The 46187-nt window shown below is 41.8% G+C and carries 47 protein-coding genes and 2 tRNA genes (1 of these 49 only partly in view); 38 read left to right on the top strand and 11 right to left on the bottom strand.

Translation table 11 applies throughout. The features are described from left to right. Nucleotides 1-155: 155 nt before the first annotated feature. From P5Y91_RS05290 to rsmA, 10 genes are all read left to right on the top strand, one after another. Nucleotides 156-1049, top strand: coding sequence for a TDT family transporter (locus P5Y91_RS05290; RefSeq protein WP_003015956.1), 894 nt, complete (start codon nt 156-158; stop codon nt 1047-1049). Between the two features lie 85 nt (nt 1050-1134). After that, nucleotides 1135-1812, top strand: a complete 678-nt coding sequence (locus P5Y91_RS05285) for a CPBP family intramembrane glutamic endopeptidase (RefSeq protein WP_031573875.1) — start codon at nt 1135-1137, stop codon at nt 1810-1812. A gap of 78 nt (nt 1813-1890) precedes the next feature. Next, on the top strand, nt 1891-2232 hold the full coding sequence (rnpA, locus tag P5Y91_RS05280) for a ribonuclease P protein component (RefSeq protein ID WP_277839126.1): 342 nt from the start codon (nt 1891-1893) through the stop codon (nt 2230-2232). A gap of 1 nt (nt 2233) precedes the next feature. Next, entirely contained in the window at nt 2234-3049 is an 816-nt protein-coding gene (locus P5Y91_RS05275) for a YidC/Oxa1 family membrane protein insertase (protein ID WP_277839125.1), read from the top strand. 15 nt (nt 3050-3064) lie between these two features. Then, nucleotides 3065-4012, top strand: a complete 948-nt coding sequence (gene jag / locus P5Y91_RS05270; protein ID WP_049483648.1) for an RNA-binding cell elongation regulator Jag/EloR — start codon at nt 3065-3067, stop codon at nt 4010-4012. Nucleotides 4013-4087: 75 nt separating this feature from the next. Further along, nucleotides 4088-4717, top strand: coding sequence for an HI_0552 family protein (locus tag P5Y91_RS05265; protein WP_277839124.1), 630 nt, complete (start codon nt 4088-4090; stop codon nt 4715-4717). 147 nt (nt 4718-4864) lie between these two features. After that, nucleotides 4865-4999, top strand: a complete 135-nt coding sequence (gene rpmH / locus P5Y91_RS05260) for a 50S ribosomal protein L34 (RefSeq protein ID WP_003003086.1) — start codon at nt 4865-4867, stop codon at nt 4997-4999. A 125-nt stretch (nt 5000-5124) separates the two neighbouring features. Next, nucleotides 5125-5895, top strand: coding sequence for a TatD family hydrolase (locus P5Y91_RS05255; RefSeq protein ID WP_277839123.1), 771 nt, complete (start codon nt 5125-5127; stop codon nt 5893-5895). Beyond that, nucleotides 5867-6451 (top strand): ribonuclease M5, encoded by a 585-nt coding sequence (gene rnmV, locus P5Y91_RS05250; protein ID WP_277839122.1) that lies wholly within the window; start codon nt 5867-5869, stop codon nt 6449-6451. Before P5Y91_RS05255 ends, rnmV begins: the two co-directional genes overlap by 29 nt. Nucleotides 6452-6503: 52 nt before the next feature. Continuing rightward, nucleotides 6504-7379, top strand: coding sequence for a 16S rRNA (adenine(1518)-N(6)/adenine(1519)-N(6))-dimethyltransferase RsmA (gene rsmA, locus P5Y91_RS05245; protein WP_195189328.1), 876 nt, complete (start codon nt 6504-6506; stop codon nt 7377-7379). A 43-nt stretch (nt 7380-7422) separates the two neighbouring features. Here rsmA and P5Y91_RS05240 read toward each other — a convergent pair. Both P5Y91_RS05240 and P5Y91_RS05235 read right to left on the bottom strand, forming a co-directional pair. After that, a tRNA-Ser gene (locus P5Y91_RS05240) sits at nt 7423-7511 on the bottom strand. A gap of 4 nt (nt 7512-7515) precedes the next feature. Next, a tRNA-Leu gene (locus P5Y91_RS05235) sits at nt 7516-7598 on the bottom strand. 248 nt (nt 7599-7846) lie between these two features. Between P5Y91_RS05235 and rsgA the strand changes: the two genes are divergently transcribed. From rsgA to glnA, 16 genes are all read left to right on the top strand, one after another. Further along, nucleotides 7847-8725: a ribosome small subunit-dependent GTPase A gene (gene rsgA / locus P5Y91_RS05230; RefSeq protein WP_031573894.1), complete on the top strand. Its 879-nt coding sequence runs from the start codon at nt 7847-7849 to the stop codon at nt 8723-8725. Between the two features lie 14 nt (nt 8726-8739). After that, the gene (gene rpe / locus P5Y91_RS05225) at nt 8740-9399 is read left to right on the top strand and encodes a ribulose-phosphate 3-epimerase (protein ID WP_021153977.1); all 660 of its coding nucleotides are present in this window, start codon (nt 8740-8742) and stop codon (nt 9397-9399) included. Continuing rightward, entirely contained in the window at nt 9392-10024 is a 633-nt protein-coding gene (locus tag P5Y91_RS05220; RefSeq protein WP_277839121.1) for a thiamine diphosphokinase, read from the top strand. Before rpe ends, P5Y91_RS05220 begins: the two co-directional genes overlap by 8 nt. 1 nt (nt 10025) lies before the next feature. Further along, a complete protein-coding gene (locus P5Y91_RS05215) occupies nt 10026-11276 on the top strand; it encodes a DNA recombination protein RmuC (RefSeq protein WP_049497101.1) in 1251 nt (416 codons plus the stop codon). Next, the gene (locus tag P5Y91_RS05210) at nt 11263-12207 is read left to right on the top strand and encodes a 3'-5' exoribonuclease YhaM family protein (protein WP_049483640.1); all 945 of its coding nucleotides are present in this window, start codon (nt 11263-11265) and stop codon (nt 12205-12207) included. The genes P5Y91_RS05215 and P5Y91_RS05210 overlap by 14 nt, the downstream gene beginning before the upstream one ends. Before the next feature lie 135 nt (nt 12208-12342). Then, nucleotides 12343-13158 (top strand): pur operon repressor, encoded by an 816-nt coding sequence (purR, locus tag P5Y91_RS05205; RefSeq protein WP_003012466.1) that lies wholly within the window; start codon nt 12343-12345, stop codon nt 13156-13158. Between the two features lie 23 nt (nt 13159-13181). Continuing rightward, nucleotides 13182-13754 (top strand): hypothetical protein, encoded by a 573-nt coding sequence (locus P5Y91_RS05200; protein WP_024054651.1) that lies wholly within the window; start codon nt 13182-13184, stop codon nt 13752-13754. A 205-nt stretch (nt 13755-13959) separates the two neighbouring features. Further along, nucleotides 13960-14373, top strand: coding sequence for a 30S ribosomal protein S12 (rpsL, locus tag P5Y91_RS05195; RefSeq protein WP_001142332.1), 414 nt, complete (start codon nt 13960-13962; stop codon nt 14371-14373). Between the two features lie 19 nt (nt 14374-14392). Next, on the top strand, nt 14393-14863 hold the full coding sequence (gene rpsG / locus P5Y91_RS05190; protein WP_003003105.1) for a 30S ribosomal protein S7: 471 nt from the start codon (nt 14393-14395) through the stop codon (nt 14861-14863). A 306-nt stretch (nt 14864-15169) separates the two neighbouring features. After that, complete coding sequence (gene fusA / locus P5Y91_RS05185; RefSeq protein WP_195189331.1) at nt 15170-17251, top strand: elongation factor G; 2082 nt, start codon at nt 15170-15172, stop codon at nt 17249-17251. A 278-nt stretch (nt 17252-17529) separates the two neighbouring features. Next, a complete protein-coding gene (gap, locus tag P5Y91_RS05180) occupies nt 17530-18540 on the top strand; it encodes a type I glyceraldehyde-3-phosphate dehydrogenase (protein ID WP_006154814.1) in 1011 nt (336 codons plus the stop codon). Between the two features lie 234 nt (nt 18541-18774). Beyond that, the gene (locus P5Y91_RS05175) at nt 18775-23565 is read left to right on the top strand and encodes an endo-beta-N-acetylglucosaminidase (RefSeq protein ID WP_277839120.1); all 4791 of its coding nucleotides are present in this window, start codon (nt 18775-18777) and stop codon (nt 23563-23565) included. Nucleotides 23566-23768: 203 nt separating this feature from the next. Further along, on the top strand, nt 23769-24968 hold the full coding sequence (locus tag P5Y91_RS05170; protein ID WP_118396409.1) for a phosphoglycerate kinase: 1200 nt from the start codon (nt 23769-23771) through the stop codon (nt 24966-24968). Nucleotides 24969-25236: 268 nt separating this feature from the next. Further along, nucleotides 25237-25770, top strand: a complete 534-nt coding sequence (locus P5Y91_RS05165) for an FUSC family protein (RefSeq protein WP_195327003.1) — start codon at nt 25237-25239, stop codon at nt 25768-25770. A 67-nt stretch (nt 25771-25837) separates the two neighbouring features. Then, nucleotides 25838-26197, top strand: a complete 360-nt coding sequence (locus P5Y91_RS05160; protein WP_003008872.1) for a MerR family transcriptional regulator — start codon at nt 25838-25840, stop codon at nt 26195-26197. 39 nt (nt 26198-26236) lie between these two features. Further along, on the top strand, nt 26237-27583 hold the full coding sequence (gene glnA / locus P5Y91_RS05155) for a type I glutamate--ammonia ligase (RefSeq protein WP_003016943.1): 1347 nt from the start codon (nt 26237-26239) through the stop codon (nt 27581-27583). Between the two features lie 252 nt (nt 27584-27835). Here the strand turns inward: glnA and rnjA are convergent, their stop codons facing one another. Together rnjA and P5Y91_RS05145 are read right to left on the bottom strand one after the other, a co-directional pair. Continuing rightward, nucleotides 27836-29518, bottom strand: coding sequence for a ribonuclease J1 (gene rnjA, locus P5Y91_RS05150; protein ID WP_277839119.1), 1683 nt, complete (start codon nt 29516-29518; stop codon nt 27836-27838). A 3-nt stretch (nt 29519-29521) separates the two neighbouring features. Next, nucleotides 29522-29752: a DNA-directed RNA polymerase subunit epsilon gene (locus P5Y91_RS05145; RefSeq protein WP_003008866.1), complete on the bottom strand. Its 231-nt coding sequence runs from the start codon at nt 29750-29752 to the stop codon at nt 29522-29524. 292 nt (nt 29753-30044) lie between these two features. Between P5Y91_RS05145 and tsaB the strand changes: the two genes are divergently transcribed. The 10 genes from tsaB to P5Y91_RS05095 all read left to right on the top strand — a co-directional run bounded on the left by tsaB (nt 30045) and on the right by P5Y91_RS05095 (nt 37143). Continuing rightward, nucleotides 30045-30728 carry a tRNA (adenosine(37)-N6)-threonylcarbamoyltransferase complex dimerization subunit type 1 TsaB gene (gene tsaB / locus P5Y91_RS05140; protein ID WP_277839118.1) on the top strand — a complete coding sequence of 228 codons (684 nt, stop codon included), beginning with the start codon at nt 30045-30047 and terminating at the stop codon, nt 30726-30728. After that, nucleotides 30725-31162: a ribosomal protein S18-alanine N-acetyltransferase gene (gene rimI, locus P5Y91_RS05135; protein WP_277839130.1), complete on the top strand. Its 438-nt coding sequence runs from the start codon at nt 30725-30727 to the stop codon at nt 31160-31162. Before tsaB ends, rimI begins: the two co-directional genes overlap by 4 nt. Beyond that, a complete protein-coding gene (tsaD, locus tag P5Y91_RS05130; protein ID WP_277839117.1) occupies nt 31152-32162 on the top strand; it encodes a tRNA (adenosine(37)-N6)-threonylcarbamoyltransferase complex transferase subunit TsaD in 1011 nt (336 codons plus the stop codon). The genes rimI and tsaD overlap by 11 nt, the downstream gene beginning before the upstream one ends. Before the next feature lie 135 nt (nt 32163-32297). Then, nucleotides 32298-33278 (top strand): hypothetical protein, encoded by a 981-nt coding sequence (locus P5Y91_RS05125; RefSeq protein ID WP_277839116.1) that lies wholly within the window; start codon nt 32298-32300, stop codon nt 33276-33278. 45 nt (nt 33279-33323) lie between these two features. Further along, nucleotides 33324-33881: a hypothetical protein gene (locus P5Y91_RS05120; protein ID WP_277839115.1), complete on the top strand. Its 558-nt coding sequence runs from the start codon at nt 33324-33326 to the stop codon at nt 33879-33881. Nucleotides 33882-33999: 118 nt separating this feature from the next. Next, a complete protein-coding gene (locus P5Y91_RS05115) occupies nt 34000-34665 on the top strand; it encodes a DUF443 domain-containing protein (RefSeq protein ID WP_277839114.1) in 666 nt (221 codons plus the stop codon). A 178-nt stretch (nt 34666-34843) separates the two neighbouring features. Further along, nucleotides 34844-35260, top strand: a complete 417-nt coding sequence (locus tag P5Y91_RS05110) for a hypothetical protein (protein ID WP_277839113.1) — start codon at nt 34844-34846, stop codon at nt 35258-35260. Between the two features lie 110 nt (nt 35261-35370). Further along, nucleotides 35371-36066, top strand: a complete 696-nt coding sequence (locus P5Y91_RS05105) for an AzlC family ABC transporter permease (protein WP_277839112.1) — start codon at nt 35371-35373, stop codon at nt 36064-36066. Continuing rightward, entirely contained in the window at nt 36053-36379 is a 327-nt protein-coding gene (locus P5Y91_RS05100) for an AzlD domain-containing protein (protein ID WP_277839111.1), read from the top strand. The genes P5Y91_RS05105 and P5Y91_RS05100 overlap by 14 nt, the downstream gene beginning before the upstream one ends. A 101-nt stretch (nt 36380-36480) precedes the next feature. Beyond that, on the top strand, nt 36481-37143 hold the full coding sequence (locus P5Y91_RS05095) for a hypothetical protein (protein WP_277839110.1): 663 nt from the start codon (nt 36481-36483) through the stop codon (nt 37141-37143). A 44-nt stretch (nt 37144-37187) separates the two neighbouring features. On the opposite strand, the gene gla is transcribed toward P5Y91_RS05095, so the two are convergent. Both gla and aao read right to left on the bottom strand, forming a co-directional pair. After that, the gene (gene gla / locus P5Y91_RS05090; protein WP_272157482.1) at nt 37188-38060 is read right to left on the bottom strand and encodes an aquaglyceroporin Gla; all 873 of its coding nucleotides are present in this window, start codon (nt 38058-38060) and stop codon (nt 37188-37190) included. Nucleotides 38061-38181: 121 nt separating this feature from the next. After that, nucleotides 38182-39354: an aminoacetone oxidase gene (aao, locus tag P5Y91_RS05085; RefSeq protein ID WP_155124595.1), complete on the bottom strand. Its 1173-nt coding sequence runs from the start codon at nt 39352-39354 to the stop codon at nt 38182-38184. 236 nt (nt 39355-39590) lie between these two features. Here aao and P5Y91_RS05080 point away from each other — a divergent pair, with 236 nt between their 5' ends. Both P5Y91_RS05080 and P5Y91_RS05075 read left to right on the top strand, forming a co-directional pair. Further along, entirely contained in the window at nt 39591-39971 is a 381-nt protein-coding gene (locus P5Y91_RS05080; RefSeq protein ID WP_037606919.1) for a CidA/LrgA family protein, read from the top strand. Beyond that, complete coding sequence (locus P5Y91_RS05075) at nt 39964-40659, top strand: LrgB family protein (protein ID WP_003008843.1); 696 nt, start codon at nt 39964-39966, stop codon at nt 40657-40659. The genes P5Y91_RS05080 and P5Y91_RS05075 overlap by 8 nt, the downstream gene beginning before the upstream one ends. Nucleotides 40660-41752: 1093 nt before the next feature. On the opposite strand, the gene P5Y91_RS05070 is transcribed toward P5Y91_RS05075, so the two are convergent. From P5Y91_RS05070 to pezT, 5 genes are all read right to left on the bottom strand, one after another. Further along, on the bottom strand, nt 41753-42607 hold the full coding sequence (locus P5Y91_RS05070; protein WP_277839107.1) for an acyltransferase: 855 nt from the start codon (nt 42605-42607) through the stop codon (nt 41753-41755). After that, nucleotides 42591-43079: a Mov34/MPN/PAD-1 family protein gene (locus P5Y91_RS05065; RefSeq protein WP_277839106.1), complete on the bottom strand. Its 489-nt coding sequence runs from the start codon at nt 43077-43079 to the stop codon at nt 42591-42593. Before P5Y91_RS05065 ends, P5Y91_RS05070 begins: the two co-directional genes overlap by 17 nt. Then, nucleotides 43057-44823 carry a ThiF family adenylyltransferase gene (locus P5Y91_RS05060; RefSeq protein WP_277839105.1) on the bottom strand — a complete coding sequence of 589 codons (1767 nt, stop codon included), beginning with the start codon at nt 44821-44823 and terminating at the stop codon, nt 43057-43059. Before P5Y91_RS05060 ends, P5Y91_RS05065 begins: the two co-directional genes overlap by 23 nt. A gap of 8 nt (nt 44824-44831) precedes the next feature. Next, entirely contained in the window at nt 44832-45854 is a 1023-nt protein-coding gene (locus P5Y91_RS05055; RefSeq protein ID WP_277839104.1) for a nucleotidyltransferase domain-containing protein, read from the bottom strand. 132 nt (nt 45855-45986) lie between these two features. Continuing rightward, nucleotides 45987-46187: the 3' portion of a type II toxin-antitoxin system toxin PezT gene (pezT, locus tag P5Y91_RS05050; RefSeq protein WP_277839103.1), read on the bottom strand. The gene runs 561 nt beyond the window's last position; only the last 201 of its 762 coding nucleotides appear in the window; its start codon lies off the right edge, out of view; it ends in the stop codon at nt 45987-45989.

Here is a 46187-nt window from a genome sequence, read left to right as displayed (position 1 = left end):
TTTCATCAGCTTTTACAGCCCTACTCAACTGTGCGGAGGTGGGACGACGAAATCGAATTCTAACGAATTACCGATTTCTGTCCCACTCTCTTTTTTTATCCTGCTTCCTTCTCTTTTATGGTATACTGAAAGCGACAACATGATTGGAGCTCCCGATGAAAAAGATCCCCTTAGTATTTTCAGGCTGTCTGTTAGGACTGGTTGGCGCTGGCAACCTTCTTGCAGACTCGCTACCCTTCCTTGCCCACGCCTTTAGTCTGACAGGTTTGTTCTTCTGGTTTTTCTTTGTCGTTTATCATGCGATTCGCTGGCAAGAAACCAAGATAGAACTCCAACAACCAGCCCTTTTATCTGGGATGGCGACTTTTCCCATGGCAGGGATGATTCTATCCACCTATCTTTTGCGCCTCTTTCCCGCCTTTGGAGGTCTATCACAGTTGGTCTGGTGGTCTGCCTTTCTCTTGGATCTGGGCTTAATTCTCTATTTTACCAAGACCCATGTCCTAGCGCGACCAAGAGCCAATGCCACTCCCAGTTGGACCGTTCTCTATGTGGGCATTGCAGTAGCAGCTTTGACTTATCCAGTTGTAGGAATCAGAGAGATTGCTTATCTCGCTTTAGTGATTGGTTTTGGTTTGACCTTTCTTCTTTATCCCCTTATCTATCATGATTTGAAGCAGTCCCCTTTACCCAGTCATCTATTGGGCCAAGAAGGCATCTATTGTGCTCCCTTTTCTCTTCTTTTAGCAGCCCTGGTTCGTGTGGGTGGAGCAAGCCTGCCCACCTGGTTCTTACTGATCATGGTGGTGGCCTCGCAAGGTTTTTATTTCTTTGTTTTGACGCGCCTACCGAAAATGATAAAAGAAGGTTTTCAACCTGCTTTTTCAGCCCTGACCTTTCCAACAGTCATCACAGCGACCTCTTTGAAAATGGCCCAAGGCTTGTTGCAACTACCTTTCTTGACAGCTCTCGTATGGCTGGAAACTCTTCTTTGTCTCTTGATTTTAGTCGCTGTCTTAGGTGGTTATGTGGCCTATCTCAGAGAGTAGGAAGGCATCCTTTTTCATTGAAACCTTGTCACGATTATGGTAAGATGCACTATACGATTTGTCATACTTTATAGGAAAGGTATCTATGAAATTCATCAAAGGAAAGCTCTCACTGCTTTATCCCCTCTTTCTGCTCTTGTTTTATTTTTATGTTCGGCCTCAATTTCGCCCCTTGGCCCAGTATGTCTCCAATAGCGTAGCAAGCGCCAATAGCTATTATTGGACCTTATTTGGCCTAGAAGGCCTCTATGCAGTCTTTACAGGATTTTTGGTCTATCGTTTTTCTAAAAAAGCGCAGTTTAAGCTGGGGAAGAACCCTCTTCAAGCTCTGATAGAAGCCGTTTTTGCGGCCTGTTTGGTCTACTGGTTGGACTACTTCATCAGTGGTTTTGTTCAAGGACGGGCAGCTGTTTTGAGTCTCTTTCCACGGGAAATTAGTCCCACAGGGGTGCTTATCTTAGTGATCGCAATGGTCGTCATCCGGCCGGTGACAGAAGAGCTGATCTTTCGTGGAGCCTTGGTGAATGCCTACTTCAAAGGCTGGAAACTCTATGCAGAGATTTGGCTTCCAGCCCTCATCTACAGTGGCCTGCATTTTCTCCACAATCCTTTTTCGCTGGGAGCTTCTATCATCTATCTCCTGCCGAGTGTGATTTTTGGGATCCTGTATTATCGGAGCAAGACGCTCCTTTCTCCTATTTTGGCTCATATCTTGCTCAATCTCTACTACACCTTGCCTTTACTTTTATCTGTATTTAAGTAACAACCGATTTCCTGAGTGAGATTGGTTTTTTTTGAAAATATGGTATAATAGAATAAATTTAATAGAGGGAGTGGAGGTTTGAAAAAAAGCTACCGCGTCAAACGTGACAAAGATTTTAATGCTATTTTTAAAAGTGGTCAAAATGTTGCCAATCGGAAATTCGTTATTTACCGTCTGAGCAAAGACCAACCGCATTTTCGAGTCGGCCTGTCTGTTAGTAAGAAACTAGGAAATGCTGTGACTAGAAATCGTATCAAACGTTTGATTCGCCATGTTTTAATCAAACAGCAAGCCTGCCTTACGACCGATGATTTTGTCGTCATTGCTCGTAAAGGAGTGGAGGAGCTCGACTTCCATCAAGTAGAGAAAAATCTTGTACATGTCTTAAAATTAGCGCATGTCTACCAAGAAAGGGAATAATGTGAAAAAGAAACTGAAGTTAACTGGATTATTAGGAGTGGCCTTAATGGTCTTGACAGCTTGTGGGACCTCTCAAGTGACAGCCGAATCGACAGGTGGTTGGGAACGTTTCGTCTACTTCTTTGCAGAAGCCATCCGCTTCTTGTCCTTTGGCGGAAGTATCGGTGTAGGGATTATCGTCTTTACCATTGTCATCCGGACGGTCCTCTTGCCTCTCTTCCAGTATCAAATGAATTCAACCCGCAAAATGCAGGAAATTCAACCCCTCCTCAAGAAATTGCAAGCTAAGTATCCTGGGAAGGATCTTGATAGCCGGACCAAGCTTTCCGAAGAGATGCGGGCCCTATACAAGGAAAAAGGTGTCAAAACGTCTTCAGCCTTCCTTCCTCTCTTAATCCAGATGCCGGTCTTGATGGCCTTGTTCCAAGCGCTGAGCCGTGTCGAATTCCTTAAAGTCGGTCACTTCCTCTGGTTGGACCTTGGCGCGATCGACCCGACTTATATCTTGCCGGTTCTTGCCGCACTCTTCACATTTTTCAGCAGTTGGTTGACCAATAAAGCCATGCCAGAGCGCAATGGTAGTGCAACAACCATGATGTATGTGATGCCTGTGATGATCTTCTTCTTTGCCTTGTTCTCAGCCAGCGGGGTCGCACTATACTGGGTGACTTCCAATGCTTACCAAGTCGGGCAAACCTATCTCTTGAACAACCCCTTCAAGATTATTGCAGAGCGTGAAGCAAAAGAGCAAGCTTCGCGCGACATGGAAAAACAAAAACGCCGTGCCCTAAACAAAGCACAGAAAAAGAAAAAATAAGAAAGAGGTGGACATATGGTCCTATATACTGGAGCAACTGTTGAAGAAGCGATTCAAAAAGGTCTGAACGATTTAGATATTCCTCGTATGAAGGCACATATTACGGTTGTAGCGCGTGAAAAGAAAGGTTTTCTTGGCTTGTTTGGGAAAAAACCAGCCCAAGTAGAGATTGAGCCCATTGCAGAAACAACGGTTGTGAAAGCCAATCAAAAAGCTGTCAAAGGTGTCCCAGATGAGATCAATGCACAAAACGAACCGGTTAAGACGGTGAGCGAAGCAACGGTCGATCTCGGACGCGTCGTAGCGGCGATCAAAAAGGTCGAAGAAGAAGGAGAAGTTGTCTCTGAAGAAATCAAGACAGAAATCCTGAAACATGACAAAGAAGCAGATACCGTTCTTGAAGAAAAAGGGCATGAACATATCCTTGAAAAAGTCAAAGAACCAGCGGCAAAAGAATCAAGCGAGTCTGATTTCTCAAACCTTGGTATCGAGGTAGAGGAAAACTACAACATCGAGGAAGTCGTAGATGATGTGACAGCCTACGTTCAAACCGTGGTCGATGAAATGGATGTGGATGCGACCATCTCAAGTAGTCACAACCGCCGTACGGTCAATATGCAAATTGATACCAATGAGCCAGGACGTGTCATTGGTTACCACGGAAAAGTCTTGAAGGCTCTTCAACTTTTGGCGCAAAATTACCTCTATAACCGCTACTCAAAGAATTTTTACATTACGATTAATGTGAATGACTATGTAGAACACCGGGCGGAAGTTCTTCAAAGCTATGCTCAGAAGTTAGCAACGCGTGCCCTCGAAGATGGGCAAGCCCAACAGACAGATCCGATGTCAAACAGTGAACGCAAAATCATTCACCGGATCGTCTCTAAGATGGAAGGAGTCACTAGCTACTCTGAAGGGGAAGAACCAAACCGTTACGTGGTGGTAGACATCGAAGGATAATCTAGCTATTATTTCCCATAAGGGAGAGACGGGATTGAGCCGATCTCTCCTTTTTTAGGTTTAGAAAGGAAGCAGATGGCATTTGCAGCGATTCGAGAGTTTTTAAAGCTTCAAGGAATGAAATACCAGGCTCCAGCAAAGGCAGGGGGGCTAGCCTCAGAGATGGAGCAGTATCGTGCTCTAGCTCAAGCGGCTCGTAAGGAATTCACCGATTTAGTCTCGGCCTTTCAGCAGCGTCACCCTTACTTGGAGCAGGATCGGACCAGCCAATGGATGAACCAGGCCCAGGTCTTGCGGCCTCATTTTTGGGCCTATCTAAAAGGAGAAGGGACGATGGCAGAGCCCATGTTTGCCTTGAGGCTCTATGGAGATGCAGTTGATTTTGGAGTTTCCTTAGAGGTGAGTTTTATCGAGCGAAAAAAAGATGAGGAGAGTCTTCAAAAACAACACATGGTTCTCACCCTTCCCATCACTCAGCCAGTTTATTATTTCGCCCAGAAAAATGGAGAGAGTCAAAGGGTAGAAGGAACAGAAAAGAATCGCCATGATCTGTTACAAGCAGTAGCAGAAGGGGCGGTTCGCAAGGTCCTCGTCAAATACGATGTTTCTCTAGTCGAGGATGGTTCTCTTGAGGATATCCTAGATCAGTTGCAAGAGGCGCTGGTTGCTCTGGAACCCTATTACTTGGCAACCCGTCAGGTGTAGAAAGGTGTTCTCCGACCTGTATTTGCAACAATTTTGCCATAGCTATTGACAAATAGAGTCGAATCCGATAGAATAGTAAAGTATGTTTAGTAACTGATCACAACTAGCCGGCTAAACGAATACAAAATCTATGAGGAGGTATTCATCGTGAAACGTACTTATCAACCAAGTAAACTTCGTCGTGCGCGCAAACATGGTTTCCGTCACCGTATGGCAACTAAAAATGGTCGTCGCGTATTGGCAGCTCGTCGTCGTAAAGGACGCAAAGTTTTGGCTGCGTAATTCAGATAAAAACCTAAAAACCAGTAGAAACTCGAGACTACTGGTTTTTGTTTTGTCCGAAAGTGAATTTAGAGGCGCTTTCTGCTATAATAGAAAGAAGAAAAACTCGGAAGAAAAGGAAGATCATGCAGATTTTTGATACCCACACCCATCTCAATGTGGAAGAATTCGCAGGAAAAGAACAAGAAGAGCTCGACTTGGCCAAGGAAATGGGTGTTGTAGCCCACAATATTGTTGGTTTTGACAAACCGACGATTGAGCGTGCCATGGAGTTGGCAGATCAATATCCAGAACTCTATCTCACGCTTGGCTGGCACCCCACTGAGGCGGGAGATTATACTCCTGAAGTGGAGGCCTATTTACTTGAACAGCTAAAACATCCCAAAGTCGTCGCACTCGGAGAAATCGGTCTCGATTACCACTGGATGACAGCGCCAAAAGACGTCCAAGAAAAGGTTTTTCGTCGTCAGATTCAATTGTCTAAAGACTTGGACTTGCCTTTTGTGGTGCATACACGCGATGCTTTAGAAGATACTTATGCCATCATCAAGAGTGAAGGAGTCGGTCCTCGCGGTGGGATCATGCATTCTTTCTCAGGAAGTTTAGAAGAAGCTAAACGCTTCATGGATCTGGGGATGATGATTTCCTTTTCTGGAGTGGTGACCTTTAAGAAGGCAACAGATGTCCAAGAAGCGGCAGCTGGCCTTCCGTTAGACAAGATCTTGGTTGAAACAGATGCTCCTTACCTGGCACCAGTTCCCAAACGTGGTCGGGAAAATAAAACAGCCTACACTCGTTATGTGGTAGATTTTATTGCAACACTACGTGGCTTAACAACAGAAGAAGTGGCTCAGGCAACCTATGACAATGCAAGAAAGGTATTTGGCCTTGATTGAGAAAAGAAAAATACCAGAAGTAATTGTTGTGGAGGGCAAGGACGATACGGCCAATCTCCGTCGTTTTTATGAGGTGGATACCTATGAAACGCGAGGCTCTGCGATCGATCAAGATGACTTGGAACGAATTGCTACCTTGCAAGAGTTGCGTGGGGTCATTGTCTTTACCGATCCAGACTATAATGGCGAGCGGATTCGCAAGATCATTATGCAAGAGGTGCCCCAGGCCAAGCATGCCTTTTTAAATCGTGGCGAAGCAGTACCCAAATCCAAGACCAAGGGGCGTTCTCTTGGAGTGGAGCATGCCAGTTTTGAAGACTTAGAAAAAGCCCTAGCTGGACTGGTCGGGTCTTACGAAGATGAAAATTTCTTTGATATCACAAAGACTGACTTGATGCGGCTTGGACTCTTGATGGGAAGCGATAGTCGCAAACGGCGGGAATATCTAGGAGAAGCCTTGCGCATCGGCTACTGCAATGGCAAGCAATTGATCAAACGCTTGGAATTGTTTGGAATTTGTTTAGCACAAGTCGAAGAGGCGATGGCCAGTTATTAAGACGGAAGTAGAGGGGATCCTTTACCCCTAAACTGATTAGAAAAGAGAAAAAATGAGAATTGCAGATTATAGCGTGACCAAGGCAGTGCTGGAGCGTCACGGCTTTACCTTTAAAAAATCCTTCGGTCAGAACTTCTTGACCGATACCAACATCCTTCAAAAAATTGTGGATACGGCAGAGATTGATAAGCAGGTCAATGTCATCGAAATCGGTCCTGGAATTGGAGCCCTCACTGAGTTCTTGGCGGAAAATGCGGCAGAAGTCATGGCTTTTGAGATCGATGACCGCTTGGTTCCCATTTTGGCGGATACCTTGCGTGATTTTGACAATGTCACGGTTGTCAACCAAGACATCCTCAAGGTAGACCTCAACCAGTACATCGCAGAGTTTAAAAATCCGGACCTTCCGATCAAGGTAGTGGCTAACCTTCCGTATTACATCACAACTCCAATCCTCATGCATTTGATCGAATCCAAGATTCCTTTCCAAGAATTTGTGGTCATGATGCAAAAAGAGGTGGCAGACCGCATCTCGGCTGAGCCCAACACCAAGGCTTATGGTTCTTTATCCATTGCAGTCCAATACTATATGACTGCTAAGGTAGCCTTTATCGTGCCCCGCACCGTCTTTGTGCCAGCACCAAACGTCGACTCTGCCATCCTCAAGATGGTCCGTCGCGAAGAACCAGCAGTACCCGTCAAGGACGAAGATTTCTTCTTCTCTGTCAGCAAGGCTAGCTTTGTCCACCGCCGCAAAACACTTTGGAACAACTTGACCAGTCGCTTTGGCAAGACCGAAGAAATCAAAGCCAAGCTGGAAGCAGGAATCCAAGCTGCAGGCCTGCAACCTTCTGTACGAGGAGAAGCTCTTAGCTTAGAAGACTTCGCTCGCCTAGCAGATGGCCTTCTAGAAGCAGGAATAAAATAACAGAAAAGCCATAGGTTATAACCTATGGCTTATTTGTATCGTAAGGAAAGGACGGGATTTGAACCCGCGCGTGAATAAAATCCACTTGCCGGATTTCGAGTCCGGTGCCGTACCGAGCTGGGCCACCTTTCCAAGATGCGGAGAAAGGGATTTGAACCCTCACGCCCGAAGGGGCACATGCGCCTGAAGCATGCGTGTCTGCCGTTCCACCACCTCCGCATAGTTCTATTATACACTTTTTAGGAAAAATGCCAAGGAAAAAAAGGAAGGTGCCCTTTCCCGAATTCTGCTAAAAGACAAGTCATAACAGATACTCCGTCTTCTGTTTCTATCCATTTAAAAAACGAACCTATTCGTTTCTAAAAGCGTCCGGAGAGGTTCACTTTTCGTTTTTTCTTATTGAGCAATCCAGCCTTATTTCTCATTTTTTGGTATAATAGATAGTATTAATCTCAAAGGAGTGCGATTTGCAAGGAACAATCGTCAAGGCCTTGGCTGGCTTTTACTACGTGGAGTCAGATGGTCACATTTATCAGACACGGGCTCGTGGAAATTTTAGAAAAAAAGGACAGACTCCTTATGTGGGGGATCAGGTGGAGTTTTCTGCTGAAGAGAATTCAGAAGGCTACATTTTGAGCATTGCGCCTCGAAAAAATAGCCTCGTGCGCCCTCCTATTGTCAATATTGATCAGGCAGTAGTGATTATGTCAGCTAAGGAGCCGGATTTCAATGCCAATCTTTTAGACCGTTTTCTGGTTCTTTTGGAGCATAAGGGGATTCATCCCATTGTCTATATTTCAAAACTGGACTTGTTAGAAGATATGGAAGACATCCACTACTACCAAGGAATCTATCAGGCTATTGGCTATGATTTTGTCTTGTCGATTGAGGAACTCTTGCCCCTTTTGACCAATCAAACCACGGTCTTTATGGGACAGACCGGTGTAGGAAAATCGACCTTGCTCAATAAGATTGCTCCGGATCTGGAGCTTGAAACGGGTGAGATTTCAGATAGTCTGGGGCGCGGTCGACACACGACCCGAGCTGTCAGCTTTTACCATTTAAATGGAGGAAAGATCGCAGATACGCCTGGCTTTTCATCCCTTGATTATGAAGTGACAACCAGTGAAGATTTAAATCAAGCCTTCCCAGAGATCGCCGATGTGAGCCACTCTTGTAAATTTCGTACCTGTACCCACACGCATGAGCCAGCTTGTGCGGTGAAACCAGCCGTTGAAAGAGAGGAAATTGCACCTTTCCGTTATGAGGATTACTTGCAATTTCTAAGTGAGATTGAAAACCGTCGCGAAACCTATAAAAAAGTTTCGAAAAAAATGCCAAAATAGGAGACACTACAACGATGAAAACAATGAAATTAGCCCCCTCAATTTTGAGTGCCGATTATGCCAATTTTGAAAGTGAATTGAAACGCTTAGAAGCAGCAGGAGCTGACTATGCCCATATCGATGTCATGGATGGCCATTTTGTACCCAATATCAGCTTTGGAGCTGGTGTCGTAGAGAGCATGCGTCCACATAGCAAGTTGGTCTTTGATTGCCACTTGATGGTCACCAATCCCGAACACCATATCGAAGAATTTGCCCGTGCAGGTGCTGATATCATCAGCATCCACGTAGAAGCGACTCCCCATATTCACGGAGCTCTTCAAAAAATTCGTCAAGCAGGTGTGAAGGCGAGTGTTGTGATCAATCCAGGAACTCCTGTAGACAGTATCAAACATGTCTTGAACTTGGTGGATCAAGTCTTGGTCATGACCGTTAATCCAGGATTTGGTGGCCAAGCCTTCTTGCCTGAAACCATGGACAAGGTGCGCGAATTAGCCACTCTTCGTGAAGAAAAAGGATTCGACTTTGATATCGAAGTGGATGGTGGAATTGATGACCAAACTATTTCGCAAGCAAAAGAAGCTGGGGCCAATGTCTTTGTAGCAGGTTCTTATGTCTTTAATGGAGATGTTAATGAGCGCGTTCAAACGCTCCGAGATGCAGTAAATGGGTAACATCGCAATACTGGCGGGAGGTGACAGCACGCTCTTGCCAAAAGATCATGACGCTTATGTAGGCGTTGATGGTGGCTGTTTGAAGCTACTGGAACAAGGTCTGCCTTTAGATATAGCTGTGGGGGATTTCGATTCCGTCTCTGAGACCGATTTGCGCAAGATCCAAACCCAAGCCAAGCAAGTTGTTCAATCCGTCCCTGAAAAGAACGATACGGATTTGGAATTGGCCTTGAAAGCAGTCTTTGAAGCCTATCCAGAGGCTGCGGTCACTGTTTACGGTGCCTTTGGTGGTCGCTTGGATCACTTTTTGTCCAATATCTTTTTGCCGACCGATCCAGACCTAGCTCCCTACATGGAGCAGATCCAATTAGTCGATGGTCAAAATCGCTTGATCTACAGACCAGCAGGTTGCCATGAGATTCAGCCAGATCCAGCCATGTCTTATGTTGGTTTTATGCCTGTCGGACAAGGCCACCTTGAGATCACAGGAGCCAAGTATCCGCTCCATCAGGAGAATTATTTTTTGAAGGCCATGTATGGCTCCAATGAATTTTTGGATCAACCGATTCAAGTGAGTCTTGACCGTGGCTATCTTGTCATTGTTTATAGTAAAGACAGAGGTTAATATGAATATCATTCTGCTTCTGATTGGCCTGCTCAATCTGGGCCTCCTCATCTATTTCTTGCAACGGTCAGATGATACAAGACCGGCTTTACGAGAGATGCTGGAAGACCATGAGGATCATTTGACAGACCAGTTGGACTATCGTTTTGAAAAAGAAAGACAAGCAAGCCAGATTGCCAATCAGCAGTTAGAGATCGCCCTGACAGATCGCTTAACCGAGATGCGAGTGGAGATCCACCAGCAGACGACGGCTCTGCGCGCTGAGATGAATGAGCACTTTACTAAAAATCGGGACAAAACAGATGAGCGCATGCGCCAGATCCAAGAGTCCAATGAAGTGCGGCTAGAACAGATGCGCCAAACGGTAGAAGAAAAATTGGAGAAAACCTTGCAGCACCGCTTACAGACCTCCTTTGAGACGGTTTCAAAACAATTGGAGTCGGTCAACAAAGGGCTGGGAGAAATGCAGACGGTGGCGCGGGATGTCGGAACTCTTAATAAAGTTCTTTCCAATACCAAGACGCGTGGGATTATGGGCGAATTGCAGCTGGGTCAAATCATTGAAGATATCTTGACCCCAGCCCAGTATGAGCGGGAGTTTGTCACCGTTCCCCAATCCAGTGAGCGCGTGGAATATGCCATTAAGCTTCCGGGGCAAGGAGAGGAACCAGTCTATTTGCCGATTGACTCTAAATTCCCACTGGAAGACTATTATCGTCTGGAAGAAGCTTATGAATCAGGAGAGAAAGAGGAGATCGAGCGTTACCGCAAGGCCCTTCTTGCTAGTATCAAGCGTTTTGCTAAGGATATCCAACAAAAATACCTCTTTCCACCAGCGACAACGAATTTCGGAATTCTCTTTTTGCCAACTGAAGGCCTCTATTCCGAAGTGGTTCGCAATCCAGAATTCTTCGATCGCTTGCGTCGGGACGAACAAATTTTAGTGGCTGGTCCAAGTACGCTATCAGCCCTCTTGAACTCCTTGTCTGTTGGCTTTAAAACGCTCAACATCCAAAAGAGTGCAGATGACATTAGCAAGGTGTTGGGATCGGTCAAATCAGAATTCCATAAGTTTGGAGGGATTCTGGCCAAAACTCAGCGCCATTTAAAGAATGCTTCCAATAATATTGATGATTTGCTAACCAGACGGACCAGTGCCATCGAGCGGACACTCCGCCAAATCGAAAGCGATGAGGACCTGCTGGGACTAGATGTATATATAGAAGATGGAGAAGATGATGGTCAAAATTAACCAAATGAAAAAAGATGAATTGTTCGAAGGATTCTATTTGATCAAGTCAGCAGAAGTGCGTCAAACGCGGGCCGGGAAAAACTACCTCGCCTTTGTCTTCCAGGATGAGACCGGTACAATCGAAGGTAAACTATGGGATGCCCAACCTCACAATGTAGAGAGTTTTATGGCTGGGCGCGTGGTCCATATGTCTGGACGTCGAGAAGTTTACAATAATACTCCGCAAGTCAACCAATTAAACATGCGCTTGCCCCAAGCAGGAGAGCCCAACAATCCAGCAGACTTTAAGGAAAAACCACCAGTAGATCCCAAGGAATTGCATGAATACCTGTCAAACATGATTTTCAAAATTGAAAATCCAGTCTGGCAACGGATTGTCCGGGCCCTCTATGGGAAATATGAGAAAGAGTTTTATAGCTATCCAGCTGCTAAGACCAACCACCATGCCTTTGAAGCAGGTCTCGCTTATCATACGGCGACCATGGTCCGCTTGGCAGATAGTATCGGTGATATCTATCCTCAGTTGAATAAGAGCTTGCTCTTTGCGGGGATTATGTTACACGATTTGGCCAAAGTGATCGAGTTGACGGGACCTGAAAATACAGAATACACTGTTCGGGGCAACCTCATCGGCCACATTGCACTGATCGATGAAGAAATCACCAAGGTCTTGCAAGAGTTGAAGATTGATGACCAAAAAGAAGAAGTCATCGTCCTTCGCCATGTGATCTTGAGTCACCATGGCTTGCTCGAATACGGTAGTCCTGTTCGTCCAAAAATCATGGAAGCAGAGATTATTCATATGATCGATAATTTGGATGCAGAAATGATGATGATGACAACAGCACTTGGCTTAATTGGTCCTGGCGAAATGACTAATAAAATCTTTGCTATGGAAAACAGATCCTTCTATAAACCGAATCTCGACTAGTAAAAACAGGGATAAATACGGGAATGGTTCTGCCAAAAATAAAATAATCAGGAAAAAACGGCCTTCTGTAAATCAGAATGTTCGTTTTTTTCGCTTCTTATGGTATAATGATAGAAAAAACTACATGGTGAGAAAATGAAATTAAGAAGAAGTGAACGGATGGTCGTAATTTCTAATTACTTGATCAACCATCCCTATGAATTGACTAGCCTCAATACGTTTGCGGAAAAGTATGAGTCTGCCAAGTCTTCCATCTCAGAAGATATCGTGATCATTAAGCGTGCGTTTGAAGAGATGGAAATCGGAAATATTGAGACCATTACAGGAGCTGGTGGAGGCGTGATCTTTACACCGTCTATATCAGATCAAGAATCCAAAGAAATCGTCGAAGATCTTTGCAAGCAACTGTCTGAAAGTGATCGTATCCTTCCTGGTGGCTACATTTACCTGTCTGATCTTTTGAGCAATCCAAAGATTTTGAATCGGATCGGCCGCATCATTGCCAAAGCCTTTCGAGATAAGAAAATTGATGCTGTCATGACCGTAGCGACCAAGGGAGTTCCTTTAGCGAATGCAGTGGCCAATGTCTTGAATGTTCCATTTGTCATTGTCCGTCGTGATTTGAAAATCACAGAAGGGTCAACCGTTAGTGTCAACTATGTTTCAGGCTCAAGTGGGGATCGCATTGAGAAAATGTTCCTTTCAAAACGGAGCCTAAAAGCAGGAAGCAGGGTCTTGATTGTCGATGACTTCCTTAAAGGTGGCGGAACGATTAACGGGATGGTCAGTCTCTTGGCTGAATTCGATTCTGAATTAGCAGGGGTAGCTGTCTTTGCGGATAATGCTGCAACCGACCGTGAATTCTTTGAACACAAATCCTTATTGCGTGTGACCAACATCGATGTAAAAGAAAATAAATTGAGTGTCGAAGTTGGGAATATCTTTGATTAAGAGCAACAAAGGAGGATCAAAAAGTGAAAAGAATTTTAGATCGATTTGATAATAGTCCTTTGTGGATTCGCTTGGTGACAGTTCTGTCTCTATCCTTTATTTTAGTAGCTGGTTTGTATACCGTTAAAAAGAATACGGCTGCCCAGGTAACGACAGAAATTCAACCTGCTAAAAAAACAGGTTCCCTTCCAGTGAAAAAGGAAACAAAGGAAGAAAAAGAAAAAAAGGAAGAAAAGAAAAATACAGAAGCTGCTGAAAAAGCAGTCGTTCAAATGGAAACAACGCCAAGTCAAGATTCTGTGAACGCTGCCCAAGCTGCTGTGAAGAAAGTCAAAGATGCGACTCAAAAGCAATCGCTTGAGGCCCGTATCCAATACATCGCTAACTATTATGGACTGACCTATGAGAGCGACACAGCGGCAACACAGCAGACTCAAACAGACGCTAATGCCAACACGAACGCGAACGCAAATACTAATGCCAATGCCAATGCTGGAGTAGCTGGAGCCAATGCGACAGTTCAACCACAACAGCAACAACAGTATGCTCCGGCTGCAGATGCAGGGGCAGAAGAACCTGCTGAAGCTGGTCAATGATGAACTTTTTCGACTTCTTTAAAAAATAAAAAAACATCTTGCAATCAAAGTGCCGTCATGTTATAATAATAGACGGTACTTTTTACTTTTGGTCTCTCAAGAGTGTACAGGGACGTGCTGACAAATGTTGCAAAAGTACACACAGATGGTAGCTGTCACCAAGTGTACCATCACCAAAAATAAAAAATTTCACAGGAGAATGTAGATGCCTACAATTAACCAATTGGTTCGCAAACCGCGTAAATCAAAAGTAGAAAAATCTAAATCACCAGCTTTGAACGTTGGTTACAACAGTCATAAAAAAGTTCAAACAAACGTTTCTTCACCACAAAAACGTGGTGTTGCAACTCGTGTTGGAACAATGACACCTAAAAAACCTAACTCAGCCCTTCGTAAATTCGCTCGTGTACGTTTGAGCAACTTGATCGAAGTAACTGCTTATATCCCAGGTATCGGACACAACTTGCAAGAACACAGCGTGGTTCTTCTTCGTGGTGGACGTGTAAAAGACCTTCCAGGGGTACGTTACCATATCGTCCGTGGAGCACTTGATACTGCAGGTGTAAACGATCGTAAACAAGGCCGTTCTAAATACGGTACTAAACGTCCAAAAGCATAAGGAAAGGGGATAAAGAGAAATGAGTCGTAAAAACCGTGCGCCTAAACGCGATGTATTGCCAGATCCGCTTTACAATTCACAATTAGTTACTCGTCTTATCAACCGCGTTATGCTTGATGGTAAACGTGGTACAGCTGCTTCAATCGTTTACGGAGCTTTCGAACAAATTAAAGAAGCTACTGGAAACGATGCTCTTGAAGTATTCGAAACAGCTATGGAAAACATCATGCCTGTACTTGAAGTACGTGCTCGCCGTGTCGGTGGTTCTAACTACCAAGTCCCAGTTGAAGTTCGTCCAGAACGTCGTACAACACTTGGACTTCGTTGGTTGGTAACCATCGCTCGTCAACGTGGTGAACACACAATGGTTGATCGTCTTGCAAAAGAAATCTTGGATGCAGCGAACAACACTGGTGCAGCTGTTAAGAAACGTGAAGATACTCACCGTATGGCTGAAGCTAACCGTGCATTCGCACACTTCCGCTGGTAATAAAATGATACTAAGAGCGGCAAAGGCCCAAGGCAAAAATAGGAAACTGATGCAGTGTTCGATGAACACAAAGCAGTTTATCTTTTTTGCACCGGGCCTCGCTCGGGTTCAAATCAGTTAACTTGAGCTTTTAGCCCGGATTCAATTAAGCTTCGTCAGCTCTTGAACCCAATTCAACTCTTCTTACAAGTTGGAACCAAAACTTAGCATGAAAACACTGAAAACGGGTAGGTCCTGCCTATCCGTTTTTATTAAATCATGTTATAATAGAATATAGAAATAAAAAATATAGGAGAAACAAACCTCATGGCACGCGAATTTTCACTTGAAAAAACTCGTAATATCGGTATCATGGCTCACGTCGATGCTGGTAAAACAACTACAACTGAGCGTATCCTTTACTACACTGGTAAGATTCACAAAATCGGTGAAACTCACGAAGGTGCGTCACAAATGGACTGGATGGAGCAAGAACAAGAACGTGGTATCACTATCACATCTGCCGCTACAACAGCTCAATGGAAAGACACTCGTGTAAACATCATCGACACACCAGGACACGTGGACTTCACTATCGAAGTTCAACGTTCACTCCGCGTTTTGGACGGTGCTGTAACCGTTCTTGACTCACAATCAGGTGTTGAACCTCAAACTGAAACAGTTTGGCGTCAAGCAACTGAATACGGAGTTCCTCGTATCGTATTCGCTAACAAGATGGATAAGATCGGTGCTGACTTCCTTTACTCAGTAAGCACACTTCATGACCGTCTTCAAGCAAACGCTCATCCAATTCAATTGCCAATCGGTGCTGAAGATGACTTCCGCGGAATCATTGACTTGATCAAGATGAAAGCTGAAATCTATACTAACGACCTTGGTACAGATATCCTTGAAGAAGATATTCCAGCTGAATACCTTGAACAAGCTCAAGAATACCGTGAAAAATTGGTTGAAGCAGTTGCTGAAACTGATGAAGACTTGATGATGAAATACCTTGAAGGGGAAGAAATCACTAACGAAGAATTGAAAGCTGGTATCCGTAAAGCTACAATCAACGTTGAGTTCTACCCAGTACTTTGTGGTTCTGCCTTCAAGAACAAAGGGGTTCAATTGATGTTGGATGCAGTCCTTGACTACCTTCCAAGCCCACTTGATATCCCTGCAATCAAGGGTGTAAACCCAGATACAGACGAAGTAGAAGAACGTCCAGCATCTGATGAAGAGCCATTTGCAGCTCTTGCCTTCAAGATCATGACTGACCCATTCGTAGGTCGTTTGACATTCTTCCGTGTTTACTCAGGTGTCTTGAACTCAGGTTCATACGTCTTGAACACTTCTAAAGGTAAACGTGAACGTATCGGACGTATCCTTCAAATGCACGCCAACACTCGTAAAGAAATCGAAACAGTTTACTCTGGAGATATCGCTGCTGCCGTTGGTTTGAAAGATACTACAACTGGTGACTCATTGACAGATGAAAAAGCAAAAATCATCCTTGAATCAATCGAAGTTCCAGAACCAGTTATCCAATTGATGGTTGAGCCTAAATCTAAAGCAGACCAAGATAAGATGGGTATCGCCCTTCAAAAATTGGCTGAAGAAGATCCAACATTCCGCGTTGAAACAAACCCTGAAACTGGTGAAACAGTTATCTCTGGTATGGGTGAGTTGCACTTGGATGTCCTTGTTGACCGTATGAAACGTGAATTCAAGGTTGAAGCTAACGTTGGTGCCCCTCAAGTATCTTACCGTGAAACATTCCGCGCTTCTACACAAGCACGTGGATTCTTCAAACGTCAATCTGGTGGTAAAGGTCAGTTTGGTGATGTTTGGATCGAATTTACTCCAAACGAAGAAGGTAAAGGATTCGAGTTCGAAAATGCGATCGTCGGTGGTGTGGTTCCACGTGAATTCATCCCTGCAGTAGAAAAAGGACTTCAAGAATCTATGGCGAACGGTGTTCTTGCTGGTTACCCAATGGTTGACGTGAAAGCTAAGCTTTACGATGGTTCATACCACGATGTCGACTCATCTGAAACTGCCTTCAAGATCGCTGCATCTCTTGCACTTAAAGAAGCTGCTAAGACTGCACAACCAGCTATCCTTGAACCAATGATGCTTGTAACCATCACAGTTCCTGAAGAAAACCTTGGGGATGTTATGGGTCACGTAACTGCTCGTCGTGGACGTGTAGATGGTATGGAAGCACACGGTGCAAGCCAAATCGTTCGTGCTTATGTGCCACTTGCTGAAATGTTCGGTTACGCTACTGTCCTTCGTTCTGCAACTCAAGGACGTGGTACCTTCATGATGGTATTTGACCACTACGAAGATGTACCAAAATCAGTACAAGAAGAAATCATTAAAAAAGCTAAAGGTGAAGCTTAATTTACCAAAGCTAAAAAACTCTTCCCGCTTTGGGAAGAGTTTTTCTTTGTTCCATAAGTGAGGACAAGTAAAAAAGTGCTCTTCCTATCGAACAATACTTTGTGAAAAACTTTAATAAAAGAGGTGGTGATCTATGATAAATCTTGCTTTTCGTTGGGAAATAGTTGCTTTTTAATGCAATAAAGTATATAATAGAGACTGTTAAAAGATGTTTGGCGCTGTGTCAAGTTACTCTTTTCACAAAAAATTTTTTGATTTTCATAAGGAGGAAATCACGAATGGTAGTTAAAGTTGGTATTAACGGTTTCGGTCGTATCGGACGTCTTGCTTTCCGTCGTATCCAAAACGTAGAAGGTGTTGAAGTTACACGCATCAACGACCTTACAGATCCAGTTATGCTTGCACACTTGTTGAAATACGATACAACTCAAGGTCGTTTCGACGGTACTGTGGAAGTTAAAGAAGGTGGATTCGAAGTTAACGGTAAATTCGTTAAAGTTTCTGCTGAACGCGATCCAGAACAAATCGACTGGGCTAACGACGGTGTAGAAATCGTTCTTGAAGCAACTGGTTTCTTTGCTACTAAAGCAGCTGCTGAAAAACACTTGCATGCTGGTGGTGCTAAGAAAGTTGTTATCACTGCTCCTGGTGGATCAGATGTTAAAACAGTCGTATTTAACACTAACCACGATATTCTTGATGGTACTGAAACAGTTATCTCAGGTGCTTCATGTACTACAAACTGCTTGGCTCCAATGGCTAAAGCTCTTCAAGATAACTTCGGTGTTGTTGAAGGATTGATGACTACTATCCACGCTTACACTGGTGACCAAATGATCCTTGACGGTCCACACCGTAAAGGTGACCTTCGTCGTGCACGCGCTGGTGCTGCTAACATCGTTCCTAACTCAACTGGTGCTGCTAAAGCAATCGGTTTGGTTATCCCTGAATTGAACGGTAAATTGGACGGAGCTGCACAACGCGTTCCTACTCCAACTGGATCAGTTACTGAATTGGTAGTTGTTCTTGAAAAGAACGTTACTGTTGATGAAGTAAATGCAGCTATGAAAGCAGTAGCTAACGAATCATACGGTTACACTGAAGATCCAATCGTTTCTTCAGACGTTGTAGGTATGTCTTACGGATCATTGTTTGACGCAACTCAAACTAAAGTTCTTGACGTTGACGGTAAACAATTGGTTAAAGTTGTTTCATGGTATGACAACGAAATGTCTTACACTGCACAACTTGTTCGTACTCTTGAATACTTCGCAAAAATTGCTAAATAATTCATGTGTATGATGAGAGGAGGGAAACCTCCTCTTTTTTTGTACTTTTTTTAGGGCTTTCTCATCATATTATAGGAATTGCTAAAATTGATTGACAGTGCTAAATAGATTAGGGTATCCTATCCTTGATTGGAGATTTCTAATACAAGAAAATGAAAGCGATTACAGATCGTGGAGGAAGGAGCCAATGGAAATCGCTCAAGAAAAAGAAAAAAACCATACAAGGAGGTCAAGATGAAAGGTCATCTATTTGAAAAGAAAGAACGATTTAGTATACGAAAATTCAGTGTGGGAGTTTGCTCCGCATTGATTGGGTTAGCATTTTTAGGAACAGGCGCTGTCTCTGCAGATGAGACGGTTTCTACTAGTGAACAACCCTTAGAAACCTCTTCAGTAGCGACCAAAGACGTCAATCATCTAGTTAGAGAAGCTGGCGTCTATACTGCAGATGCGGCTTTACCTGCTGCAGAAACGGAAAAACCAGCCGCAGAAGTGGTCGCTCCAGAGGCTAGTCCTACAAGTACAGAAGCTAGCTCGGCGACTACAGATCATACAGTTGTTTCAGAGACTGAAAAACCGAAAGCTGCTGCTGAGAAAGTGGCCGATTTACCAACCAATGAAGAAAAACAATTGAGACCCAAAGAAGTTAAGTTCGATACTTGGGACGATCTCTTGAAGTGGGAACCAGGAAAACGAGTGGATGACGATATGAACAGAGCAAGTGTCCCACTTGCGAGTCGTTTTCAAGGGAAACAAATTAATGAACAAGCCAACCCTGAAGCGAAGATCCAAGCACTGTCAAATATGAACTCCAAAGCCAAGGATCATGCGTCTGTCGGCGGGGAAGAATTTAAGGCCTATGCTTTTGATTACTGGCAATATTTGGATTCCATGGTCTTTTGGGAAGGGCTGGTTCCATCAGCAGATGTGATCGATGCTGCCCACCGAAATGGGGTTCCTATTTATGGGACAATCTTTTATAACTGGTCTAGCAGCATCAAGGATCAAGAACGTTTTGCAGAAACCTTGAAAGAAGATAGTGAAGGCTCTAAAACTTTCCCGATCGCCCGTAAATTAGTCGAACTTGCCAAGTACTATGGCTTTGATGGTTACTTTATCAACCAAGAAACGACCGGAAATCTTGTAGAACCATTGGGTCCAAAATTGAGAGATTTTCTTCTTTATACCAAGGAATATGCGAAAAGTCTGAACTATCCGATTAAGTATTCTTGGTATGATGCTATGACCTATGAATATGGCCGTTACCATGAGAATGCGCTGGGAGAATACAACTACAATTTCATGCAGCCAGAAAATGGGGAAAACCCAGTGGATACCTTCTTTGCTAACTTTAACTGGGGCAAATCAGAAGTGGATTATTCCATCAGTACAGCCAAATGGATTAAGCGCAATCCTTATGATGTTCTAGCTGGACTTGAGCTCCAAAAAGGTGGCTCTTATAAGACTAATGTAGACTGGAATGCCATTTTAGATGAACATGGCAAGTTGCGTCTATCTCTTGGTCTTTATGCGCCAGATACCATTACAGGTCTAGGAAAGACTGGAGAAGGTTACCATACTCATGAAGATCTATTCTGGACAGGTTTCCAAGGAGATCCGACTAAAGGAAAACCAGCAGACCAATCTTGGTACGGAATGTCTAATTTGGTTGTGGACAAAACCCCAATCACTAGTGAAGATTTCAATACTTCCTTCAATACTGGTCACGGAAAACACTGGTTTGTGGATGGCAAGATTTCTAAAGAAGGGGAATGGAACTACCGTTCTGTTTCTGGCTACCTTCCAACATGGCGTTGGTGGGTAGAGCATAGTGAAGATAGTACACCATTAAAAGGTCGCTATGATTTTGATCAAGCTTACAATGGAGGAAATTCTCTAGCTTTTGAAGGAGATTTAAAAGCCAATAGCAGTCAAAATGTCATGCTCTATTCGACCAAGATTCCTGTGACAGAAACGACAAAATTGAGCGTCAGTCATAAAGGTGGGGTCGGAGCAGCTGCCTGGGTAGCTGTTGCCACCAAAGAAGACTACTCTGAATACGAATGGAAAGAATTAACACCGAGTGCAGATTGGTCCACTCAAACCTTTGATTTGGGAAGTTTGGCTGGCAAGACCATTTATGCTGTGAAGATGTTCTTTGACCATGATACGGATGTCAAAGACTACAAATTTAATCTCGGCCAATTGTCGATTACGTCGAACCAAGAGAAACCAGCTACTCCAGCAGAAGTATCCGTTCGGGCAAAACGCCTACAAAATGCGCAAGAAGCAGAAGCAGTCCTCAATTTTAAAGGGGTAGCAGATGCGGATTATTATGAAGTCTATGAAAAAGATGGCGATAACTGGCGTCTCTTAACAGGATCTTCTGCGACAACCGTCTATCTACCAAAAGTTAGCCGTTCAGCAAGTGCTGAAGGAACCACTCAGGAACTCAAGGTTGTGGCAGTTGGAAAGAATGGTCAACGTTCAGATGCGGGAACTGTAGCCTTTGATTGGGGCATGACCGTGTCAGATACCAGTCTACCAAAAGCCCTAGCGCCAAACGTGGTTATCGGAGCCAAAGTGATCGGTTCGAGCTTCCCAGATGCGGATGGTAGTGAAGGCATTGAAGGTATGTTAAATGGGACCATTACCAGTCTTTCAGATAAATGGTCTTCTGCTCAATTGAGTGGAACTGTCGATATCCGCTTGACACAACCACGGACCATTGTTCGTTGGGTCATGGACCATGCCGGTGCTGGTGGAGAATCTGTCGATGATGGCAAAATGAATACCCGTGACTTCGACCTTTACTACAAGGACGAAGCGGGTGAATGGAAGCTCGCTAAGGAAGTTCGTGGCAATAAAGCCCATGTATCTGACATTACACTGGATCATCCGATCAAGGCTCAAGACTGGCGTCTCCATGTCATTACAGCAGATAACGGCACCCCATGGCAAGCCATCCGGATTTACAACTGGAAGATGTATGAAAGTCTAGATACTGAGACGGTCAACATTCCGATGAAACATGCTGCAGCGCAAAACCTAGGTAATCATTTTGTACAAGTCGGTTTCAAAGATGTCCCAGCTAATACTACTCTGACTCTTTATGCCGATAAAGAAGCCACTAGTCCAATTGCGACCATGACAGCCGATCAAGCTGGAAATCTGATCTTTAAACCATTGGCTTTTGAATCAACCCCATCTCTTCTATACTATCGTGCGCAAGAACCTGGTAAAGATATCAGTAATGTTTTGGCGATCGAAGTTCCAAAGAATGATAAAGAAATTGTGGGCCTTCAATTTGAAGATGGATTGACTAAGAAGGTCTACCGGGAAGGCGATGCCCTTTCCTTGAAAGGGGCGACTCTCCGCGTTCATTATAAAGATGGCCAAGCAGATCAACTGGTCAACCTCACCAACTCAGGTGTAGAGATTCATGGATTTGACAGTAGCAAGCTGGGAGAACAACACCTAGAAGTCTCTTACCTTGGTCAGAAATTGGATAAGACCCTCACTGTTTTTGTGGTCAGTGCAGAAGAAGCAGGTGAAAAAGCAGTTGCTGGTCTAGAATTGACCGACAAACCAAAAGTGGAATATATTGTCGGAGAATCATTGGAAAAAGAAGGTGGACGCTTTACAGTCGTCTTTGAAGATGAAACGACCGAAACGCATGCCTTGACAGATGAAGGTGTGGAAGTGACTGGCTTTGATACGACCAAGGAAGGTCGTCAAACCATCACTGTCCATTACAAAGGAGCTAGCACAAGCTTTGATGTCCTCGTCAATCCAAAACCAGCTCTCAACGATGAATACCTCAAGCAAAAATTGGCTGAAGCTGAAGCTGCAAAAGCCAAAGTAGACTTTACTTTTGCGACTCCTGAAGTCAAAGAAGCTTTGCTGGCTGGAATGGCTGCTTCTGAAAAAGTCTTGAAAGAGCATGATACCAGCACACAAGATCAAGTCAATGAGCAGTTGAACCAATTGACCGCTCTCTTGAAAGCCTTGGATGGTCAAGCCAATCTAACAAAAGAAAAAGAAGCTCTCTCTGCTCTGACAACAGAAGCGACTGCTCTATTAACAAGCAAGCCAAATCACCCTTCTGGAGAGGCTTTGCAGGCACTGGTTGAGAAAAATAAAGAGCTCCTAGCTTCTTCAGTGCTCACTCCTGAAGCGCTTGAAATAGCTAAGACAGGTCTAGAGACCTTGATTGCGCTCCTGAAAGAAGATAAGCCAGCGGTCTTTGTAGACCCTGCGACTGGAGTCGAAGTTCAATTCTCCAACTTAGAGCCAACCGTTGTCAAAGGACTAAAAGTCGCAAAAGTTGAAGCCAATCAGGTAGAAAAAGAAGAGCTGAAGGGCCGAGAAGGAATCGTATTTGATATTGAAGGCGTGGATGCAAGCGGTCAAGATATCGATACCCACCATCCATCCCTTGTGAAAATCCCTGTGGATAAGGATAAAGAAGTGGAGCAAGTTCTCTTCTTCCCAGAAGGTCAAGCTCCTCAATCCTTGGCCTTTGAGAGAGTTGGAGATGTAGTCATCTTTACAGCTCCTCACTTTACTCACTATGCGATTGTCTATAAGCCAGCACAAACGGAAGGACCAGATCAACCGATCCAACCAGAGGAACCGGCTAAACCTGATCAGCCTGTTCAACCGGCTCAACCAAATCAACCAGTCCAACCAGCTGCCCCAGTGACTCCGGATCCAGCTAATCCATTGAAGCCTACAGAGTCTTCTCAAGTGGATCAGTTGGCCACAACGACTTCTACTCAACCGGGTCATCAAGAGGAAGAACACAAGGATATGGTCGATCAAGAGATCCATCAGTTGTTAAGTGCCCACCAAGGAGCGAACTCACAGCCAACGGTTCAGCAAGGAACAAAAGATGCAAGTAAAGAAAGTCAATCGGAACACTTGCCAAATACGGCAAGCCTAGAAGCTTCCTTTGCAGCTGAAGCTGTTCTCCTAGCAGCCTTAGGCGGCTTCCTCTTGGCTGGTAAGAAGAAAGAAGAGTAAGGCTTTTACAGGATTCTTTTGTTCACTTAAAAAGTCACTCTCAAAAAAACCTCTCTGGTGAAAACTAGAGAGGTTTGATCTTGTATCTAGAAGTGTCGTTCGGATCCTACGAATTAGAAGGGAAAAGCATTGGATTTTTCTACCTCTTTTACAGCTTTTGTGATATAATTATCATGTATTAAAAAAAGAAGGAGTCATATCTAATGGCAAAATTGACTGTTAAAGACGTTGACTTGAAAGGGAAAAAAGTTCTCGTTCGTGTTGACTTCAACGTTCCTGTAAAAGATGGCGTGATCACTAACGATAACCGTATCACTGCAGCTCTTCCAACTATCAAGTACATCCTTGAACAAGGTGGACGTGCAATCCTCTTCTCTCACCTTGGACGTGTAAAAGAAGAAGCAGATAAAGAAGGTAAATCACTTGCTCCTGTAGCTGCTGACTTGGCTGCTAAATTGGGTCAAGACGTTAAATTTATCCCAGGTGTTACACGTGGTGCTGAATTGGAAGCAGCTGTTAACGCTCTTGAAGATGGACAAGTTCTCTTGGTTGAAAACACTCGTTTCGAAGATGTTGACGGCAAGAAAGAATCTAAAAATGATCCTGAACTTGGTAAATACTGGGCATCACTTGGAGATGGTATCTTCGTAAACGATGCATTTGGTACTGCTCACCGTGCACACGCATCTAACGTTGGTATCTCTGCAAACGTTGAGAAAGCTGTTGCTGGATTCCTTCTTGAAAACGAAATTGCTTACATCAAAGAAGCAGTTGAAGCTCCAGAACGTCCATTCGTAGCTATCCTTGGTGGATCTAAAGTATCTGACAAGATCGGTGTTATCGAAAACTTGCTTGAAAAAGCTGATAAAGTTCTTATCGGTGGTGGGATGACTTACACATTCTACAAAGCACAAGGTATCGAAATCGGTAACTCACTTGTAGAAGAAGATAAATTGGATGTGGCTAAAGCTCTTCTTGAAAAATCAAACGGCAAATTGATCTTGCCAGTTGACTCAAAAGAAGCGAACGCATTTGCTGACTACACTGAAGTGAAAGACACTGAAGGTGAAGCAGTAGACCCAGGATTCCTTGGTCTTGATATCGGTCCTAAATCAATCGCTAAATTCGACCAAGAATTGACTGGTGCGAAAACAGTTGTATGGAACGGACCTATGGGTGTATTTGAAAATCCTGACTTCCAAGCTGGTACAATCGGTGTGATGGACGCTATCGTGAAACAACCAGGCGTTAAATCAATCATCGGTGGTGGTGACTCAGCTGCTGCTGCGATCAACCTTGGCCGTGCAGACAAATTCTCATGGATCTCTACTGGTGGTGGTGCTTCTATGGAACTCCTTGAAGGGAAAGAACTTCCAGGATTGGCTGCTCTTACAGACAAATAATCTAAATAGAATGAAAGAGGCTGGGACAAAAGTCCTAGCCTCTCAATTATTTTTGGATTGTCGAGCAAGACGCAGTGGTTGAGTGGGCTCTACTACGCTGATTTCATCAGCTTTTACACCCCTACTCAACTGTGCGGAGGTGGGACGACGAAATCGAATTCTAACGAATTGCCGATTTCTGTCCCACTCTCTTTTTTCTTTCTATTGATATCTGTTCTCTCCTTTCTGAAAATATGGTAGAATAATAGAAATAGAAAGATAGGTGACCATGGATTACTTTAAACGACACAAATTTGATTGGTCCAAATTCCGTTTGGGGATGAGAACCTTTAAAACAGGGATTGCCGTTTTTATTGTACTACTTATTTTTGGAATATTTGGCTGGCGAGGCCTTCAGATCGGGACTTTGACAGCTGTTTTTAGTTTGAGGGAAGACTTTGATAAGAGTGTCCATTTCGGGGCTTCGCGTGTCATGGGCAACAGTATCGGAGGTTTTTATGCTGTATTGTTCTTCCTTTTAAAAACGTTCTTTCATGGGGCGTATTGGGTGACTCTGATTTTTGTACCCATTGCGACCATGTTAACCATTATGACAAATGTTGCTATGAATAACAAAGCAGGAATTATTGGAGGAGTTTCGGCAATGCTGATCATTACCCTCTCGATTCCTAACGGAGAAACCTTCTTGTATGTTTTTGCCCGAATATTTGAGACCTTTATTGGCGTTTTCGTTGCGATTTTGGTCAATTCGGATGTGGATCGCATTCGCGATTTTCTCAAGAAACACAAAAAACCTATGTAAGATTATGTAACATTTAATCTTGACATAGATTTTTTTTTCGATATAATAGAATAGAAAGAGGAATGGTATGAAGGAAAAGGAATTACGACGCTCGCTGGCAGTCTTTCCGATTGGCAGTGTTATGAAGCTGACCGACTTGACAGCTCGCCAGATTCGTTATTATGAAGATCAGGGATTGATTTCTCCTGACCGGACAGAAGGCAATCGCCGCATGTATTCGTTGGACGATATGGACCGCTTGCTTGAGATCAAAGATTATATCTCAGATGGCTTCAATATTGCGGATATTAAGAAGAAATATGCGGAAAAAGAGCAAGAGCAAACCAAGGTTGTCAGTCAAGAAGAGATCCGTAAGGCTCTTCATCGTGACATTCTTCAGCAAAGTCGCTTCACATCTTCCCCATCGCCATATGGTCAATTTCGTTGATCATTTCATAAGCTTGTAATCTATTTTAAGGAGACAAAAATGTCAATTACTGCTGCAGATATTCGCCGTGAAGTAAAAGAAAAAAATGTTACTTTTATTCGCTTGATGTTCTCTGATATTTTGGGAACCATGAAGAACGTCGAAATTCCAGCTACCGATGAGCAACTGGACAAGGTTCTTTCAAACAAAGCCATGTTTGATGGTTCTTCTATCGAAGGATTTGTCCGTATCAACGAGTCAGATATGTATCTTTACCCAGATTTGGATACATGGACAGTCTTTCCTTGGGGAGATGAAAATGGTAGCGTAGCTGGCTTGATCTGTGATGTCTATACGACAGAAGGAGAACCATTTGCAGGGGACCCACGTGGCAACTTGAAACGTGCCCTTCGTCATATGGAAGAACTTGGATTCAAATCCTTTAACCTTGGTCCAGAACCAGAATTCTTCCTCTTTAAGTTGGACGAAAATGGAGATCCAACTCTTGAAGTAAACGACAAAGGTGGCTATTTTGACTTGGCTCCAACAGACCTTGCAGATAACACTCGTCGTGAAATCGTAAATGTCTTGACCAAGATGGGCTTTGAAGTAGAAGCTAGCCACCACGAAGTAGCCGTTGGTCAGCATGAAATCGACTTTAAGTATGACGAAGTGCTTCGCGCTTGTGACAAGATCCAAATCTTTAAACTCGTTGTGAAAACTATCGCCCGTAAACACGGCTTGTATGCAACCTTTATGGCCAAACCAAAATTTGGAATTGCCGGATCAGGTATGCACTGTAATATGTCTCTCTTTGACCAAGATGGCAACAATGCCTTCTTTGATCCAGAAGATCCAAAGGGCATGCAATTGTCAGAAACAGCTTATCACTTTTTGGGTGGTTTGATCAAGCATGCATATAACTTTACAGCGGTGACAAACCCAACGGTTAACTCTTATAAGCGTTTGGTGCCAGGATATGAAGCACCCGTTTATATCGCTTGGGCAGGACGCAACCGTTCCCCATTGGTACGTGTGCCAGCATCACGTGGTATGGGAACTCGTTTGGAATTGCGTTCAGTAGACCCAATGGCCAATCCTTATGTAGCTTTGGCAGTCTTGCTTGAAGTCGGCCTTCATGGTATTGAAAATAAAATCGAAGCACCTGCTCCGATCGAAGAAAATATCTATGTGATGACACCGGAAGAACGTAGAGCAGCTGGAATCACAGATCTCCCTTCTACCCTTCACAATGCCTTAAAAGCCTTGACAGAAGACGAAGTGGTGAAAGCTGCCTTGGGTGAACACATCTACACCAGCTTCCTTGAAGCCAAACGAATCGAATGGGCAAGCTATGCGACCTTCGTATCCCAATGGGAAGTAGACAACTATTTAGATCTTTATTAAGAAACAAGAGTAAAGAGGCTAGGACAAAAGTCCTAGCCTCTCAATTATTTTTGGATTGTCGAGCAAGACGCAGTGGTTGAGTGGGCTCTACTACGCTGATTTCATCAGCTTTTACAGCCCTACTCAACTGTGCGGAGGTGGGACGACGAAATCGAATTCTAACGAATTACCGATTTTTGTCCCAGCCTCTTTCTGATCCTCAAAAAGTCATCATAAAACCAGTTGAAACAGTGGTCTCAACTGGTTGTTTTGTTAATTTTCGTCATCTGGTGTGAGAATCATTGGGATAATGATAGGTTCACGTTCCGTGCTCTCGTATAAGAATGGGCGAAGGGCATTGACAATCGCACCATTGACGGTTTGGATATTGGCATCTTTGTTCTTCAAGGCGATGCGAATAGCATTGAAGAGAATGCGTTGGCTTTCACGGATCAGATCTCCTGATTCACGCATGTAGATAAAACCACGGCTCAAGATGTCTGGTCCAGCCAGGATCATCTTCGATTTGAAGTCAACAGTCGCAACGGCAAGCACGACGCCATCTTCGGAAAGGTCTCTCCGGTCACGAAGGACAGTAGCCCCGATTTCCCCGATGCGATTTCCATCGACATAGATATCTTGGGCATTGAAACTTCCTGCGATCCGAGCAGAGTTGGCTGTAAGAGCGAGGACATCACCATTACTCATAATGAAGATATTGTCTTTTTCTACTCCGCAATCACGCGCAAGTCCTGCGTGGATCTTCTGCATCCGGTATTCACCATGGACAGGCATAAAGTATTTTGGTTTGATCAAGCGGAGCATGAGTTTTTGTTCTTGTTGTCCCCCGTGTCCAGAAGTATGGATGTTGTTGATCTTCCCGTGAATAACCTCTACACCCGCTTCAGAAATCGTATTGATCAATTTATTCACACTGGTTGTATTTCCAGGAATCGGACTAGAAGAGAAGATTACGGTATCTCCTGGTTGGAGTTGCACTTGGCGGTGCGTTCCGTTGGCAATCCGAGAGAGGGCTGCCATTGGCTCTCCTTGGCTTCCTGTACACATGATCAGGATTTCATTGGCCGCATAGTCTTTGATCTCATTTGGCTCGATAATGGTTCCAGCAGGGACCTTGATATAGCCAAGCTCGATTCCATTGACGATGGCTTTTTCCATTGAGCGTCCAAAGACGACGATCTTGCGACCTGTCTTGACAGCTGCCTCAGCTGCTTGTTGGAGACGGAAGATATTCGAAGCAAAGGAAGCGAAGATGATGCGTCCGTGGATGCCTTCGATGATCTTCATGATGGATTGGCCAACCACTTTTTCAGAGTTAGTAAAGGTTGGGATTTCCGCGTTGGTTGAGTCTGAAAGCAGACAGAGAACGCCTTCTTCCCCAAGGGCCGCCATACGATGGAGGTCAGCCGGTTCCCCAACAGGTGTGAAGTCAAATTTGAAGTCTCCGGTACAGACAATCTTTCCTTGAGGGGTGTGAATCACAATTCCCAAAGGTTCTGGAATCGAGTGAGTCGTACGGAAGAAGGTTGCTTTAAGATTTTTAAATTGAAGCTCAGTGTTTTGGTTGATTTCGTAGAGTTTGGCATCACGAAGAAGCCCGTGCTCTTCTAATTTTCCACGGATTAAGGCAAGCGCCAAAGGCCCAGCATAGATAGGGACATTGGCTTGCTTCAAAAGGAAAGGAATCCCACCAATGTGGTCTTCGTGCCCGTGGGTAATGAGGACCGCTTTGACGCGATCGATATTGTCAACGATATAAGAGTAATCTGGGATTACATAGTCGATCCCAAGGAGGTCATCTTCTGGAAATTTGATCCCGGCATCGACAATGATGATTTCATCTTGGTATTCGATCCCGTAGGTATTTTTTCCGATTTCTCCAAGTCCACCAATGGCAAATACACCAACTTCTTCAGGTTTTAAGGTATAAGCCATGGATTAGTACTCCGTTAGTTCAAAAGCACCTGACTCTTTCTCGTAAGCAAGGTGTTGCTCAGAAAGTGGTGTGATAAATTCAATGTTGAAATCTGTGTTTGCTTCAACCAATTGACGTGCTTGGATGCGTCCTTCGCGTTCGTTTGGTGCATCAATATCGAGATAAAGTGCATGCGTTGTTTCACGACGAGGGTTGCGGTCTTTTGTTTCCTGATAAAAAACTTTGTAAATCATGAAGTAATTTTCCTTTCATTATTTCGGTCCATTTGTTAGCTGCGAAGGAGTGCAATCACTAGAGTTTCCTACTCGCAACCAGTGGACCTGATTCGATACAATTAATTATCATTATATCATAAATTCGCCTGTAAGTAAAAGATAGACTGGAAAAGTCAGAGAGGCAAAGACCTATAATAGAGAAGCTTTTGAGCGGTTTTGGATAGGAAAATCCTGCGCTCTAGAGGAGAGTTTCGCTGGGATTTGAAGGGAATTTGTAGTATAATATAATCCAGTTCAAGAGGAGTAGGAAATGAAATTATTAGCATTTGATACCTCGAGTAAGGCTCTTTCTGTAGCGATTTTAGAAGATGAGACTCTACTTGCAGAAACAACATTAACCATTAAAAAGAATCATAGTATTACCTTGATGCCGGTCATCGATTTTTTGATGCAACAGATCGACTTGACACCCAAGGACTTGGACCGCATCGTGGTGGCAGAAGGTCCTGGGAGTTACACTGGGCTGCGCATTGCAGTCGCAACCGCAAAGACCTTGGCTCATACTTTAGGGATTGAATTGGTCGGGGTTTCGAGCCTCTTAGCCTTAGTGCCAGATGATCTAGAAGGTTTGGTAGTTCCTATCATGGATGCCCGTCGAAACAACGTTTATGCAGGTTTTTACCAAGAAGATCAGCTGGTTGCACCAGAAGGGCATTTTCCATTTGAGGAAGTCCTAGATCGTGCAGCAACGAGTGAGCAGGTCACCTTTGTCGGAGAAGTCACTGCCTTTAAGGAACAGATTGCCTCTAGCCTGCCAAGAGCTACTTACTATGAAACCTTGCCAGATGCAGTGAAAATCGGACGTCTCGGTCTCAAACAAGCGCCTCCTAGCCTCCATGATTTTGTTCCTCATTATCTCAAACGGGTCGAGGCAGAGGAGAATTGGCTGAAAGACCACACGGAAACAACGACCTCTTACATCAAGCGTCTATGATGAAAGGAACAATCAGGAAAGGGAGCATCCAGGATGCGGCCGCTATTCTCGCTGTCATGGAAGATGTCTATGAAGCTAGCCCCTGGAAGTTGGAGCAGATTGAAGCTGATTTGGAGCAGGAATCGATTTTCTATTTCTTAGCTGTGGATGAAGGACAAGTCCTTGGGTTTGTTGCCATTCAAGAGACTCTCTATGAAGCAGAAGTCCAACAGATCGCGGTCAAGCGCGCCTTTCAAGGCCAAGGCCTAGCTCAGCAGTTACTCGCGCAGTTGCCGGACCAAAAAGAGATTTTCTTAGAAGTGCGCGTGTCGAATCTACCGGCCCAAGGCCTATACAAAAAAATGCATTTTGAAGAAATTGCACGGAGGAAAAACTACTATCACGATCCCATAGAGGATGCTGTGATCATGAAGAGGAACCCGAATGAAAGATAGATATATTTTGGCTTTTGAGACATCTTGTGATGAGACCAGTGTGGCTGTCTTGAAAAATGACGACCAACTCTTATCCAATGTCATTGCCAGTCAAATCGAAAGTCACAAGCGTTTTGGAGGGGTGGTGCCTGAGGTGGCCTCTCGTCACCATGTGGAAGTCATCACCGCTTGTATTGAAGAAGCCTTAGAAGAAGCCGGCATTACAGAAGCCGATGTCACAGCTGTGGCTGTTACCTACGGTCCAGGCCTAGTTGGAGCTCTTTTAGTCGGCCTAGCTGCAGCCAAGGCCTTTGCCTGGGCGCACGGCCTTCCTTTGATTCCTGTCAATCATATGGCAGGGCACTTGATGGCCGCTCAAAGCGTCGAGCCCTTAGAATTTCCACTTTTGGCCTTGCTGGTGAGTGGAGGGCATACCGAGCTGGTCTATGTCAGTGAAGCGGGTGATTATAAGATCGTCGGAGAGACCCGTGATGATGCTGTCGGAGAGGCTTATGACAAGGTCGGGCGCGTGATGGGCTTGACCTATCCAGCAGGACGTGAGATTGATCAGCTGGCCCACCAAGGGGCTGATATCTACGATTTCCCTCGGGCCATGATCAAGGAAGACAATCTGGAATTCTCCTTTTCAGGACTCAAATCGGCCTTTATTAATCTGCACCATAACGCGCAGCAAAAAGGAGAAAGCCTCTCCAATGCAGACTTGTCAGCGAGTTTTCAGGGCGCCGTACTGGACATTCTCATGGCCAAGACCAAGAAGGCTTTGGAGAAATATCCAGTCAAGACTCTAGTCGTCGCTGGTGGAGTCGCAGCCAACCAAGGTCTTCGTGAACGCTTGGCTTCTGACATCACCGATGTTAAGGTCATCATTCCGCCTCTGCGTCTCTGCGGGGACAATGCAGGGATGATCGCCTATGCCAGTGTTAGTGAATGGAACAAAGAAAACTTCGCAGGTTGGGACCTCAATGCCAAACCAAGTCTAGCCTTTGAAGGAATTGAATAAGAAAAAGGAGCCAATTGGATGTGCGATTCCAATGGCTTTTTTGCTGGGATCTCACCAACTAGTAGCGGATTTGCGAGTCGAAAGAAAATTCGGTATGATAGAAGGAATAAAAGATTGAGGAGGAAGAGAATAGATATGAAGAAAGAGAAGAGCTCTAAATATAGAATTGGTACGATGCTTGTCTTTGCGGTCTGTTTGCTACTGGTTGCAGGATGCGAATCACAAAAGAAAATTGAAAAAAGTGATAAGAGTAAAGAGTCATACGAATTTTCGGTCTATAATGCGAAATCCGATATTAAAGACTTTCAATTTATACATGCTAAAAATGGGATTGTGGTCGAATGGAAGTTTGATGAAAAAGAACGGAAGAAATCTTTGAAGTCTCCCGATTCATCAGATTGGGTTGAGGTGAACTCTAATTATTTGGTTAGACAAAGAAACAGAGTAAGAGGTATTATTCCATCGAAAAAAATGAAGTCGGATGAATGTGCCCATTTAGAGATTTATGATTTGACAGGGAGTAAGGCGAAACGAAAGGAAGTCGATCTTTGGAAGATGATGGTGGAGTATGTAAAAAATGATGATTTCGAACTCTATGGATCTTTTCCAACTCTTCGAAAAATGAATGGGAATGATTACGCTATCATTAAAATTATGAAGCAAACTCAGCCACGTTATTTTTTGCTTAATCTTAAAACCCTTAAAATTGATAAAGAAATAACGGAAGAAGACGTGAATGAGAAAAATAGAGTGTATCTCTCAATTTCTACCCGTAAAGGCTACACTGCTGGAGTTCTTCCGTTTGATAATGGTTTTTGGAAGAAGGAATCTTACAAAGGGAATATCAATTTAAAGGCATCCTATCCGACTGCATTTAACCTCTTTTCAAAACCAGAAGGTTTTGCATATAAAGTGATTAATTCTGAGAATGGTGTGATTACGAATGGGAAAGAACTGATAGATCTAGAAACAGAATTTCTTACATTAGGTTCCTCTGTGTACGATTATGCCTATCTACCTAAAGAACTGAGTGTAGAAAATAAAGATACGAAAATCTCTCAGTTCGATGAGATTCAAAAGTATTATAACGGTAAACCTATTTCAAATTGGTACTGAGAGAATATTTAGAAAACATACAAGGATAGTGAAAAAGAGGTTGTTATGCAAACAATGATTAATTTAGGGATATGGGAGAACAAGAATTACCATTTTGATTGGGAGGGAAAAGTCATACTAGAAGAGACATCTTCTCCTAACTACTGGTCTTATGTACTGCTCCCTATTACATTATTTATTATTAACAAAATTTCGGATGGATTAGCGGAGGCTGGAATATTTGACAATCAGTTGGTCCGAATTGGAACGATTCCAATTTTAGGTGTTATCTCCTACTTCCTAGCTGCGTGGATCATTCGATATTACCATGCAAGCCTGAAATTACAGACATCTAAGTTGGATGAGGATCAGTGCAAGAAGTTAATCAAGGCATTAAAGAGAAGGAAGGTGTACTTTACATTTCTGGTCAATCTTTTTAGGTGCCTAACTGTAGCCGCTACTCTTTTGTTTGTCATTGGAAATGAAACCATTGTAGCACTCTTTTTGATGATTAGTTTTATAGTGATATTTATGTTCAAATTTGATTACCAATTATCCAAATGGCCTGATATGATGGAGAGCATTGCTAAAAAAGTAGAAAAGAAAGATGAGGAAAGTTTATGAGATAGCATAGGTGGTGAATTGAGTGAGTAAAGCCTTATCTGGAAGATTGCGAGAAGAAAGCTGGATTTGATCAGACCGTTTAGGATGCTATGTTGAAAGCATGTAGGAAGTAAATAGGATGTTAGAATATAAAGAAACAAGTATTTTCTGTCACCAACTGGTAGAGTACAATGGCAAAAATTTTCTGTTAGATGCTAGTACCATGAAGCCTAAGCTCTATTATTGGGGGTTGCCAACGGAAGCTATCACTGTTGAGATGATGGAAGTAGATAAAAAAGTTGAAATTCCAGGCACACCCATCAATAAATTAAATGGGGCGACAGTAGCCATCATAGTCCAGCCATTTGTTGGAGTGGTTTATAGTCTCTTAAAAAAGCTATTCAGAGAATATGCCATTAGTCAGCAAATTTTTCTAAAGATAGTCTTATTTGTGGTTGCCATGCTTATATCTTTTGTGCTCTTTCGATTTTCTATAGAGAAGGCTCGTAAAAAGATTAAGAATCTATTTCCTACAGCTACTAAGAGATACAGGGTGACTTTCAAGCCGATACCAGAAAGAAAGCACATTTTTGATGCCCATCTATTGAATCTTGTCTTATTGGCCTGTTTAGCCATGTATTTATTCACCAACAATGGAACAGAAGGGATCTTTTTAGTGATAGGTGGTATTCTTACAGCTTTTCTATTGACCTTCGAATTTGGTAAAGTTCCAGTTCTTTTAGGAGCGAAAACAGGAAATTTAAGGCTTGATAATGTAGAAGAGATAATCATTGAAAAAAAGTAATTAGAATTGAATGAATAAGGAAAAAGGAGTAGAAATGATGAACAAAACGATCGTTTTGTTCATAGCGTTTCTATCATTAACAGCATGCGCCCAGTCTCGATAGGAATCAAAAGATTCTTCACAGAATAAAACGGAGCAGACTTCAAAAGAGTCCTCATCTGTTAAAAATGAGACAGGTTTGCAATTTGTAGTGCCCCCACAGTATGAAGGGAAAGAATCAAATGTAATTGAACTAGGGATGAAATTAACCAAGGAATATCCAGATCTTGGAAATCAAGGAAGCTTATCGATCAACTATACGGGTGCAACTTTCTCATCAAATCAACAAGAATATGCCGTTTTTCTATTGATTAACAAAGCTGGATTTCAAATTGATAAGGATTTTGAGTTTTCATTGAGTTGGAAATATGATGGGCAATTCATTTATCAACATCAACGGATTGGCTATAAAATTAGTGACAGTGGAGTATTGCCGGATCAATCTGCTACGATTTTGACCTTGCCAATATCAAGCGAGCAAAAACAAATTGTCGAGACCATGACACAAGAAGAAAAGATAGCATTAGAGATATCGGATTTAAAAGTAAATCAGTAGGGGAGAGATAGGAGTATAATGAGGGGTTATCCTTTCTATACCAGATCTTCTTTTTCAACCTTTTTTCTTGTGTTATAATAGAGGTCAATGATTCAGAAAGGAGTGAGATAGTGGAAAAAGATTTTTGGCAGGGGGTGAAGGACGCGCTACCGACGGCTTTGGGCTATATCAGTATTGGCCTGGCTTGTGGTGTGGTGGCATCTCCCTATCTTTCTCCTTGGGAGATGGCCTTGATGAGTGTATTGGTCTATGCTGGGGCGGCCCAGTTTGCGATGATCTCTCTGATTGCGGCTCATTCTTCGATCTTGAATATGGCCTTGACGGTGTGTTTGATCAATCTCCGTAATATGTTGATGAGTCTGCATACGTCGTCTGACTTTAAGGATGCTAGTCTCGCTCATACCATCGGGATTGGAAGCCTCCTGACCGATGAGAGTTATGGGGTCTACTTGAGTGAGAAGTTAAAGACGGATACCATTACAGTTCCTTGGATGCATGGGAACAATCTAGTAGGCTATGTGGCCTGGATCAGTGCGACGGTTATCGGAACAGCTCTAGGATCTCTCCTACCTGATCCAAAGGCTTTTGGGCTTGATTTTGCTTTGGTGGCTATGTTTATTGGGATTTTTGCAGCCCAGTTTCAAGGAATGCAACTGACAGAAAAGACCAAGACCATGCTCATGGTGCTGTTAGCAGTAGCAGTGAGTTTCTTTTTCTTACTCTTTTTTGTTTCGCAACCGCTAGCTGTGCTAGCTGCGACCTTGATCGGCTGTTTTGTGGGGGTGGTCTGTGATGCACGTGAATAGTTCTATCTTCATGGCCATTCTGGCCTCAGCACTCGTTACCTGGATTCCTCGGATCTTGCCCTTCCTCTTAGTCAAATACAAGGGACTGCCGGCTCCTGTGACCCGCTTTCTCAAATACCTGCCCATTTCCATTATCTTTGCCTTGGTTTTATCAAGTTTAGTAGATGGGAAAATTGGAAGCCCCCCGCAGCTCCACTGGTTGGACCTAGTAGTGACCATTCCCAGTCTCTTTGTAGCCTTTCGTTACAAAAACCTTATGGGAACCGTTTTGTTTGGAATTGTCTTGATCGCCCTATTACGATTGGTATTCTAAATGGAAAAATATGTTACAAAAAAATTACAATTGTTACAAAAAACTTGATTTTTGTAACAATTGGAGTATAATGGGAGTCAGAAAGATAAAGAGGTGATCGTATGAAAAAATCAATCTTCCGTTGGAGTGCCGCTGTTCTGGTGGCTGCTTCACTTGGTCTAGCTCTCAGTGGTTGTGGTGCAAAGGATAAAAAAACAGCTTCCTCATCCGCAAAAGCATCTACCAGCAAGGTAGAGAAAACAGCCAAAACTAATAGCAAAAAGAGTGCAGCATCTTCTTCTCGGGCAAACGATGCAGCTAGTTCTTCGACTCAAGCCAGTAGCTCGACAGCTACAAAAGACTCTGGTAAGACCGAGAATGCGTCTACTACGACGCAAGCCCCTGTCCCTGCAGAACTGGTGGGAACTTGGGTAGGATCTAGTCCACAAGCGGATTCGATTAAAATGACCGTCGATGCCAATGGGGATGTAACAACAGTGGTAAGTTTCAAAAATGACAGCGAACCGACTCGGACAGCTACCTATACAGCAAGAGCCGTCCAAGCAACAGGCAATATCTATTATTGGAATGTTGAAGGATTTGATGGGGCTGATGCCTTACTTCCTGGGATCACAGGTCTAGGTGGAGCCAACTTCCGATTTGAGCCTGGTTTTGTCTTGGAAGAAGGACACTATACACCGATTGTTTTCACAACGGATCTCAATACAGAATTTGACTACACCAAATACAATGATTTCCGTTTTTCATTAACCAAAGAACAATGAAAAGACGAACTCGATGGAAAATCGAGTTCGTTTTTTTAGATAGATTAACGAAGATAGATGGCTTTGAACAACAAAATAGCCAAGATAGCAGCAAGGATTGGGGCTACAACTGGTACCCAAGCATACCACCATTTTGAATCACCTTTGTGCTCTCCCAAGATAGACTTTGGAAGGAAGGCGTGGACCAAACGAGGACCAAAGTCACGAGCAGGGTTCAAACCAGGTCCAGTAGGACCTCCAAGTGACGTAACAAGAGCCATAACAAGGAAACCAAGAGCCAAGTGAGCAATTCCTAAACCTGAAGCGTGTGCTTGTGATAAAGCCAATTTTGCTGCTGATGTGGTAGCATCAAAGACGCCTCCTTGTTCAGCAGCAGCTTTTTGAGCAAGACCTGCAACCTCTGCACCAAAGAAATGTTTCGTCAAGCCGAGGGCACCAAAGAAAAGGACGAATGATCCAGCAAACTCGTTGATGAAGCCATTAATGGTAGCGGCTTTGCGTGATTCAGGAGTTCCTTTATCCAAACTAGAAATCGTTGAGAATGTTCCTAAGATGTTGTTAGGATTTTCAGTTTGGATGTAGTATGGACGGTGAGTCGCAACGACAACCAATTGTCCAAACATAGCTCCAAGAAGTTGGGCAACGATGTATGGTAAAACATTTGCCCATGGGAAGAGTCCGCTAACCGCAAGTCCAAGAGTAAAGGCAGGGTTAATGTGGTTTCCTGAAACATTACCGAACATCAAGGCTGGAATCATTACTCCCATCCCATATCCGATCGCAATGACAAGCCAACCGCTTTGATGACCTTTAGTTCCTTTTAATTCGACGTTTGCAACTGCACCATTTCCGAGGATAAGTAGCAAAGCCGTTCCAATAAACTCTGAAAAGAGTTTAACACTAAAATCAAAATCCATGATTCTAATAATCTCCTTTATAAATTTTATACCAATCCATTCTATCAAGTAAATACTAACTTGTAAAGAATTTTTAAAAATTTTATTTCAATAGATGAAGAATAAAGTTAGTGAATTTCTATCAGTAATGAGGGCTCCCTGCTACCCAACCGGTGCAGAGGGCGGATGTAATATTAAAACCGCCTGTATGGGCATTGATATCTAGGACTTCTCCTGCAAAGTGGAGTCCAGGAACGAGCTTACTTTCTAGGGTTTTAGGATTGATTTCTTTGAGGCTGACACCACCCTTGGTCACAAAGGATTTGGCTAGAGACATCTTCCCAGTGACGGGGATGGGCAGCTCTTTGATCTTTTGAATGAGCTCTTCTGTCTGAGGAGGAGTGAGTTGCTTGGCTTTTTCAGGGAATCCTTGCGCCAAGAAATCAGCTAACCGTTCAGGAAGCAGAACTTTGAGACTATTTTTAATCGCCTTTTCTCGATGCTCTTCTAGAAAGTCTTTTAACTCTTGAGAAGAAGTGGTCGGAAGGAGGTCCAGAGATAAGATTTCACCGCCTTTAACAAAGCTGGACATCCGAAGGGCTGCAGGGCCAGAAAGTCCAAAATGGGTAAAGAGCAGGTCGTGTGTGATGATGTGTTTGCCGTAGCTGAGGGTCACATCTGTCAGAGAGATCCCTTGGAGGGCCTTGTGTGGAAAATCTGTCAAAAGAGGACTTTCTGCCGCTTCGAGATCTGTGATGGTGTGTTTAAAGTGGCGGGCAATTTCGTGTCCGTAGCCAGTAGAGCCGGTAGAGGGGTAGGATTTGCCTCCAGTCGTAACGATCAGCTTATCGGCTGTCCAAGTGTTTTCAGATGATTTGACGATGAAGATGTCTTCTGGCTTGGTGACAGAGACCACTTCACAGTTGGTGGCAATGCTAGCACCAAGCTCAAGGATTTTATTTTCTAAGGCTTGAATAATGGTGCGAGATTGATCACTAGCAGGAAAGACCCGGCCATGGTCTTCGACTTTTAGCTTGACGCCATTATCGGTGAAAAATTGGATGATATCATGATTATCAAATTGGGAAAACACACTGTAAAGGAAGCGCCCATTTCCAGGGATACCGGCCATCAAATCGTCTAAGGTTCCGTTGTTCGTGACATTACAGCGACCTCCTCCGGTACCAGCAAGTTTCTTACCGAGCCTTTTATTTTTTTCGATCAGTAGTGTAGGTTGGCCATAAGAGGCGCTGGCAATGGTCGCCATCATACCTGCTGGGCCACCACCGATGACAATGGTGTGAAAATGAGTCATGTAGATCCTTTCATGTTAACTTAACCGTTTTTGGTTTCATTGTATCATAAAATGGATGTCATGAATCAAAATAGTAGCTTCAATTTTTGGTAATTTGTTTTATTTTTTTAGAAAAAAGCTTGCAAATTTTCCGAAAAGGAGTAAACTGATAGGGATAAATGGATGTTTACTTCTAAGTAAGCAGAAGCGAGGATACGAATCCTTATTGGAAATGATCCAAAAAAAGGGAGATGAAGATGAAATTATATGTACAACTGACGATTATATTCACGATTTCATTAATTGGTGAAATCATTTCTGATGGGTTGCACCTACCAATTCCTGGAAGTATGATCGGGCTGTTGATCCTATTTTTATTATTACAGTTTAAGTTACTACGCATGCGCCACGTCAATATGGTAGGAAATTTTTTATTAGCAAACATGACTATTTTATTTCTTCCCCCTGCTGTCGGTATCATGGATAAATTCCATGTGATCGCTCCTTATCTATTTCCGATTATTTTGATTCTAGTTGGAGCCTTGGTTATCAATGTGGCTTTAATTGCAATCGTGGTTAGTTTTATAAAAAATCGTTTTGAGGGTGATTATCCAGAAGGGGGACACAATCGTGGCTAATTTTGCGAGTAATCCTTTATTTGGGATTGTCTTATCTATTTGGGCTTATTTGATTGGGATGTTAATTTTCCGCAGATATCCCCATCCAATAACAACGCCACTTTTAGTGGCTACAGTAATCGTTATCTTATTCTTAATGATTACAGGAATTTCTTATAAAGATTACTATGTCGGTGGTTCCCTGTTAAATCAGTTGATTGGACCATCGACAGTCGCCTTGGGGATTCCTCTCTATAAAAGTTTCCATTTGATGAAGCATCATGCACGGAGTATTTTGATCGGCTCAACAGTAGCGGTTATTGTGAATACGATTTTTACAGCCTTGATTGCGAAAGCATTTGGAATGAAGTACTTTCTAGCCATTTCGCTCTTTCCAAAATCGGTTACGACTGCAATGGCAGTTGGGATTACTGAAAAAATGCAAGGAATTACGACCATCACTCTTGTGGTAGTTGTAGCAACTGGATTATTAACAAGTGTCTTGGGTCCAACGATATTGAAACTGTTAAAAATAAAAGATCCAGTAGCTATTGGTTTAGCCCTTGGAGGAACTGGACATGCAGTAGGAACAGGGACGGCATTTAAGTATGGTCATGTGGCCGGTGCTATGGCAGGATTGGCAATTGGGATCACAGGAATTTTGTATGTGTTCATTAGTCCAATTGTGGCTTCGATGATTTTATCCTAATACATTTTATTATTTTCTGAGAGAGGCTCAAGAAGGGTCTCTTTCATTTTGTAGTGAAAGCTTAAAAATCAATCTAGAGTGAAAGAAGCTTTTCATGATTACTATCCAAAGCTTTTCCAAGCGTCTAAAAAATGGTATAATGAACTGTAAATTTCAGAAGTTGGAAGGAATGTCATTACTATGATGAATATGCAAGACTTAATTTAAGATTCTTTAAGCCTTGTTATCCATAGAAATGTTGATTTTAAAGGATTTAGTCTGCGACATAATTAACAATTTTTAGATGTATTACACTATATTGGACAGTAAATGGACAGTGACAGAGTGTTTGAAGGAGAGAAGAAGAGGCCTAAGGGTCTCTTTTATGTAATTTCTTTGTATAGGAAAGTAACGCGAATCATTAATAAGAATTGGAAAGTCAAATAACCGACCTATTTAATAATAGGCCGGTTATATTTATTTATATCAGTTTATTACTTGTTTTGAATCGCTTCCTTTACTTGGGCAATAGTGACAGGTTGAGAGTCTTTATAAATGACTTTTTCCCCTTTAGTATCAAGAATTCTAAGATATAGTGCAACAAAAAACTCACGAAATCTAAAATAGTGTAAACTGTAAGTATGTATACCGACAAAAAAACCATGAGATTCTATGTGCTACTATCATCTTACCAAAGGAACAGATTAAGATAGATACCTATGTGGAATTAGGGGGAAATTTTCTCAAATTGCAACTAAGATTAGTAGCCATCGTTTTATTATCAGTAGAATGGTGAAACGTTGTTCAAGACAGTATTTAGCTATAAGAGATTAAAAATCTTATGGAGGTTCAGCTAAGAAAAGCATCTTGAACGCCGAAACTAAAAAAGAAATAGGGGCTACTCTAAAAGCTTAATAGTCTCCAAAAACAGATACAAGATTTTTTAAACTAAATAATAGATAGACAGTGACTTTTAAAACAATTTACAATTGGATTTATAGTGGTATGATTCAGATTGAATTATCGACATTAAGACAATAAGGGAAAAGCAGGCAAGTTCAAGAAGCTAGAATGCTATCAAACATTAATTGGAATATTATAATACTCCATCATGTTATCTTTTGTATATTAAAAATTGATCTTTATAAATTTTTGTTTCATCCATCTGTATAACCGATACTCTATCAAAACTTGATCTATCTAATGTTAAGAATGAAGTCCCTACTATTTTTTGTGTATTTAAAGGATTTGTTGTCATAAAAAGATTAACCTCTTTATAGGCGTTAATTACTTTCTGCGTTTCTTCTCGGACTGTACTAACTAATTGAGGATTGTTATATCTGTTACCACTATACTTTTGTTGCGATGAAATTTTTACTGTTGTATTTTCTAAATAGTCAGCTGCTAATTTTTCTAAAGGAATATCATATGTATCACATACTAATAAATTGACAACTTTATTCTTTTTGTTTTCAATTGGATACTCAACAATAATTTCTCCTTTAAATTCATCATATTGCATAACAGATGATTCCGATATAAATTCTGAGAAAACTCCATTAATAATAAGTTCAAACTGCATTGGTATTGATACACCTATAAGTTGTAACTTTCGATAGCCTAATATATTTGCAGCAACCCACAGTCTTTTATAACAGTTATGAAGATATACAGAATGACCATCATTAAATGTTCGCTCTGCATTGTTTTTTCTAAAAATCATTAATAATGAAGTAGATATTAATGAATAAAGAACTATATAAGTAGCGATAGAATTATCAGGAGTTATTTCAAAAATAGTTCTTGTAAAAAAATTGGTATTTGATATTTTTTCAACTTCAACTAGTGTCAAACTCTTCCCAATCAAATAGCAAATAAGAATTGGAAATAGAAAAATTAATACCAATGGTAAATAAAATTTTTGAGACCAAAAAAAGCATTTCTTAAATGATTTATTTTTTATATTCATACGTATTCAATACATCCTTAAAATAGATTAGAGTGGATTGCCACTCATTTGATTCCCTAAAGTAGAATCTCCCAGCCTGAAGCCCAATTATCAAGAAGAATAATTTATCATCATTATCTGAGATAATTTTTTCCCATGATTGAATGTCAACAATAGATGCAGTAGGTATATCTTCAGGATGGGTATGCCATTCTCCAATTAAACTTATGAAACCTGAACTTTTACCAAAATAATCATCTGCAAATTTCTGGTGGTTTGGAGAAGTCTTTGAGAATTTATATCTACTTCTTACATCATTATCCTGTGGTCTTGAAAAATTTATAATAATTATCGAATTATTTAAAAGTCTCTTACCAACAAAAATACCACCTGCTTCAGGTTCAAAACCCAGTTGCCTAAACTCTAGTAATGAATTTAAAATATCAGATGGTATTACAATTTGATATTTATTATTCAGATTTACATATATCAACTTTATACTCTCCGTTACATTCTGGACAAGATGTATTTGTTCTTAAAGCAACATTTAATAAATCACTATTTTTTAAACAATTGTAGTATCGAACACTATACGTAAACCCTTCTTTTCCAAACTGTTTATCTGAACCAATTTCTGATACTAATCTGTTTTCAGAAGAAAATTCCCCAGACAAGTACTGTAAATATACTTCTATAGCTTTATTTGCCAAAGAACTAGGCGCAATAACATTATAAGGAATAAATGAAGAATAACAGCTAGCTAGACGCTTTTCAAATATTTGATTTTTCTCTGCAAAAGAGGCTCTATTATTAACAAGATGCCCATCTTCATAATTCATACACATATAGCATCCGATATTTTGTGGAGAAACTAGTAGGTTATGATACCCAACTCCATATGGATCTAACCAGCAATACAATACCGTTTTTCCAATCTTTCTGAAAAAATGATTAATTTCAAAATTAGTTTTAGTATCTCCGACACAAGAAAAAACAAAATCATATTCACAAAATAAATTTGGATTCTTCCGAACTATTTCTTGAAATCGGATACCCTCACATTCAATTTCTAAATCAGGATTTTCTTTTTTCAATCTATCTTCTAAAGCGTCTACTTTTTGAATATTATCTATTATACTATCCATACCTAAGTAGTGTCTTGAAATGTTATCGACCGTTAAAAAATCAGGATCTATTAAAAGAAGTTTCTCTATACCCATTTTAGATAAATTGTTTGCAACAAATGATCCTACAGATCCAAGTCCAACAATTACAACTTTTTTATTCAGAAAATCATATTCTTGGGATGTCCTACTCACTCTATACTCCTTGTCGAATCTTGTAATATATACTGGAGTAATATTGAAACTCCCATTTTTTGATTTTTTAGCCTTAGAACCAATTTTTTTTCTATCTTTATTTTTTTGTGGTACCTTATTATCAATTTTAAATGGATATTTGGAAGTTCTAGACTCAAAAAGCGCACCAAACAAAACATAATCATTATCAGATATAGGAAGTGATAAAATTAATATGAATGACTTTCGTTTCTTTTTACACCACTTTTGGAAGCGGCGTCTAACGCCCGAAGATAGATTTCCTGTGATCATTTTCTTAAACGTTGCTTCTGATAGTTCATTCAGGGGATTAGGAGGAATCACAGAATTCGAATCTTTAAGTGGAAGTATGTAAACATCTCTACTTTTTTTAGAATGTGGCGCAACACTCCCTTTGAGTTGTGAACCATAATTAAAAAGATGGAATTTCTGATTCGACAAGACTAATTCATATTCCTCAAATGTACTGACCCTGGATAAGTAACTTCGAATCTCTATATATTTTGTTTTTGACTTCAAACAACTGATATACCAATATGACAGAAACTCTTTCCTGAGCTCTTCGGTCATTTTTGGTGTATCCCAACTATCCAGTAATTCCTTTACTTTTTCACAGCAATCTCTTAATAATCCACTTGGATTATTAAAGTCCCAAATTAAATTATCTTCTGAAATGTAACACAATTTCCCTTCGGAACCGACATGGCTGTACCATTTATTAAAATCCATATAATTTGAAAGATAGATTTCAGGAAGTGAATGGGGAAAATCATTAGAAATGATAATTTTTAAGGTAAATTTTTTATATTGATAAAAATAGCATTCCTTATCTTCTAATTCCAGGCACTCTAAAGGTAGTTCGTCAAAGTATATCTGGAATATTTCTTTTTTTTCTAACATACACGCCTCTAAGCACTTGGATAATCACTGATTATAGCCCGAGTTCCAAAGTTTTCTGCTGTCTCTTTTTGTTCAATAACAGGAAAATCATCACCAAACTGTTTACTCAATAATTTTGTAGACTCACTTAAATCAGTAGAATCTATTGCTTCGTCTAGTGAATCTCTTAATTTTTCTAATTTATTCTTAAAGGCTTCCATTTGTATATTTGATACCCTTTCATATACATCAGTATATGGCTTAACCGGTAAGAAAACCTCTAATCTCGGATAAAATAAGTTTCTATCAACATCATATGTATTCGAAAATGAATTAATCATAGTATTTACTAAATTTCTTAAAGCTGAAATATCATCATAGGTAGTATTCCCAGATAGATAGTCTTCATTTTTGCATACAGTAAAATTATTAACAGCAAATACTGAAATACCAATACCAGTTGGTTTGTTATCCTGGTTCTTAAATTTTATATCTTTCCATCTTTTTAAATAGCGAATTACTCTTCGAAATTGTTTTCGGTCTTCTGAGTTTTCCATAGCATTATTTATTTTTTCCGTTAATTCTACAGGGTCTGCTTCCTCCCACTTAATATTTTCTTCTTTACTATTAAGCTTACCTCTAGCCAAAAAATAATTATCATTTTCAACACAATACACCGCAATATCGATATGAACATTATCTTTAGGAAATGATACCGTGACACATGGATTTTTTACTTTAACATTATTTTCTCCAAATTTAGAAACTAATGTATTAAAAATAATTTTCTTTATCTCTTTTGGAGTATTTGAATTTCTATCAATTTCAAATCTCAAACCTCTATCTAAATCGTAATCCCCATCCTCTAATGGTAAAATCCCCGTGAAAGTTGAGTAACTCCCTTGATTAAAAAAACTCTTTTCAAATTCCGAAACGCCATTATTAATTATTTCTTCAACCTCTTCACGTTTTTCGATTAAAACCTGTTTATCTTTTGCGTCTAGCTTAATGGTATCGTGAAATTTAATAAACTGTGACTGCAAAGTATCCATAAACTCCTCCTTAAAGTATTTTATTAAATCTACTCTTAATTATATCATTCTATGTAGTAGTATTTGTTGAATATCCATTTATAAACTAATTAAGTATATAGTTGAGTATGATTTTAAATTAAACTATTATGACTATTCCTCACCCAACTCCTTCAATCGTTCCTGTCCCAACTTCAACATCTCTTCCTCCACCTTACTCCATTTTCCAAATAGGCATTCGTGTAGAACTTCTGCTGCTGAGATCTGATCTACTTCCGAATCATAAACACACGATTGATCTCTTTGATAAATTTGAATTTGATTAAAAATCTTATCATTTTCCAACTCTCGTAA

Source organism: Streptococcus taoyuanensis, assembly GCF_029589235.1.
Lineage (GTDB): Bacteria > Bacillota > Bacilli > Lactobacillales > Streptococcaceae > Streptococcus > Streptococcus taoyuanensis.
This window is presented reverse-complemented; position numbering and strand designations above follow the sequence as displayed.

What these genes read in the sequence shown, in the direction of transcription:
- P5Y91_RS05290 (WP_003015956.1), top strand. Translation starts at nt 156, where the DNA reads ATGAAAAAGATCCCCTTAGTATTTTCAGGCTGTCTGTTAGGACTGGTT.
- P5Y91_RS05285 (WP_031573875.1), top strand. Translation starts at nt 1,135, where the DNA reads ATGAAATTCATCAAAGGAAAGCTCTCACTGCTTTATCCCCTCTTTCTG.
- jag (WP_049483648.1), top strand. Translation starts at nt 3,065, where the DNA reads ATGGTCCTATATACTGGAGCAACTGTTGAAGAAGCGATTCAAAAAGGT.
- P5Y91_RS05265 (WP_277839124.1), top strand. Translation starts at nt 4,088, where the DNA reads ATGGCATTTGCAGCGATTCGAGAGTTTTTAAAGCTTCAAGGAATGAAA.
- P5Y91_RS05255 (WP_277839123.1), top strand. Translation starts at nt 5,125, where the DNA reads ATGCAGATTTTTGATACCCACACCCATCTCAATGTGGAAGAATTCGCA.
- rnmV (WP_277839122.1), top strand. Translation starts at nt 5,867, where the DNA reads ATGCAAGAAAGGTATTTGGCCTTGATTGAGAAAAGAAAAATACCAGAA.
- rsmA (WP_195189328.1), top strand. Translation starts at nt 6,504, where the DNA reads ATGAGAATTGCAGATTATAGCGTGACCAAGGCAGTGCTGGAGCGTCAC.
- rpe (WP_021153977.1), top strand. Translation starts at nt 8,740, where the DNA reads ATGAAAACAATGAAATTAGCCCCCTCAATTTTGAGTGCCGATTATGCC.
- P5Y91_RS05220 (WP_277839121.1), top strand. Translation starts at nt 9,392, where the DNA reads ATGGGTAACATCGCAATACTGGCGGGAGGTGACAGCACGCTCTTGCCA.
- P5Y91_RS05215 (WP_049497101.1), top strand. Translation starts at nt 10,026, where the DNA reads ATGAATATCATTCTGCTTCTGATTGGCCTGCTCAATCTGGGCCTCCTC.
- P5Y91_RS05210 (WP_049483640.1), top strand. Translation starts at nt 11,263, where the DNA reads ATGGTCAAAATTAACCAAATGAAAAAAGATGAATTGTTCGAAGGATTC.
- purR (WP_003012466.1), top strand. Translation starts at nt 12,343, where the DNA reads ATGAAATTAAGAAGAAGTGAACGGATGGTCGTAATTTCTAATTACTTG.
- rpsL (WP_001142332.1), top strand. Translation starts at nt 13,960, where the DNA reads ATGCCTACAATTAACCAATTGGTTCGCAAACCGCGTAAATCAAAAGTA.
- rpsG (WP_003003105.1), top strand. Translation starts at nt 14,393, where the DNA reads ATGAGTCGTAAAAACCGTGCGCCTAAACGCGATGTATTGCCAGATCCG.
- fusA (WP_195189331.1), top strand. Translation starts at nt 15,170, where the DNA reads ATGGCACGCGAATTTTCACTTGAAAAAACTCGTAATATCGGTATCATG.
- gap (WP_006154814.1), top strand. Translation starts at nt 17,530, where the DNA reads ATGGTAGTTAAAGTTGGTATTAACGGTTTCGGTCGTATCGGACGTCTT.
- P5Y91_RS05175 (WP_277839120.1), top strand. Translation starts at nt 18,775, where the DNA reads ATGAAAGGTCATCTATTTGAAAAGAAAGAACGATTTAGTATACGAAAA.
- P5Y91_RS05170 (WP_118396409.1), top strand. Translation starts at nt 23,769, where the DNA reads ATGGCAAAATTGACTGTTAAAGACGTTGACTTGAAAGGGAAAAAAGTT.
- P5Y91_RS05165 (WP_195327003.1), top strand. Translation starts at nt 25,237, where the DNA reads ATGGATTACTTTAAACGACACAAATTTGATTGGTCCAAATTCCGTTTG.
- P5Y91_RS05160 (WP_003008872.1), top strand. Translation starts at nt 25,838, where the DNA reads ATGAAGGAAAAGGAATTACGACGCTCGCTGGCAGTCTTTCCGATTGGC.
- glnA (WP_003016943.1), top strand. Translation starts at nt 26,237, where the DNA reads ATGTCAATTACTGCTGCAGATATTCGCCGTGAAGTAAAAGAAAAAAAT.
- rnjA (WP_277839119.1), bottom strand. Translation starts at nt 29,518, where the DNA reads ATGGCTTATACCTTAAAACCTGAAGAAGTTGGTGTATTTGCCATTGGT.
- P5Y91_RS05145 (WP_003008866.1), bottom strand. Translation starts at nt 29,752, where the DNA reads ATGATTTACAAAGTTTTTTATCAGGAAACAAAAGACCGCAACCCTCGT.
- tsaB (WP_277839118.1), top strand. Translation starts at nt 30,045, where the DNA reads ATGAAATTATTAGCATTTGATACCTCGAGTAAGGCTCTTTCTGTAGCG.
- rimI (WP_277839130.1), top strand. Translation starts at nt 30,725, where the DNA reads ATGATGAAAGGAACAATCAGGAAAGGGAGCATCCAGGATGCGGCCGCT.
- tsaD (WP_277839117.1), top strand. Translation starts at nt 31,152, where the DNA reads ATGAAAGATAGATATATTTTGGCTTTTGAGACATCTTGTGATGAGACC.
- P5Y91_RS05125 (WP_277839116.1), top strand. Translation starts at nt 32,298, where the DNA reads ATGAAGAAAGAGAAGAGCTCTAAATATAGAATTGGTACGATGCTTGTC.
- P5Y91_RS05120 (WP_277839115.1), top strand. Translation starts at nt 33,324, where the DNA reads ATGCAAACAATGATTAATTTAGGGATATGGGAGAACAAGAATTACCAT.
- P5Y91_RS05115 (WP_277839114.1), top strand. Translation starts at nt 34,000, where the DNA reads ATGTTAGAATATAAAGAAACAAGTATTTTCTGTCACCAACTGGTAGAG.
- P5Y91_RS05100 (WP_277839111.1), top strand. Translation starts at nt 36,053, where the DNA reads ATGCACGTGAATAGTTCTATCTTCATGGCCATTCTGGCCTCAGCACTC.
- P5Y91_RS05095 (WP_277839110.1), top strand. Translation starts at nt 36,481, where the DNA reads ATGAAAAAATCAATCTTCCGTTGGAGTGCCGCTGTTCTGGTGGCTGCT.
- gla (WP_272157482.1), bottom strand. Translation starts at nt 38,060, where the DNA reads ATGGATTTTGATTTTAGTGTTAAACTCTTTTCAGAGTTTATTGGAACG.
- aao (WP_155124595.1), bottom strand. Translation starts at nt 39,354, where the DNA reads ATGACTCATTTTCACACCATTGTCATCGGTGGTGGCCCAGCAGGTATG.
- P5Y91_RS05080 (WP_037606919.1), top strand. Translation starts at nt 39,591, where the DNA reads ATGAAATTATATGTACAACTGACGATTATATTCACGATTTCATTAATT.
- P5Y91_RS05070 (WP_277839107.1), bottom strand. Translation starts at nt 42,607, where the DNA reads ATGAATATAAAAAATAAATCATTTAAGAAATGCTTTTTTTGGTCTCAA.
- P5Y91_RS05060 (WP_277839105.1), bottom strand. Translation starts at nt 44,823, where the DNA reads ATGTTAGAAAAAAAAGAAATATTCCAGATATACTTTGACGAACTACCT.
- P5Y91_RS05055 (WP_277839104.1), bottom strand. Translation starts at nt 45,854, where the DNA reads ATGGATACTTTGCAGTCACAGTTTATTAAATTTCACGATACCATTAAG.